Annotated in this window: 47 protein-coding genes (2 of these 47 cut by a window edge); 25 read left to right on the forward strand and 22 right to left on the reverse strand. The window is 71.9% G+C overall.

The annotated features are described in order from the left end of the window. The 4 genes from AC07DF_RS39790 to AC07DF_RS39805 all read left to right on the forward strand — a co-directional run. Nucleotides 1–89: the end of an Lrp/AsnC family transcriptional regulator gene (locus AC07DF_RS39790; protein WP_478982199.1), read on the forward strand. 895 nt of this gene lie to the left of the window's left edge; only the last 89 of its 984 coding nucleotides appear in the window; its start codon lies beyond the left edge, outside the window; its stop codon occupies nucleotides 87–89. A gap of 162 nt (nucleotides 90–251) precedes the next feature. Beyond that, entirely contained in the window at nucleotides 252–1,694 is a 1,443-nt protein-coding gene (locus AC07DF_RS39795; protein ID WP_478982201.1) for a family 43 glycosylhydrolase, read from the forward strand. A gap of 62 nt (nucleotides 1,695–1,756) precedes the next feature. Next, nucleotides 1,757–2,683: a polysaccharide pyruvyl transferase family protein gene (locus AC07DF_RS39800; RefSeq protein ID WP_478982203.1), complete on the forward strand. Its 927-nt coding sequence runs from the start codon at nucleotides 1,757–1,759 to the stop codon at nucleotides 2,681–2,683. A gap of 112 nt (nucleotides 2,684–2,795) precedes the next feature. After that, nucleotides 2,796–3,122 carry a DUF3040 domain-containing protein gene (locus AC07DF_RS39805; protein ID WP_478982205.1) on the forward strand — a complete coding sequence of 109 codons (327 nt, stop codon included), beginning with the start codon at nucleotides 2,796–2,798 and terminating at the stop codon, nucleotides 3,120–3,122. Here AC07DF_RS39805 and AC07DF_RS39810 read toward each other — a convergent pair. Both AC07DF_RS39810 and AC07DF_RS39815 read right to left on the reverse strand, forming a co-directional pair. Continuing rightward, nucleotides 3,115–3,714, reverse strand: a complete 600-nt coding sequence (locus tag AC07DF_RS39810) for an HAD-IIIA family hydrolase (RefSeq protein ID WP_478982207.1) — start codon at nucleotides 3,712–3,714, stop codon at nucleotides 3,115–3,117. The two genes, AC07DF_RS39805 and AC07DF_RS39810, sit on opposite strands and share 8 nt — an antisense overlap. Continuing rightward, entirely contained in the window at nucleotides 3,711–4,712 is a 1,002-nt protein-coding gene (locus tag AC07DF_RS39815; protein WP_478982209.1) for a glycosyltransferase family 2 protein, read from the reverse strand. Before AC07DF_RS39815 ends, AC07DF_RS39810 begins: the two co-directional genes overlap by 4 nt. Before the next feature lie 140 nt (nucleotides 4,713–4,852). Between AC07DF_RS39815 and AC07DF_RS39820 the strand changes: the two genes are divergently transcribed. The 4 genes from AC07DF_RS39820 (at nucleotide 4,853) to AC07DF_RS39835 (ending at nucleotide 8,111) form a co-directional block, all read left to right on the forward strand. Further along, on the forward strand, nucleotides 4,853–5,620 hold the full coding sequence (locus AC07DF_RS39820; protein WP_478982320.1) for a polysaccharide deacetylase family protein: 768 nt from the start codon (nucleotides 4,853–4,855) through the stop codon (nucleotides 5,618–5,620). 89 nt (nucleotides 5,621–5,709) lie between these two features. Then, nucleotides 5,710–6,150 carry an SRPBCC family protein gene (locus AC07DF_RS39825; protein ID WP_478982211.1) on the forward strand — a complete coding sequence of 147 codons (441 nt, stop codon included), beginning with the start codon at nucleotides 5,710–5,712 and terminating at the stop codon, nucleotides 6,148–6,150. 72 nt (nucleotides 6,151–6,222) lie between these two features. Next, the gene (locus AC07DF_RS39830; RefSeq protein ID WP_478982213.1) at nucleotides 6,223–7,029 is read left to right on the forward strand and encodes a helix-turn-helix domain-containing protein; all 807 of its coding nucleotides are present in this window, start codon (nucleotides 6,223–6,225) and stop codon (nucleotides 7,027–7,029) included. Nucleotides 7,030–7,091: 62 nt separating this feature from the next. Next, entirely contained in the window at nucleotides 7,092–8,111 is a 1,020-nt protein-coding gene (locus AC07DF_RS39835) for a methyltransferase (RefSeq protein WP_478982322.1), read from the forward strand. An 8-nt stretch (nucleotides 8,112–8,119) separates the two neighbouring features. Here the strand turns inward: AC07DF_RS39835 and AC07DF_RS39840 are convergent, their stop codons facing one another. From AC07DF_RS39840 to AC07DF_RS39860, 5 genes are all read right to left on the reverse strand, one after another. Next, a complete protein-coding gene (locus tag AC07DF_RS39840) occupies nucleotides 8,120–9,271 on the reverse strand; it encodes an XdhC family protein (protein WP_478982215.1) in 1,152 nt (383 codons plus the stop codon). 43 nt (nucleotides 9,272–9,314) lie between these two features. Continuing rightward, entirely contained in the window at nucleotides 9,315–10,772 is a 1,458-nt protein-coding gene (locus tag AC07DF_RS39845; protein ID WP_478982217.1) for an NCS2 family permease, read from the reverse strand. Between the two features lie 122 nt (nucleotides 10,773–10,894). Further along, on the reverse strand, nucleotides 10,895–13,291 hold the full coding sequence (pucD, locus tag AC07DF_RS39850) for a xanthine dehydrogenase subunit D (RefSeq protein ID WP_478982219.1): 2,397 nt from the start codon (nucleotides 13,289–13,291) through the stop codon (nucleotides 10,895–10,897). 2 nt (nucleotides 13,292–13,293) lie between these two features. Further along, nucleotides 13,294–13,878 carry a (2Fe-2S)-binding protein gene (locus AC07DF_RS39855; RefSeq protein WP_478982221.1) on the reverse strand — a complete coding sequence of 195 codons (585 nt, stop codon included), beginning with the start codon at nucleotides 13,876–13,878 and terminating at the stop codon, nucleotides 13,294–13,296. Continuing rightward, nucleotides 13,878–14,768 (reverse strand): FAD binding domain-containing protein, encoded by an 891-nt coding sequence (locus AC07DF_RS39860; protein ID WP_478982223.1) that lies wholly within the window; start codon nucleotides 14,766–14,768, stop codon nucleotides 13,878–13,880. The genes AC07DF_RS39855 and AC07DF_RS39860 overlap by 1 nt, the downstream gene beginning before the upstream one ends. A 306-nt stretch (nucleotides 14,769–15,074) precedes the next feature. Here AC07DF_RS39860 and AC07DF_RS39865 point away from each other — a divergent pair, with 306 nt between their 5' ends. Together AC07DF_RS39865 and AC07DF_RS39870 are read left to right on the forward strand one after the other, a co-directional pair. After that, nucleotides 15,075–16,751 carry a PucR family transcriptional regulator gene (locus tag AC07DF_RS39865; protein ID WP_478982225.1) on the forward strand — a complete coding sequence of 559 codons (1,677 nt, stop codon included), beginning with the start codon at nucleotides 15,075–15,077 and terminating at the stop codon, nucleotides 16,749–16,751. Nucleotides 16,752–16,899: 148 nt separating this feature from the next. Then, nucleotides 16,900–17,679 carry a hypothetical protein gene (locus AC07DF_RS39870; protein WP_478982227.1) on the forward strand — a complete coding sequence of 260 codons (780 nt, stop codon included), beginning with the start codon at nucleotides 16,900–16,902 and terminating at the stop codon, nucleotides 17,677–17,679. Nucleotides 17,680–18,011: 332 nt separating this feature from the next. On the opposite strand, the gene AC07DF_RS39875 is transcribed toward AC07DF_RS39870, so the two are convergent. Then, on the reverse strand, nucleotides 18,012–18,797 hold the full coding sequence (locus AC07DF_RS39875; protein WP_478982229.1) for a GntR family transcriptional regulator: 786 nt from the start codon (nucleotides 18,795–18,797) through the stop codon (nucleotides 18,012–18,014). Between the two features lie 150 nt (nucleotides 18,798–18,947). Between AC07DF_RS39875 and AC07DF_RS39880 the strand changes: the two genes are divergently transcribed. Next, a complete protein-coding gene (locus AC07DF_RS39880; RefSeq protein ID WP_478982231.1) occupies nucleotides 18,948–19,799 on the forward strand; it encodes a (2Fe-2S)-binding protein in 852 nt (283 codons plus the stop codon). 256 nt (nucleotides 19,800–20,055) lie between these two features. Next, nucleotides 20,056–21,096, forward strand: a complete 1,041-nt coding sequence (locus AC07DF_RS39885) for a DUF2637 domain-containing protein (RefSeq protein ID WP_478982233.1) — start codon at nucleotides 20,056–20,058, stop codon at nucleotides 21,094–21,096. 57 nt (nucleotides 21,097–21,153) lie between these two features. On the opposite strand, the gene AC07DF_RS39890 is transcribed toward AC07DF_RS39885, so the two are convergent. After that, nucleotides 21,154–21,576, reverse strand: a complete 423-nt coding sequence (locus tag AC07DF_RS39890; RefSeq protein ID WP_382496435.1) for an ATP-binding protein — start codon at nucleotides 21,574–21,576, stop codon at nucleotides 21,154–21,156. Nucleotides 21,577–22,063: 487 nt separating this feature from the next. After that, the gene (locus AC07DF_RS39895) at nucleotides 22,064–22,687 is read right to left on the reverse strand and encodes a hypothetical protein (protein WP_478982235.1); all 624 of its coding nucleotides are present in this window, start codon (nucleotides 22,685–22,687) and stop codon (nucleotides 22,064–22,066) included. Between the two features lie 231 nt (nucleotides 22,688–22,918). Here AC07DF_RS39895 and AC07DF_RS39900 point away from each other — a divergent pair, with 231 nt between their 5' ends. Further along, nucleotides 22,919–24,232: a helix-turn-helix domain-containing protein gene (locus tag AC07DF_RS39900; RefSeq protein ID WP_478982237.1), complete on the forward strand. Its 1,314-nt coding sequence runs from the start codon at nucleotides 22,919–22,921 to the stop codon at nucleotides 24,230–24,232. Nucleotides 24,233–24,238: 6 nt separating this feature from the next. Here AC07DF_RS39900 and AC07DF_RS39905 read toward each other — a convergent pair whose 3' ends face one another. Together AC07DF_RS39905 and AC07DF_RS39910 are read right to left on the reverse strand one after the other, a co-directional pair. Further along, nucleotides 24,239–25,981, reverse strand: coding sequence for a pyruvate dehydrogenase (locus AC07DF_RS39905; protein WP_478982239.1), 1,743 nt, complete (start codon nucleotides 25,979–25,981; stop codon nucleotides 24,239–24,241). 66 nt (nucleotides 25,982–26,047) lie between these two features. Beyond that, nucleotides 26,048–27,868 (reverse strand): protein phosphatase 2C domain-containing protein, encoded by a 1,821-nt coding sequence (locus tag AC07DF_RS39910; protein ID WP_478982241.1) that lies wholly within the window; start codon nucleotides 27,866–27,868, stop codon nucleotides 26,048–26,050. Nucleotides 27,869–28,079: 211 nt separating this feature from the next. Between AC07DF_RS39910 and AC07DF_RS39915 the strand changes: the two genes are divergently transcribed. Next, nucleotides 28,080–28,562 carry a DUF456 domain-containing protein gene (locus AC07DF_RS39915; protein ID WP_478982243.1) on the forward strand — a complete coding sequence of 161 codons (483 nt, stop codon included), beginning with the start codon at nucleotides 28,080–28,082 and terminating at the stop codon, nucleotides 28,560–28,562. Nucleotides 28,563–28,581: 19 nt separating this feature from the next. Here AC07DF_RS39915 and AC07DF_RS39920 read toward each other — a convergent pair whose 3' ends face one another. From AC07DF_RS39920 to AC07DF_RS39935, 4 genes are all read right to left on the reverse strand, one after another. Beyond that, nucleotides 28,582–29,067, reverse strand: coding sequence for a methylated-DNA--[protein]-cysteine S-methyltransferase (locus AC07DF_RS39920; RefSeq protein WP_478982245.1), 486 nt, complete (start codon nucleotides 29,065–29,067; stop codon nucleotides 28,582–28,584). After that, entirely contained in the window at nucleotides 29,067–30,482 is a 1,416-nt protein-coding gene (locus AC07DF_RS39925; RefSeq protein ID WP_478982247.1) for a DNA-3-methyladenine glycosylase 2 family protein, read from the reverse strand. The genes AC07DF_RS39920 and AC07DF_RS39925 overlap by 1 nt, the downstream gene beginning before the upstream one ends. Nucleotides 30,483–30,555: 73 nt before the next feature. After that, nucleotides 30,556–33,714: a lantibiotic dehydratase gene (locus tag AC07DF_RS39930; RefSeq protein ID WP_478982249.1), complete on the reverse strand. Its 3,159-nt coding sequence runs from the start codon at nucleotides 33,712–33,714 to the stop codon at nucleotides 30,556–30,558. Between the two features lie 35 nt (nucleotides 33,715–33,749). Beyond that, nucleotides 33,750–33,992 (reverse strand): hypothetical protein, encoded by a 243-nt coding sequence (locus tag AC07DF_RS39935; RefSeq protein ID WP_478982251.1) that lies wholly within the window; start codon nucleotides 33,990–33,992, stop codon nucleotides 33,750–33,752. A 132-nt stretch (nucleotides 33,993–34,124) separates the two neighbouring features. Between AC07DF_RS39935 and AC07DF_RS39940 the strand changes: the two genes are divergently transcribed. Further along, nucleotides 34,125–36,971: an AfsR/SARP family transcriptional regulator gene (locus AC07DF_RS39940; protein WP_478982253.1), complete on the forward strand. Its 2,847-nt coding sequence runs from the start codon at nucleotides 34,125–34,127 to the stop codon at nucleotides 36,969–36,971. A 28-nt stretch (nucleotides 36,972–36,999) separates the two neighbouring features. On the opposite strand, the gene rsgA is transcribed toward AC07DF_RS39940, so the two are convergent. The 5 genes from rsgA to AC07DF_RS39965 all read right to left on the reverse strand — a co-directional run bounded on the left by rsgA (nucleotide 37,000) and on the right by AC07DF_RS39965 (nucleotide 44,711). Continuing rightward, nucleotides 37,000–38,106 carry a ribosome small subunit-dependent GTPase A gene (gene rsgA, locus AC07DF_RS39945; protein ID WP_478982255.1) on the reverse strand — a complete coding sequence of 369 codons (1,107 nt, stop codon included), beginning with the start codon at nucleotides 38,104–38,106 and terminating at the stop codon, nucleotides 37,000–37,002. Between the two features lie 205 nt (nucleotides 38,107–38,311). Next, nucleotides 38,312–39,814 carry a cellulose binding domain-containing protein gene (locus AC07DF_RS39950; protein WP_478982257.1) on the reverse strand — a complete coding sequence of 501 codons (1,503 nt, stop codon included), beginning with the start codon at nucleotides 39,812–39,814 and terminating at the stop codon, nucleotides 38,312–38,314. 233 nt (nucleotides 39,815–40,047) lie between these two features. Next, nucleotides 40,048–41,373 (reverse strand): radical SAM protein, encoded by a 1,326-nt coding sequence (locus AC07DF_RS39955; RefSeq protein ID WP_478982259.1) that lies wholly within the window; start codon nucleotides 41,371–41,373, stop codon nucleotides 40,048–40,050. After that, nucleotides 41,370–43,487 (reverse strand): HelD family protein, encoded by a 2,118-nt coding sequence (locus AC07DF_RS39960; protein WP_478982261.1) that lies wholly within the window; start codon nucleotides 43,485–43,487, stop codon nucleotides 41,370–41,372. Before AC07DF_RS39960 ends, AC07DF_RS39955 begins: the two co-directional genes overlap by 4 nt. Nucleotides 43,488–43,703: 216 nt before the next feature. Then, on the reverse strand, nucleotides 43,704–44,711 hold the full coding sequence (locus tag AC07DF_RS39965) for a hydroxyacid dehydrogenase (protein WP_478982263.1): 1,008 nt from the start codon (nucleotides 44,709–44,711) through the stop codon (nucleotides 43,704–43,706). 171 nt (nucleotides 44,712–44,882) lie between these two features. Here AC07DF_RS39965 and AC07DF_RS39970 point away from each other — a divergent pair, with 171 nt between their 5' ends. Beyond that, nucleotides 44,883–46,139 carry a D-arabinono-1,4-lactone oxidase gene (locus AC07DF_RS39970; protein ID WP_478982265.1) on the forward strand — a complete coding sequence of 419 codons (1,257 nt, stop codon included), beginning with the start codon at nucleotides 44,883–44,885 and terminating at the stop codon, nucleotides 46,137–46,139. Between the two features lie 16 nt (nucleotides 46,140–46,155). Here AC07DF_RS39970 and AC07DF_RS39975 read toward each other — a convergent pair whose 3' ends face one another. Further along, nucleotides 46,156–46,500: a helix-turn-helix transcriptional regulator gene (locus AC07DF_RS39975; protein ID WP_478982266.1), complete on the reverse strand. Its 345-nt coding sequence runs from the start codon at nucleotides 46,498–46,500 to the stop codon at nucleotides 46,156–46,158. Nucleotides 46,501–46,729: 229 nt separating this feature from the next. Between AC07DF_RS39975 and AC07DF_RS39980 the strand changes: the two genes are divergently transcribed. The 9 genes from AC07DF_RS39980 to AC07DF_RS40020 all read left to right on the forward strand — a co-directional run. After that, nucleotides 46,730–47,386, forward strand: a complete 657-nt coding sequence (locus AC07DF_RS39980; protein WP_478982267.1) for an ANTAR domain-containing protein — start codon at nucleotides 46,730–46,732, stop codon at nucleotides 47,384–47,386. 199 nt (nucleotides 47,387–47,585) lie between these two features. Next, on the forward strand, nucleotides 47,586–48,836 hold the full coding sequence (locus AC07DF_RS39985) for an ROK family transcriptional regulator (protein WP_478982269.1): 1,251 nt from the start codon (nucleotides 47,586–47,588) through the stop codon (nucleotides 48,834–48,836). A 220-nt stretch (nucleotides 48,837–49,056) separates the two neighbouring features. Beyond that, complete coding sequence (locus tag AC07DF_RS39990; RefSeq protein WP_478982271.1) at nucleotides 49,057–50,322, forward strand: ABC transporter substrate-binding protein; 1,266 nt, start codon at nucleotides 49,057–49,059, stop codon at nucleotides 50,320–50,322. A 21-nt stretch (nucleotides 50,323–50,343) separates the two neighbouring features. Next, nucleotides 50,344–51,309 (forward strand): carbohydrate ABC transporter permease, encoded by a 966-nt coding sequence (locus AC07DF_RS39995; protein WP_478982273.1) that lies wholly within the window; start codon nucleotides 50,344–50,346, stop codon nucleotides 51,307–51,309. Next, a complete protein-coding gene (locus AC07DF_RS40000; RefSeq protein ID WP_478982275.1) occupies nucleotides 51,306–52,193 on the forward strand; it encodes a carbohydrate ABC transporter permease in 888 nt (295 codons plus the stop codon). The genes AC07DF_RS39995 and AC07DF_RS40000 overlap by 4 nt, the downstream gene beginning before the upstream one ends. A gap of 12 nt (nucleotides 52,194–52,205) precedes the next feature. Continuing rightward, nucleotides 52,206–55,073, forward strand: a complete 2,868-nt coding sequence (locus AC07DF_RS40005; RefSeq protein ID WP_478982277.1) for a glycoside hydrolase family 2 TIM barrel-domain containing protein — start codon at nucleotides 52,206–52,208, stop codon at nucleotides 55,071–55,073. Nucleotides 55,074–55,231: 158 nt separating this feature from the next. Next, the gene (locus tag AC07DF_RS40010) at nucleotides 55,232–56,227 is read left to right on the forward strand and encodes an ABC transporter ATP-binding protein (protein WP_478982324.1); all 996 of its coding nucleotides are present in this window, start codon (nucleotides 55,232–55,234) and stop codon (nucleotides 56,225–56,227) included. A gap of 1 nt (nucleotide 56,228) precedes the next feature. Next, nucleotides 56,229–57,032, forward strand: a complete 804-nt coding sequence (locus AC07DF_RS40015) for an ABC-2 family transporter protein (protein ID WP_478982279.1) — start codon at nucleotides 56,229–56,231, stop codon at nucleotides 57,030–57,032. A gap of 1 nt (nucleotide 57,033) precedes the next feature. After that, nucleotides 57,034–57,671, forward strand: partial view of an ABC transporter permease gene (locus tag AC07DF_RS40020; protein ID WP_478982281.1) — the 5' portion only. 169 nt of this gene lie beyond the right edge of the window; 638 of the gene's 807 nt are visible here — the first part of the coding sequence; it begins with the start codon at nucleotides 57,034–57,036; the stop codon falls past the right edge of the window.

A 57,671-nucleotide genomic window follows, 5' to 3' on the forward strand; every position in this document is an offset into this window, starting at 1 on the left:
GGACCCTCGAAGGTGTCCAGTCCGTCGAGACCGCGCTGACCCTGCGCCGCGTCAAGCAGCTCTCCTACGAACCCAGACCGAACCGTTGACGGAGGTAAGGGCCCCGCTTATCTTCTGACCGATTCATGGCCGAATTCACGAACTACGTTCGAAATCACGGACATTGGGTCGACAGAGACGGCTCGAATGCTTCGGGACTCCGCCTGCGGCCGTCTCGTCCCCACCACCTGATCCCCCTCCGGAGAACCCCCTTGAGACACATAGCCGTACGGCTGCTCCTCGCCGTCCTCATCGCCTTCGCGACCTGTCTCGCGGGCGCGCCCGCGCACGCCGCCGTCCCCGACTCCCCCGCCGTCACGTACACCAACCCGATCGCGGAGAAGCGGGCCGACCCGCACATTTTCAGACACACCGACGGCTACTACTACTTCACCGCCACCGTCCCCGAGTACGACCGCATCGTGCTGCGCCGGGCGACCACCATCCAGGGGCTGAGGACGGCCCCCGAGACGACCATCTGGACCAAGCACGCCAGCGGTGTGATGGGGGCCCACATCTGGGCGCCGGAGATCCACTTCATCGACGGCAAGTGGTACGTGTACTTCGCGGCCGGCGCCACCGGCGACGTGTGGGCGATCCGGATGTACGTCCTGGAGGGCTCCGGCGCCAACCCGCTCACCGCCACCTGGACCGAGAAGGGGCAGATCAAGACCCAGTGGGAGAGCTTCTCCCTGGACGCCACCACCTTCGTCGTGAACGGCGTGCGCTACCTGGCCTGGGCACAGCGCGACCCGTCCGTGAACAACAACACCGACATCTATCTGGCGAGGATGGCCAACCCCTGGACGATCACCGGCACTCCGGTGCTGCTGTCGCGGCCCACCTACAGCTGGGAGACCGTCGGCTACAAGGTCAACGAGGGCCCGGCGGTCATCCAGCGCGGCGGCAAGGTGTTCATGACGTACTCCGCCAGCGCCACCGACAGCAACTACTGCCTGGGCATGCTCACCGCCTCCGCGGGCGCGAACCTGCTCAGCCAGGCGTCCTGGAGCAAGAGCCCCACCCCGGTGTTCGCGAGCAGCGCCGCGACCAGCCAGTACGGCCCGGGCCACAACTCGTTCACCGTCTCCGAGGACGGCAAGAGCGATGTCCTCGTCTACCACGACCGCGCCTACAAGGACATCAGCGGCGACCCGCTGAACGACCCCAACCGCCGCACCCGCGTGCAGAAGGTGTACTGGAAGGCCGACGGCACGCCGGACTTCGGCATCCCGGTGGCCGACGGGGTCACTCCGCAGCGCTTGTCGTCGTACAACTTCGCGGACCGCTTCGTCCGGCACTGGGAGTACCGCGCCCGCATCGAGGCCGGCGTCTCCCCGCTCGCGGACTCGCAGTTCCGCGTGGTGAGCGGCCTGACCGGCAGCGGCACCGTCTCGCTGGAGTCGGCCAACTTCCCCGGCTACTACCTGCGGCACAGGAACTTCGAGGTGTGGCTGGAGAAGAACGACGGCACCGCGCGGTTCGCGTCCGACGCCACCTTCCACCGGCGCGCCGGGCTCGCCGACGCGGCGGGGGTGTCGTACGAGTCGTACAACTACCCGGGGCGATACGTCCGCCACTGGGAGTACCTGCTGAACGTGCAGACGGTGAGCACGGCGACCGACCGGGCGGACGCCACCTTCTACGCCCAGTGACGGCAGGTCGAATGCGCGTAATGCCCTGATTGTGTTCCCGGTGGGCTGGGCACTCAGGGCATGTGCACACACAAGACGGCAAGCGACCGCGCAGGGTTCTGCTGACCGGCTGGTTCAGCTTCCGGGACAGGGAGGCGACCGCCGGGGACGTACTGGCCCTGCGCCGGGTGGAGGACGTGCTGCGGGGGACGGGCATCCCCTACGACGTCGCCTGGAGTCCGGGCTTCCGTCCGGAGGCGCTGCATCTGGAGCGGCTGTGGCCCGAGGACTACACCCACCTGGTGTTCGTGTGCGGCCCCTTGCACGGGCCGCAGGTCGAGGAGCTGCACCGGCGGTTCGCGCACTGTGTACGGATCGCCGTGGGCACCTCGGTGATCGACCCCCGCAGCACGGCCGTGACCGGCTTCCACCGAGTGCTGCCGCGGGACGCTCCCGACCACGAGCCGGTGGAGGATCTGGCGGCCCGCGCCCCGGACGTGCCCGCCCGGCCCGTCGTCGGGGTGATCCTCGCGCACGGGCAGCACGAGTACGGGCGGCTGCGGCGGCACGGGCAGGTCGCCGAGGAGGTGACGCGGTGGCTGGCCGGGAAGGACTGCGGCAGGCTGGAACTGGAGACGCGGCTCGACGCGCACGACTGGCATCTGAGTGCGACGCCGGCGCAGCTCCAGTCCGTGCTGGCCCGGATGGACCTCGTCGTCACCGACCGGCTGCACGGGCTGGTGATCGCGCTGCGGGTCGGCACCCCGGTGCTGGCGGTCGACCCGGTCGCGGGCGGCTCCAAGCTGACCGCGCAGGCCCGCGCCTGCGGCTGGCCCGCGCTGGTGGCCGCCGAGCGGCTGGACGTGCGGCAGTTGGACCGCTGGTGGGACTGGTGCCTGACCGGCGGCCGGGTGACCGCCCGGCAGATCCGCGACGGATTCCGCGAGGGCACCGTGCCGGACAGCGCGGACCGGCTGGTCGAGGCGCTGGCAAGGCCGGTCGCCGGTTAGCCCGGCGACCTCACGGGGCATCCGCATCTACGTTCCCCGCTGTACTTCCCCGCTTCCCCCGCCGCACGTCCCCCCGGAGGAGAGACGGTCCGGCCGCCCGGAAGGAGAGAGCGTGTCCATCGGCCGACTTCCCGATCACGAGCAGCGCATCCTCGACGAGATGGAACGCGTCCTGCGCCGCGACCGCCGCCTCGACCGCCGGCTGCGCACCCTGCGGGTGCGCCGTCGCCCCGACCCCGCCCGTGTCCTGGCCCGCCTGGCCGCCTACCGTCCCCGTGTCTGGACCGTATTGGTCCTGTTCGCGGTGTCGGCGGGCCTGCTGGTGGCCGGGATCGTCACCTCCGAGCCGGGGGTGATCTGGGCGTTCGCCGCGATATGCCCGCTGGCGCTGTACGCGACGTTCCGGTTGATGTGCCGGTGGTGCGGGACCTCTACGTGACGCCGCCCGGCCCGGGATCCGCCGTGAAAGCCTCCTGGATGGGGCGTTCATCGACCAGGACACGACCCTTGGGCGGGCCGTCCAGCACCGCTCGGACCGCCGTCATCAGGTCCGGGGCGACATGGTCCGCGCTCAGGGTTTCCTCGGGGCGGGTCCGGGCGGTCGGTACGAGGATGCCGCGGGCACCGGCCCGGCGAGCGGCCGCCACGTCGGCGTCGTTGTCGCCGACGACGACGAGGCCGGTGGGCGCGGTGCAGATACTTCCGGCCGCCCACAACAGCATGCCGGGGTGCGGTGTACGGCACCGGCAGCCGTCGCCGGGGCCGTGCGGGCAGACGGCGAACACGTCGAAGGGGCCGAGAAGTTCGTCGACGCGGTGATGGACGCGGCGGACGTCGGCATAGGTCAGCGGTCCGTGTGCGTCACCGGACCGCTGGGCGACGACGCCGGTGCGGATGCCGCGGGCGCGCAGCAGGGCGAGCGCCTCGCGGGCGCCCGTGACGGGGCGTACGCGCCCGGGGCCGGCGTCGCGGGGGAGGTCCTCCACCAGGGTGCCGTCACGGTGGAACAGCACGGCCTTCACCGGGTTCACGAGGTGGCCTCCTCCTGCCAAGCCGGGGCGTGACGGTGACGCCAGGCGCCGGTCAGGCGGTGCCAGGTCGCGGCCGGCGGGATGAGCACGCTGGTCGCCACCATGGTCGTCACTTCGTTGCGGGTGCGCGGGCCGAGCGCGATACGGGCCCGGGCGAACTCCGCCGTGCCGGCCGCCCAGCCGAGCGCGCAGGCCGTCGCGGCCCGTCCGTGCCCGGCGGCGGCGAGGGCGCACGCCGCGACGCCCGCGGTCGTGATCGCCGCGTGGGAGCGGATCCGGCCGCGCGGCGCGACCGCCTTGTCCCACCAGTCGGGCCCGTGCAGATGCCGCATGAGGGCGTCGTCGGCGTTGCCGCGCTGCTGGCGCACCGACACCCAGCGGGAGGCGGGGCGCACGGGGTGCCGTGTGGTGCGGCGGCCCTGCCGGATGCGCCAGCCCGAGTCGAGCACGCGCAGCGCGAGATCGGCGTCCTCGCGGAAGGCGCGCTCGAAGCGTTCGTCGAAGCCGCCGACCTGCTTGAGCGCCTCCGTGCGGTACGCCATGTCGGAGGTGATCCAGTGGGCGCGGGCGAGTCCCGCCGTGCCGCGTTCCCAGTCGGTGGGGCGGCGTTCGCCGGGCAGCGGGACGGCGATGACGCCCTGGACGCCGGCGATGTCGGGTGACGCCTCGGCGAGGTCCTCGGCCAGCTGATCGCACCAGTGGGGCCCGACCTGGACGTCGTCGTCGAGGAACACGGTCCACGGCGCCGTCACGGCGCGCAGCCCGGTGTTGCGGGCGGCGGCGGGCCCACGACCGCCGCCGCCCAGCACTGTGGTGCGCCCCCGCAGGTCGCCGAGGACGCTCAGCGGATGTTCCAGCTGCCCGGGACCGGGGTCGGGCCGGTCGTCGACGATCACGATCTCGCCGGGGCGGGGGCCGGTCGCGGCGGCGAGGGCCGCGAGACAGTCGGCGAGGGTGTCCCGGACGACGGTCGGGATCACGACGGCGTACGAGGTCATGCGGCGGTCCTCCCTGCGACGATCGCCCGCCTTCGGTGCTGGCGAGTGCCGCGGTACGGCCGTCTCAAACGCCACAGGGACTATACATCGCGCGTATACACGCTATGTATAGTCTCGCCATGCCTTCTCTGACCAAGAAGATGACGAAAACGGGGACCGCGTTCCGAACTGCCGGAAAGCTTACGGCGATCGCCGCTCTGACCCTCGCCCTCAGCGGTTGCGCGGGGCCCGACACCACGGCCCCCAGCGCCGTCCGCGCCCAGGCGGCGACGGACATCCAGGCGGCCCGCTTCGGCACCGTCGACTGCCGTGAGGCGAAGTGCATCGCGCTCACCTTCGACGCGGGGCCGAGCGAGCACTCCGCGCGCCTGCTGGACATCCTGAAGGAGAGACAGGTCCCGGCGACCTTCTTCCTCCTCGGTGAACGGCACATCGAGAAGTACCCGGAGCTGGTGCGGCGCATGGCCGACGAGGGCCATGAGGTGGCCAGCCACACCTGGGACCACAAGATCCTGACCCGGCTGAGACCCGAGGAGATACGCGAGGAGCTGGAACGCCCCAACCAGGAGATAGAACGCCTCACCGGACAGCGCCCGACCCTGATGCGCCCGCCCCAGGGCCGCACCGACGACACCGTGCACGAGATCTGCCGCGAGCTGGGCCTCGCCGAGGTGCTGTGGAGCGTGACGGCGAAGGACTACAAGACGACCGACTCGGCCCTGATCACCCGCCGCGTCCTCGCCCAGGCGTCCCGGGACGGCATCATCCTGCTGCACGACATCTACGACGGCACCGTGCCGGCCGTCCCGGGCATCATCGACGCCCTCAAGGAACGGGGGTACGTGTTCGTGACGGTGCCCCAACTGCTGGCACCTGGGAAGGCGGAGCCCGGGAAGGTGTACCGGTAGGGCAGGAGCCGCCGTACGGCGGCTCGGCCGAGTGGGTGAGCCGTACCCGAGCGGGCCGCTGAGCAGCGCGGGTTCCCTACGATCGGGACGTGGCCAACATCCTGCTCGAACGGACCGTCCCGCTCCCCCTCGACGAGGCGTGGCGGCGGATCACGCAGTGGCAGCGGCACGGTGAGGGGGTGCCCTTGACACGGGTCGGTCCGGTCCCGCCCGGGCCGACCCGCGTCGGCACTCTCGTCGTGGCCCGCTCGGGCGTCGGACCGCTGTCCTTCGACGACCCGATGGAGGTCACGGTGTGGGAGCCGCCGGAGGAGGGGGTCCCGGGGAGGTGCCGTCTGGAGAAGCGGGGCCGGGTGGTCCTGGGCTGGGCGGAGCTCGAGGTGCGGCCGGGGCCCGGCGGCCGCGCCCGCGTGGTGTGGCGGGAGGAGATCCGGATCCGGCTGCTGCCCTCGCTCTTCGACGGCGTGGTCGGGCGCTCGGCACGATATGTGTTCGGCCGGGCGTTGAACCGCCTGCTGAGACAGGCGTGAGGGGCGCCGGGAAGACTTCCGCGCGGAACAATCGTCCAAGACAGGCGCCGGGAAGTCGGCGACCGTGGAGTCATGCGCAGCTACGAAGCGGAGGCCGAGCCCGGCTGGGACGTCGTCCTCCCCCGCGGTGATCTGTCGCTCGGCGGTGTCCGGATGGCCGGGTTCCGTGAGCGGTCCGCCGGCGGGCTGGACTTGCGGGTGCTGCCCCAGCCGGCGGTGATCGTCGTCATCGGCCTCGGGGACGAGCCGTTCGCCGTCGAGGGCGCCGGCGGGCACCGGCCCTTGCGGAGTTTCGTCGCCGCGCTGTCGCCGGGCCCGGCCCGGATCCGCGGTGCGGGTGTCGAGTGCGTCGAGATGCGTCTGTCACCGCTGACCGCCTACGCGCTGCTGGGTGTCTCGCCGCGCGAGCTGGACGGATCCGTCACCGGGCTCGAAGACCTCTGGGGGCGGGACGGACACCGGCTGCGGGAGCGGATGGCCGGCACCCCCGGCTGGGAGCACCGTCTCGCGCTCGTGGACGAGTTCCTCGCCGGGCGGGCCGCGCGGGCACCGGCGATGGCGCCCGAGGTCGCCGCCGCCTGGGAGACCATCGTGGCCCGGCGGGGCCGGGTGCGGGTCGGTGACCTCGCGGCCTCCTGCGGCTGGAGCCGCAAGCGGCTGTGGTCCCGGTTCGGCGACCAGATCGGCCTCACCCCGAAGCGCGCCGCCATGCTGGTCCGCTTCGACCACGCCGCCCGTGCGCTCGTCGGCGGCGCCGGTGCCGCCGACGTCGCCCAGACGTGCGGCTACGCCGACCAGCCCCATCTCCACCGCGACGTACTGGCCTTCGCGGGCTGCACGCCCACCGCCCTGGCCGGCCGCGCGACATCCGCCGGCTGACCGGACCCCGACTCACGCAGGAGGAAAGACCCGTGGCGAACACGCACGTTCTCACGCCCGACATGAACGACCGCGACCTGCTCGTACGGCTCGTCTTCGGCAGCATGGCGGCCCAGACCGTCCGCGCGGCCGTCCGGCTGAGGATCGTCGAGCTGATCGGCGGCACCCCGCGCCCGGCCGCCGACGTGGCCGCCGACGCCGGAACCGCGCCCCAGCCCATGACCCGGCTGCTGCGCGCCCTGGCCGGCCTGGGACTGCTGACGGAACACGCCCCCGGCACCTTCGCGGTGACGCCCGCGGGCGCCCTCCTCGACTCGGACCGCCCTGACTCGCTGACCTCCTTCGTACGGATGTTCACCGAGCCGGAGATCATCCGCGCCTGGGAACACCTGGACGACAGCGTCCGCACCGGCGATGTCGCGTTCGACACCGTCTTCGGCACGGACTTCTTCAGCCACCTCGCCCGGCGGCCCGAGCTGTCCTCGCTGTTCAACACGGCGATGAGCCAGGCCACCGCGGAGACCGCCGCCGCGCTGCCGGGCGCCTTCGACTTCGGCCGGTTCGGTTCGGTCACGGACGTCGGCGGCGGGGACGGCACGCTCCTGGCCGCCGTGCTCACCGCGTTCCCGAAGCTCACCGGGGTCGTCCACGACACGAGCGACGGTCTGGCCCAGGCGCCGAAGACCCTGCGGCGGCACGGGCTCTCGGACCGATGCTCCCTGGCCGCCGGGGACTTCTTCCGCTCGGTGCCCGAGGGCTCGGACCTCTATCTGATGAAGAGCATCCTGCACGACTGGCCGGACGAGCAGGCGGTCACCGTCCTGCGCCACTGCCGTGCGGCGCTGCCGCCCGGCGGACGGGTCCTGATCCTGGAACCGGTGCTGCCCGAGGTCGTCGGGACCGACGGTGACGGGGGCCCGTATCTCAGCGACCTCAACATGCTGGTGAACGTGGGCGGCAGGGAACGCACCCGCGAGGACTTCGAGGAGCTGTGCCAGGCCGCCGGGCTGTCCCTGCTCGCGGTCACCCCGCTGCCGGAGGCCGAACCGTTCTCACTCCTGGAAGCCGCGGCGAACCAGTAGCCGGGGCCTCAGGCCACCGAGCCGATCCGCCCCACCGCCCCCGGCTCCGGCTCGTGGTGGATCGGGGTGTGAGCCCCGGTCAGCGACACCCCGCTGCCTCCGCGCCGCCCGGCGACGATCTCCGAGGCGATGGACAGGGCCGTCTCCTCGGGCGTACGGGCGCCGAGGTCCAGGCCGATCGGCGAGTGCAGCCGGCTCAACTCCAGCTCGGTGACGCCGGCTTCCCGCAGGCGGGCGTTGCGGTCCAGGTGGGTGCGCCGGGAGCCCATGGCACCGACGTACGCCACCGGCAGCCGCAGCGCCAGCTCCAGCAGGGGCACGTCGAACTTGGCGTCGTGGGTCAGCACGCACAGGACCGTACGGGCGTCGACGTCCGTGCCCTCCAGGTAGCGGTGGGGCCACTCGACGACGATCTCGTCGGCCTCCGGGAACCGCGTCCGGGTCGCGAAGACGGGCCGTGCGTCGCACACCGTGACGTGGTAGCCGAGGAACTTGCCCATGCGGACCAGGGCCGACGCGAAGTCGATCGCACCGAAGACGATCATGCGGGGCGCCGGGACCGAGGACTCGACCAGGACCGTGAGCGGTGCTCCACAGCGTGAGCCCTGCTCTCCGATCTCCAGGGTGCCGGTGCGGCCGGCGTCCAGGAAGGCGCCTGCCTCGGCGGCGACCGTGCGGTCCAGTTCCGGGTGGGCGCCGAAGCCGCCTTCGCGGGACCCGTCGGGGCGGACCAGCAGGGCCCGGCCCGTCAGTTCGGGCGGACCCGACACGATCCGCGCCACCGCCGCCGCCTCCCCTTGTGCGGCGGCGGTGAGCGCGGCCGCGACCACCGGACGGACCGGATCGGCGGCCCGTACCGGGGTGACCAGGATGTCGATGACGCCGCCGCAGGTCAGGCCCACGGCGAAGGCGTCGTCGTCGCTGTAGCCGAAGCGCTCCAGGACGGTCTCGCCGTCCCGCAGCGCCTGTTGGCACAGCTCGTAGACCGCGCCCTCCACGCAGCCGCCGGAGACCGAGCCGATCGCCGTGCCCTCGGCGTCCACCGCGAGTGCGGCGCCGGGCTGGCGGGGCGCGCTGCCGCCGACGGCCACCACGGTGGCCACGGCGAAGTCACGGCCCTGCTCGACCCACCGGTTCAGCTCCTCGGCGATGTCCAGCATCTGTCTCGGTCTCCTTAAGGCTGCGGGGCGGCTACGGCGGGCGTCAGTGGACGCCCAGCCAGCTCTCGATCGGGTTGAGGGCGAAGTACACGAGGAACACCGCCGTCAGGATCCACATGAAGGCGCCGATCTCGCGCACCTTGCCCTGGGCGGCCTTGATGGCGACGTAGGAGATGACGCCCGCGGCGACACCGGTGGTGATGGTGTACGTGAACGGCATCAGAACGACCGTCAGGAACACCGGGATGGCGGTGGCCCGGTCGGCCCAGTCCACGTGCCGGGCGTTCATCAGCATCATCGCGCCGATGACGACGAGGGCGGCGGACGCGACCTCCTGCGGCACGATCGCCGTGAGCGGCGTGAAGAACAGACAGGCGGCGAAGAACGCGCCGGTGACGACCGAGGCGAGGCCCGTGCGCGCGCCCTCCCCGACACCCGTCGCCGACTCGATGAACACCGTCTGGCCCGAGCCGCCGGACACGCCTCCGATCGCGCCGCCGGCCCCGTCGATGAACAGCGCCTTGGACAGGCCCGGCATCCGGCCCTTGTCGTCGGCGAGCTTGGCCTCGGTGCCGACGCCGATGATCGTCGCCATCGCGTCGAAGAACCCGGCCAGCACCAGTGTGAAGACGATCATGCCGACGGTCATCGCGCCGACCTGGCCCCAGCCGCCGAACTCCACGTCCCCGAAGAGCGAGAAGTCGGGCATGGACACCGCGCTGCCGTGCAGTTCGGGTGCCCCGGCGGCCCACTGCTTGGGGTCGATGACCCCGGCCGCGTTCAGGATCGCGGCGACGATCGTGCCGCCGACGATGCCGATGAGGATGGCGCCCGGGATGTTCCGGGCCTGGAGCATGAAGATCAGCAGCAGGGTGCCGGCGAAGAGCAGGACCGGCCAGCCGGCCAGTTCGCCGGCCGGGCCGAGCGTGACGGGGGTCGCCTTGCCCTGGTGCACGAAACCGGACTTGTAGAAGCCGATGAGGGCGATGAACAGGCCGATGCCCATGGTGATGCCGTGCTTGAGCGCGAGCGGGATCGCGTTCATGATCATCTCGCGCAGGCCGGTGACGACCAGCAGCATGATGATCACGCCGTACATCACGCACATGCCCATCGCCTGCGGCCAGGTCATCTCGGGCGCGACCTGGGAGGCGAGGACACCGGAGACGGACAGGCCCGCGGCGAGGGCGAGCGGCACCTTGCCGACGAACCCCATCAGCAGTGTGGTGAGGGCCGCCGCGAACGCGGTCGCGGTGATCAGGCCCTTCTGCGCGAGGGTGTCCCCCGCCACGTCCTTGCCGGACAGGATCAGGGGGTTGAGCAGCAGGATGTACGCCATCGCCATGAAGGTCGTGACGCCACCGCGCACCTCACGCGCGACCGTCGATCCTCTGCCGGATATGTGGAAGTACCGGTCGAGCCAGGACCGTCCGGCCGGGACGCGGGTGCCTTCGCCCGCGTCGTCGGCTGTGGTCCTCGGCTCTACTGACTGCTGGGTCATGTGGGCCTACTCCCAAGTTTCATAGGGGGTTGGGATGCACGACCCGGGGGACGGCCCGAGACGAACTAAGGGGGGTCCGGGGGAGGGCACGGGAACGCGTCCCCCGGACGGAACTCTCCTGTTCAGGCCTCGGAGAGTGACGTACCCGTGAGGTGCTCGGGCCGTACTGGAGTCCGGTTCAGCTCGAGCCCGGTCGCGTTCCGGATGGCCGCGAGGACCGCCGGCGTCGACGACAGGGTGGGTGCTTCGCCGATGCCGCGCAGCCCGTACGGGGCGTGCTCGTCGGCGAGTTCGAGGACGTCGACCGGGATGGTCGGCGTGTCGAGGATGGTCGGGATCAGATAGTCGGTGAAGGAGGGATTCTTGACCTTCGCCGTCTTCGGGTCGACGACGATCTCCTCCATGACCGCCACGCCCAGGCCCTGTGTCGTGCCGCCCTGGATCTGGCCGAGCACGGACAGCGGGTTGAGCGCCTTGCCGACGTCCTGGGCGCAGCCCAGCTCGATGACCTTCACCAGCCCGAGCTCGGTGTCGACCTCGACGACCGCGCGGTGCGCGGCGAAGGAGTACTGCACGTGGCCGTTGCCCTGGCCGGTGCGCAGGTCGAAGGCCTCGGTCGGCCGGTGCCGCCACTCCTCCTCGACCTCCACGGTCTCGCCCTCCAGGACGTCGGCCAGGCCGGCGAGGACCTCACCGCCGTCCGTGACGACCTTGCCGCCCTCCAGCAGCAGCTCGGCCGTGGCCCACGCCGGGTGGTAGGAGCCGAACTTGCGGCGCCCGATCTCCAGCACCTTCTCGCGCACCAGCTCACAGGCGTTCTTCACGGCGCCGCCGGTGACGTACGTCTGCCGCGAGGCGGAGGTCGAACCGGCGCTGCCCACCCGGGTGTCGGCCGGGTTGATGGTCACCTGCGCGACGCCCAGCTCGGTCCGGGCGATCTGCGCGTGGACGGTGACACCGCCCTGGCCGACCTCGGCCATGGCCGTGTGGACGGTGACGACGGGCTCGCCGGCCACGACCTCCATCCGCACCTTCGCGGTCGAGTAGTCGTCGAACCCCTCGGAGAAGCCCACGTTCTTGATGCCGACCGCGTAGCCGACGCCGCGTACGACGCCTTCGCCGTGTGTGGTGTTGGACAGGCCGCCCGGCAGCTGCCGTACGTCGGCGCCCTCGCTGGACTCCCACTGGCGCTCCGGCGGCATGGGCATGGCCTTGACGCGGCGCAGGAGCTCGGCGACGGGAGCCGGGGAGTCGACGCGCTGCCCGGTCGGCAGCAGCGTGCCCTGCTCCATGGCGTTGAGCTGCCGGAACTCCACCGGGTCCATGCCGAGCCTCTGCGCCAGCTTGTCCATCTGGGCCTCGTAGGCGAAGCACGCCTGGACCGCGCCGAAGCCGCGCATGGCGCCGCAGGGCGGGTTGTTGGTGTAGAGGGCGATGGCCTCGATGTCCACGTCCTCGATCACGTACGGGCCGACGGACAGCGAGGAGGCGTTGCCCACGACCGCCGGGGAGGCGGAGGCGTAGGCGCCGCCGTCCAGGACGATCCGGCACTTCATGTGGGTCAGCTTGCCGTCGCGCGTGGCCCCGTGCTCGTAGTACAGCTTCGCCGGGTGGCGGTGGACGTGCCCGAAGAAGGACTCGAACCGGTTGTAGACGATCTTGACGGGCTTGCCCGTGCGCAGCGCCAGCAGGCAGGCGTGGATCTGCATCGACAGGTCCTCGCGGCCGCCGAACGCGCCGCCGACGCCGGACAGCGTCATCCGCACCTTGTCCTCGGGCAGGCCGAGCACGGGCGCGATCTGGCGCAGGTCGCTGTGCAGCCACTGGGTGGCGATGTAGAGGTGGACGCCGCCGTCCTCCTCGGGGACGGCGAGGCCGGACTCGGGGCCGAGGAAGGCCTGGTCCTGCATGCCGAAGGTGTACTCGCCCTCGACGATGACATCGGCCCGCTGCCGTGCGGCGTCGACGTCACCGCGGATGATCGGCTGGCGGTGGACGATGTTCGGGTGCGGCACATGGCCGGCGTGGTGGTCGTCGCGGCCCTCGTGGACGAGGATCGCGTCCGGCGCGGTCGCGGAGGCCTCGTCGGTGATGACGGGCAGTTCACGGTAGTCGACCTTGATCTTCGCGGCGGCGCGCCTGGCCGTCTCCGGATGATCGGCGGCGACGATCGCGACCGGCTCTCCGTGGTGGCGGACCTTGCCGTGGGCGAGCACCGGGGTGTCCTGAATCTCCAGGCCGTAGTTCTTCACCTCGGTGGGCAGGTCGTCGTACGTCAGCACGGCGTAGACGCCCGGAGTTGCCAGTGCCTCGCTCGTGTCGATGGACACGATCTCGGCGTGTGCGACGGTCGACCGGAGGATCTGCCCCCACAGCATGTCCTCGTGCCACATGTCGGACGAGTACGCGAACTCGCCGGTGACCTTGAGGGTGCCGTCCGGGCGGAGTGTGGACTCGCCGATGCCGCCCTTGGTCCGGGAGCCCTGGGTGATCTTCGTGGGTGCGCCAGTGGTGGGCATGCTCAGTCCGCCTCTCCCTGCCGGGCGGCCGCCAGGCGCACCGCGTCCATGATCTTCTCGTAGCCGGTGCAGCGGCACAGGTTGCCCGACAGCGCCTCGCGGATGTCCGCGTCGGACGGGTTGGGGTTCCGCTCCAGCATCTCGTCGGCGGCGACCAGCAGGCCGGGGGTGCAGAAGCCGCACTGGACGGCGCCGGCGTCGATGAACGCCTGCTGGATCGGGGAGAGCTCGGTGCCCTCGCCGGTCTGCGAGTCGACGCCCTTGGCCTGCCACTCCTGGGCGCTCCGCAGCGACGTACCGCAGGCACCGGTCGCACAGCCGCCGTGCTCGGCGCGCTGCTTGGCGAAGTCGGCGAGCCCCTCGACGGTGACGACCTCGCGGCCCTCCACCTGACCGGCGGCGACGAGGCAGGAACACACCGGAACCCCGTCGAGCCGGACGGTGCAGGACCCGCACTCGCCCTGCTCACAGGCGTTCTTGGACCCGGGAAGGCCCATGCGCTCCCGCAGCACGTACAGCAGGGACTCGCCCTCCCAGACGTCGTCGGCTTCCTGGGGACGGCCGTTGACCGTGAAGTTGACGCGCATCACGCAGCTCCCTCGGTGAGGCGGCGGGTGCCGCGGTAGGACTCCCAGGTCCAGGTCAGCGTGCGGCGGGCCATGACGCCCACGGCGTGGCGGCGGTAGCTCGCGGTGCCCCGGACGTCGTCGATCGGGTTGCAGGCGGCGGAGCACAGGTCGGCGAACTGCTTGGCGACCGACGGGGTGACGATCTTCCCGTTGTCCCAGAAGCCGCCCTCCTCCAGAGCCGCGTTCAGGAACTCCTCGGCGGCCTTGGCCCGAATGGGGGTCGGGGCGGCCGAGCCGATGCCGGTCCGCACGGTCCGCGTCTCGGGATGCAGGGCGAGCCCGAACGCGCACACGGCGATGACCATGGCGTTCCTGGTCCCCACCTTGGAGAACTGCTGGGGCCCGTCGGCCTTCCTCACGTGCACGGCGCGGATCAGCTCGTCCATGGCCAGCGCATTGCGCTTCACGCCCTTGTAGAACTCGTCGATCGGGATCCGGCGCGACCCGCGCACCGACTCGACCTCCACCTCGGCGCCCGCGGCGAGCAGCGCGGGGTGGGCGTCGCCGGCCGGGGAGGCGGTGCCGAGGTTGCCGCCGACGCCGCCGCGGTTGCGGATCTGCGGGGAGGCGACCGTGTGCGAGGCGAGGGCGAGACCCGGCAGTTCGGCGCGCAGGTTCTCCATGATCCTCGTGTACGGCACGGAGGCACCCAGCCGGACGCTCTCCTCGCCGACCTCCCACTCGGAGAGGTCGCCGACGCGGTTCAGGTCCATGAGGTACTCGGGCCGGCGGTGGTCGAAGTTGATCTCGACCATCACGTCGGTGCCACCCGCAATCGGCACAGCTGTGGGGTGCTCGGCTTTCGCGGCGAGCGCCTCCTCCCAGCTGGCGGGGCGAAGGAAGTCCATGACCGGCTCTCTTCTCCGTCTTCTCGTGGGGCGTTCAGATTGAGCCAATCCGTGTGCGGCGGTCCCGGCTCGTTCATGTGCTGTTAACGCGTAGTGGCCTCAGTACACAGCGCGGTACGCCGACCGGGTCAGTCACGGAAACCATGAAGGAGTTGGCTGGCCAGGACGGTCATCTTGTAGATTCGTATGAACGGAGGCCATCAGAAACCCCTTCGTTCTCCTGTGGAAACGCGCGACACAGCCGCGTGACCTGGAACACAGCCGGGGCAGGGCTTGATTTCGAGACAAAGAACGGCGGCGACGAGAATGCGGCTGCGCGCACTGCTGGACACCGACGCGCTGGGCCTCAAGCTGCTCGGCGGCGAGGAGGAGCTGGACCGCACGGTGCGTGGCGTGATGACCACCGACCTCCGCGACCCCAGCCGCTATCTCTCGGGCGGCGAGCTGGTGCTCACGGGCCTGGCCTGGCGCCGGGACGCCGAGGATTCGGAGCCGTTCGTCCGGATCCTGGCGCAGCAGGGCGTGACGGCCCTCGCCGCGGGCGAGGCCGAGCTCGGAGACGTCCCGGACGACCTGGTCGCGGCCTGCGCCCGCCACCGGCTCCCCCTCTTCGCGGTGCACGAGTCGGTGGCGTTCGCGACGATCACCGAGCACGTCGTACGGCAGGTCTCCGGCGAGCGTGCCGGCGACCTCGCGGCCGTGGTCGACCGCCACCGCCGGATGATGACCTCGGGCCCGGCGGGCGGCGGCCCGGACGTGGTCCTGGACCTGCTCGGCTCGGACCTGGACCTGCGCGCCTGGGTCCTCGCCCCCACCGGCCGGCTGATCGCGGGCTCCAAGGCCGCCGGCCTCGCCGCCCTGCCCGCGGAGACCTGCGGGCGCCTGGCGGCGGAACACCTGACCGCCACCCGCACGGGCCGCCGCGCCCCGCACCGCGTCCTGCTGGGCGGCACCACCTACTCCCTGTTCCCGATCCGCTCGACGGGCCGCTCCCCGCACACCGCCCGCGACGTCCGCGAGAGCCTGCTGTCCGACTGGCTGCTGGCCGTCGAGGCGGACGCCGGGGACTGGGCCGAGGAGCGTCTCGACCTGCTGCACGGCGTCACCCAGCTGATCGCGGTCGAGCGGGACCGCCGCGACGCGGCGCGCACGGTGCGCCGCCGTCTCGCCCAGGAGGTGCTGGAGCTGGTCCAGACGGGCGCGGCCCCGGCCGAGATCGCCGCCCGCCTGCGCGTGGCCGCGCCGGTGCTGCTGCCGGGCCTCGGGGCCGCGCCGCACTGGCAGGTGGTCGTGGCCCGCGTCGACTGGGACGGGGACGAGATCGAGGGCGGCCCGGTGGCCCAGGCCCTGCTGGAGGAGATCCTCGTCGACCCCCTGGCGGCGGGCCCGGAGCACTCCGACCGCATCGCCGTCGCCCACACCGGCGACGAGGCCATCGCCCTGCTCCCCCTGCCCGCCGTGTCGACGGAGCACGACGGCTCCGAGGCCGGCGTCCTCGCGGACGCGCTCCTGGAATCCGTACGGGACCCCCTGACGGCGGGTCTCGACGGCGACGGGCACCTCACCCTCGGCGTCAGCGCGGCCGTGCACTCGGCGGAGGGGCTGCGGGGCGCCCTGGAGGAGGCCCGCCACGCCCGCCGGGTGGCGGCGGCCCGCCCGGGCCGGGTCTGCGCGGCGGGCCACCAGGAACTGGCGTCGCACGTCCTGCTGCTCCCGTTCGTCCCGGACGACGTCCGCCGCGCCTTCACGGCCCGCCTCCTGGACCCCCTGCGGGACTACGACCGCCGCCACCGGGCCGAGCTGATCCCCACTCTGGAGGCGTTCCTGGACTGCGACGGCTCCTGGACCCGCTGCGCCGGCCGCCTCCACCTGCACGTCAACACGCTGCGCTACCGGGTCGGGCGAATCGAGCAGTTGACGGGCCGTGATCTGTCGCGGCTCGAGGACAAGCTGGATTTCTTCCTGGCCCTGCGCATGAGCTGAGACACGGGGGTCCCGTCCCAAACACGGGACGCCCCTGAGTCCCACGACTTTGTGAAATCCTTCACCCACCCTCTTGGCCCGACGCCGCGATTCGTGCTGAGATGCCGCCACCACTCAACAGCTCGATGGCGTGCTCGGGGAGGGCAACGTGGCGCATACCGCCATGTCTGGTAACGGAACGACCGCTGGTGACGATCCCCTCCAGACCGCGGTATGGCGGCTGCGCTCACGCGGGTGCTGGGCCGACGCGGCCGCCCTGCTGCTGCCGGATACGCCCGCGGCGGCGCTCCAGCGGGCGTCGTTGCTGGTGGAACGGTGTCTGTACACCGAGCAGGGCTGGGAGGAGGCCGAGGACGCGCTGCGCACGGCCGAGGCGCTGGCCCACAGCGACGACGAGCGGGGCGCGGCCGCTTGTGAACGCGGTTACTTGGCCTACGCCTCGACGCTGCTCGTGGTGCGGGACCGGGCCGACGAGGCGCGGGCCGCGCTGGGGCGGGCGGCCGCGCTGATCCCGCCTGGGGCTCCGCAGCGGGCCCTGCTGGACTTCCGTCGCGGTCTGCTGGCGGAGAACCTGACGAGCTCCCCGCAGGCGGCGCGGGCCGCGTACCGCCGTGCGCACGCGGGGGCGACGGCGCATGCCAACCCGCTGTTGCTGTCGTTCACGTGGCGCCATCTGGCCGGACTCGCCCTGCGGGACGGGGAGTTGGCGGAGGCGCGCCACGGTTTCGCGGAGTCGCTGCGGATCCGGGAGGAGCTGGGGTATCTCGTCGGCACGGCCCCCGCGCTGGTGTCCCTGGCGGACACGGAGACCGAGCCGGAGGCGTCCCGGCTGCGGGAGGAGGCCCGGCGGTTGTTCCGGCTGCTCGGGGGCGTGCCGACGTGGCTGGCGCGGCAGTTGGCCCCATTGCCGCCGGCAGCGACGGCTTGAGCACGTGACGAGGTACTCGGCGTCTTGGCTGGGGCCGGGGTGGGTCCGCAGCCCGGCGTTGCGGGGTGCCGCTGCGCCCACCCGTGCCGCCCTGGGGGCACCTCCCAGGCCCTCAAGGCACTGGGGGAGGCACGCATGCCCGCAGCTAGGGCCCGACGCGCCCGCACCCGCGTACGGCGAGAAGGGGACGTGTCGGGGGGTGTCCGCCCGCAGCGGTTGTCGCGTCAACGAACAGTCAATTGGTATGCGACCCCATCGCGACGTTCCGAGGACGGACACCCCCCGGCGCGGCCCCGACCCACCACCCGGCGCGAGGCGCGACGCGCACCCCCTCAGCCCGCACCCGTGAAGTGCTCCCCCACCAGTACCCGCACCACATCCAGATCCCGGGCGATCAACGCGTCCAGCAGCGCCGTGTGTTCATGCGCGTCCGCCACCAGGTCGGCCCGCCCCCGACCGCCCGGCCCGCCCCCGACCAGCGGCCACTGCGCCCGCCGGTGCAGGTCCTCCGCGATCTGGACCAGCTGCTCGTTGCCGGACAGCGACAGCACCGCCCGGTGGAACACCCGGTCGGACTCCGCGTAGGTCGCGCGGCAGCCGGAGGACGCCGCGCGGACCGTCGCCTCGGCGAGAGGCCGTAGCTCGGCCCAGCGTTCGGCGGGAACAGCCCGGGCCAGCCGCAGCATCACCGGAACCTCGATCAGCGACCGGACCTCGGCCAGTTCCGCCAGCTCCCGCGCCCCCCGCTCGACCACCCGGAACCCACGGTTCGGCACGACCTCGACGGCGCCCTCGAGGGCCAGCTGCTGCATCGCCTCCCGCACCGGCGTCGCCGACACCCCGAACCGCTCGCCCAGCACCGGCGCCGAGTACACCTCACCGGGTCGCAGATCCCCCGCCACCAGCGCGGCGCGCAGCGCGTCCACGATCTGCCCGCGCACGGAGGACCGCTGAACCACGGGCCGAGGCCGCGGCAGGACCGGCTCACTGTGCGTGTGCTCACCGCGCACCGCCCCTGCCTGCTGCGGCACCCGCGCCTGCTCGCCCTGTCCGGCCTGCCCCACCGCCCGCTCCCACGGAGCCCCCGTTCCGGCGGAGCCCTGCGCCCCCTGCTTCATGGGTCCTCCTCCGGACGTATCGGTACTTGGGGTCATTACGGCGGGTTGTTACTCGTCCGTCAAGCACCATAAGCGCACCGAGCGCCAGTTCAAATCCCAGCGATCTTGAGTTAGGTTAGGCTTACCTCTAGTAAGTGGATCGGTGATCGCATGCCCGTGCCCCGTTCGGCCGTATCCGGCGCCTACGCCCGTCTGGCCGAGGTCCTCCCGGGGCTCGCCGTCACCGAACTGAACCCCGAGGACGCGACCCCGCGGGGCGGCGCCTGGGCCGCCGCCACCGACCTCGCGGCCGCCGGCCCCGCCCTCGACGCCTTCCTGTCCTGGGACGAGGACCAGATACGACGGGACTACGGCCAGCGGGCACGACCGGACGTGGTCGCCAGCTTCGGCCTGCACCGGTACGCCTGGCCCGCCTGCCTGCTGATCACCGTCCCCTGGTTCCTGAACCGCCGCGTGCCCCGCTACCCCGTGACGCACGTCTCGTACGACCGCACCGCCCCCGGCCACCCCATCGGCCGCATGGCGGTCCGCCCGGCCGGCTTCACCTGCCTGCCCGACGACGAGGCCGCCGCGCTGCCCGGCGCCCGGGTCGTCCCGGACGAGGAGGCACTGCGCGCCGAGGTGCGGTCGGCGGTCGCCGAGCACCTGGAGCCGGTCCTGACCGGTTTCGGCCCCCGGATGCGGCGTCGCGGCCGGGCCCTGTGGGGCATGGCGACCGACGAGATCGTCGAAGGTCTCTGGTACATCGCCCAGCTGTTCGGCGAGATCGAGGAGCGGCGCGCGATGCGCGAGCTGGAGCTGCTCCTGCCGGGCGCGACGAAGCCGTACGTGGGCACGGCGGCGTTCCGGGAGCTGACCGGCCCCGGCGGCGAGCCACTGCGCACCCGGGACCGCGCGAGCTGCTGCATGTTCTACACGCTGCGCCCGCAGGACACCTGCGCCACCTGCCCGCGCACCTGTGACGCCGACCGGGTCACCAAGCTGCTGGCCACGGCCAGTTGAGACACCCTCGGAAATAGTCGGCTCCACCCGTAGGATCATCGCGAAAACGCGCAGCAGGTTTCCGCAGAACCACCCGTACGGATAGTCCTGTTCGAACTCAACTCCCGCCTTTCACACGGTAGTTCGAGCAGAACGCAGCCCTGAACATTACCTTGCACTTCCTTGGCGGCCTCTTGCCCCGAAACCCCCTGAGGGCCGTTGGGATTGGGCCACTATGGCGGGCGTTACGCCCTATCCCAATGCAAGGGACCCCCAGATGAAACTGACCGACATATCGCTGAACTGGCTGCTTCCGGGCGCCGTGCTTCTCCTGGGCATGCTGGCGGCGATAGCGGTTCTCGCGCGCGGCAAGCGCTCCTCGGTCAAGGACACGAGCGCGGACGATTCCTGGGAGCGCAGCGAGGAACGCCGCAGACGCAAGGAGGCCCTCTACGGCACCGTCTCCTACGTCCTCCTCTTCTGCTGCGCGGCCGTCGCCGCCGCGCTCTCCTTCCACGGCCTGGTCGGCTTCGGCGAGCAGAACCTCGGCCTCAGCGGCGGCTGGCAGTACCTCGTCCCGTTCGGCCTGGACGGCGCGGCGATGTTCTGCTCCGTGCTCGCGGTGCGCGAGGCCAGCCACGGTGACGCGGCGCTCGGCTCCCGGATACTGGTCTGGACGTTCGCCTTCGCCGCGGCCTGGTTCAACTGGGTGCACGCGCCCAGGGGCATCGGCCACGACGGCGCCCCCCACTTCTTCGCCGGCATGTCGCTGTCCGCGGCGGTGCTCTTCGACCGCGCGCTGAAGCAGACCCGCCGCGCCGCCCTGCGGGAGCAGGGCCTGGTGCCGCGCCCGCTGCCGCAGATCCGTATCGTGCGCTGGCTGCGGGCTCCCCGGGAGACGTACAGCGCCTGGTCGCTGATGCTCCTGGAGGGCGTGCGCAGCCTCGACGAGGCGGTCGACGAGGTGCGCGACGACAAGCGCAAGAAGGACGAGGCCCGGCAGCGGCGCCGCGACCAGCAGCGCGTGGAGCGGGCCCAGCTGAAGGCGATCAGCCGCGGCCACCGCGGTCACTTCGGCCGCGGCGGCGGCCGGCAGCTCGAGGTGCAGGTGGAGCGCGGCTCCTCGCAGGTCTCCGCGGAGCCTGCCATATCCGCGCCGGAGCCACTGCCCGTCCGCTCGCGTCCCTCCCTGCAGCCCGCTCGCAAAGGAGCTGAGCCGGTGACCGTCGACCTCACCGCCGAGGACGACACCATGGCACTGCCGCGTCTCGACTCCCTGGAGCGCAAGCTCAAGGACCTTGAGCAGCAGTTCGGCTAGTCCGGCCGAACGGAGCCGGGTAGGGGGCGTGGCCTGCGGGCCGCGCCCCCTACCCGTTCATGCCGCCTCGGCCTCCAGCTCGAACCAGACGGCCTTGCCCACTCCGTGCGGCCTGACACCCCAGGCGTCCGCGAGGGACTGCACAAGGAACAGGCCCCTGCCGTTCGTACCGTCGTCGGCGATCGGTACGCGCAGCCGGGGTCTGCGGGCCACGAAGTCCCTTACCTCCACCCGCAGTCCACGCGGCCCGACCGTGGCCGTCAGGAGCGCGTCGCGATCGGTGTGGACGATCGCGTTGGTGACGAGTTCGCTGGTGAGCAGTTCCGCTACGTCGGATCGTCCGGTCCTCCCCCACTGCCCGAGCAGCTCCCGCAGGGCCCTGCGGGCTTCCGGCACGGCCCGCAGGTCCGCCCGCCCGAGTCTGCGCCTCAGCTGAGGCACGGGCACCTGCTCCGTGTCGTCGTCGGTCTTGTCCTCCACCGTCTTCGCCGAGAAGGCCCCTATCGTTATGGGACCGCCTCCCCGTGCCTGCCTCTCCATGACCCCCGCCCGCGCGCCGATGTCGGTTCCCCTCCTGCTCGAACACGTTCACGGGGATCCATGCCCCATCGGACACGCGGCAGTCATGTCGAGTCGTCAACGACCGGGTGTTCGGCCAATCGGACGGGACCGGCGGGCCGGGCAGCGGGCCGCTGAGGAGTAAGGCAATGGAGGTGAGGGGGACAAGAGGGTAGCCGGTCCGGGCCCCTGGGTGGATCCTGACCGCCGAAGATCGGACGATGGGCCGATGGCCGGCTGCCGATCCCTGCGTACGCCGCGAAGGACCGGGGCGACCGGCCCCTCTGTGCGGTGTTCCGGTGAAGTTGGCCGAAGTACGACGGTCTTGACAGGCGCCGAGACCGGTACGGGGCCGTCCTCCCCACCCCCGTGGCGGGAGGACGGCCCCGGTCTTCCAGCGGAGGCGCGGTCAGTACAGTTTGTTGACGGCGGTGGTCGTCGTCTTCTTGAAGGCCGCCACGGGAGCGTCGTCGAAGTCGCCCATCTGCCCCCACGACACGACGGTGACGGTCCTGCCGTCCCGTCCGACGGACAGCAGCGAGATGTCCGTGGCGCCCCAGGAGGTCTCGGTGTGCAGGCCGCGGACGCGGGCGCCCTCCTCGACCGGCAGCGTGCCGTAGTCCCGGCCCTCGGCCTCGACGTCCGGGGAGTTCTCCTCGATGCGGTCGGCGCAGGTGCGGATCAGGTCGTCGTAGTGCTTCGCCAGGGCCTTGGCCTGGGCGGCTGAGCCCGTCACGACGGTCAACTGCACGGCGCTGGTTTCCAGGTCGGTCCGGAACTTCCGGTGCCGGTAGTCGTAGTCGAGCACGCCCTCCGTACTCACGCAGGAGCCGAGTTCCTCCGGGAACCCCTCGGCGACCGGCCCGGCGGTCCAGGACGACGTCGGGTGCGGCGGCAGCTGGGACGCCGACAGGAACTTGGGTGCGGCAGTCTTCGGCGCGGCGCCGGCGGCCGGTGCCGTGAGGACCGTGCCCGCCGCGAGGGCGGCGACGGCGAGTGCGGTGACAGCGCTCGTTCGGATGCGCATGGACATGGGTGTTCCCCCGTGATGAGTGCGTGGACGTGGATGCCGCGGCGAGGCCGGCTGGTCGGCCCGGGCCTGGTCGGTGCGACACCAAGAGCATCAGCGGTCACAGCCGACGGGCGCAACAAGCTGCGGCCGATCGGCCACGGTGGAACCATCCCAGGCCGTCTGACGTGCAGGTACAGGGATGCCTGGGATGCCGTCCCGGGCCGGGTCGGACCTTACGAGGGCGGGGGAAACGTGTCGGCACAGGAAGACGTGGACGACGTCGGGGAGTTCGCGGCGCTGCTGAGGGCGCTGAAGGAGCGCACGGACCGCAGTTACGGTTCGCTGGCACGCCGTCTGGCCATGAACACCTCGACCCTGCACCGCTATTGCGCGGGCGAGGCGGTCCCTGTCGACTTCGCGCCCGTGGAGCGTTTCGCGGCGCTCTGCGGGGCGACCCCGGAGGAGCGCCTGGAGCTCCACCGCCGCTGGCTCCTGGCGGTGGCGGCACGCCGGCGCCCCCGTACGGCGAGTGCGGTGGAAGAGACGGCACCCCCGGTGGAGCAGACGACACCCCCGGTGGAGCAGACGGCACCCCCGGTGGAGGAGAAGGGCGACTCGGATCCGTCCCCGCTCCCCCGCCGCCCCTGGTACCGCCGCAGACGCGTGGTGGTCGGGCTTGCCGCCGCCTGCGCGTTACTCGCGACGCTGGGGAGTCTGTCCGCGCTGCCGGACGGACGGCGCCCCGCCGCCGACCGTGCCCGTACGGCCGGACCCGCCGCGTCCGGCACGACGGAGGCGAAGGCACCGGACCGGAGGGACACCTCGCCCACCCCGAGCGGCTCCCCCACCACCAGGCGGCCTTCGGCATCCGCCACCCCGAAGAGGAAACCGGCGCCCGCGCCCTCCTCCGATCCGGGCACCAGCCCGCCGAGCAGGGGGAAGCAACCCGCCGTGCCCCTCACCTGGTCCGTCGACTCCCAGGCCTGGAAGCTCGGCTGCGGTCATGACTACGTCGTCGCCAGACCGCCCGGGCAGGTGCCCCCGCCCCCGGCCCCGCAGGACGCCGGGACCTGGGCGGCGACGCAGAGCGCGGTGCACGGCGGGGAGACGCTCGTGGAGCTGTCGGTGCAGGGGCGGACCGACACGGCCGTCGTGCTGAACGCGCTGCGCGTGCGCGTGGTGGGGCGTACGGCCCCCGCTCCGGGCAACGCCTACGCCATGGACCAGGGCTGCGGCGGTGCGGTGACCCCGCGCTACTTCGACGTGAACCTGGACAAGGACCGGCCCATCGCCCACGCGGTCGCCGGGAACGACACCGGCGTGCCGATCCCGGCGGTGCGCATGCCGTACCGCGTCTCGGCCGAGGACCCCGAGGTGCTGCTGGTCACCGCACGGACCGTGACCTGCGACTGCCGCTGGTACCTGGAGCTGGACTGGTCCTCCCAGGGCCGCAAGGGCACGGTCCGCGTCGACGACGCCGGCCGCCCGTTCCGCACCAGTGGCATCAAGGGCCTGCCCCGGTACATGTACGACACCTCGGCACGCCAGTGGGCGCCGTACAGCTGACCGCGCTCAAGGCCGGGGCACGTTGCGCAGGTTGCTCCGTGCCATCTGGAGCATCCGGCCGACCCCGCCGTCCAGCACCATCTTGGAGGCGGACAGCGCGAAGCCGGTCACCATCTCGGCCTTGATCTTCGGCGGGATGGACAGCGCGTTGGGGTCGGTGACGACGTCGACGAGGGCCGGGCCCTTGTGCTTGAAGGCGTCCTTGAGGGCGCCAGCGAGTTCCTTGGGCTTCTCGACCCGTACGCCGTACGCGCCGCAGGCCCGGGCGACGGCGGCGAAGTCGGGGTTCTTGTTGGCGGTGCCGTAGGACGGCAGCCCGGCGACCAGCATCTCCAACTCGACCATGCCGAGGGAGGAGTTGTTGAAGAGGACGACCTTGACCGGGAGGTCGTACTGCACCAGCGTCAGGAAGTCACCCATCAGCATGGAGAACCCGCCGTCGCCGGACATCGACACGACCTGGCGTTTGCGGTCGGTGAACTGCGCGCCGATCGCCATGGGCAGCGCGTTGGCCATCGAGCCGTGGGAGAAGGAGCCGATGACGCGGCGGCGGCCGTTGGGCGAGATGTAGCGGGCGGCCCAGACGTTGCACATGCCGGTGTCGACGGTGAACACGGCGTCGTCGGAGACGACTTCGTCGAGGACGGACGCCACGTACTCGGGGTGGATCGGTGTGTGCTTCTCGACCTTGCGGGTGTACGCCTTCACCACCCCCTCCAGCGCGTCCGCGTGCTTCTTCAGCATCCGGTCGAGGAAGCGGCGGTTCTTCTTCTCCTTCACCCGCGGGATCAGACAGCGCAGCGTCTCGCGTACGTCGCCCCAGACCGCGAGGTCCAGTTTCGAGCGGCGGCCGAGGCGTTCGGGCCGGACGTCGACCTGGGCGATCTTCACGTCGTCGGGGAGGAAGGCGTTGTAGGGGAAGTCGGTGCCGAGCAGGATCAGCAGATCGCACTCGTGGGTGGCCTCGTAGGCGGCGCCGTAGCCGAGGAGTCCGCTCATGCCGACGTCGTACGGGTTGTCGTACTGGATCCATTCCTTGCCGCGCAGCGCGTGCCCCACCGGGGACTTGACCTTCCCGGCGAACTCCATGACCTCGGCGTGCGCGCCGGCGGTGCCGCTGCCGCAGAAGAGGGTGACCTTGCCGGCCTCGTCGATCATCTTCACGAGCCGGTCGATCTCCTCGTCACCCGGGCGGACCGTCGGCCGGGAGGTGACGAGGGCGGTCTCGACGGGCTTCTCCGGGGCGGGCTCGTCGGCGATGTCGCCGGGCAGAGAGACGACGCTGACGCCGCTGCGGCCGATGGCGTTCTGGATGGCGGTCTGGAGCAGCCGGGGCATCTGCTTGGGGCTGGAGATCAGCTCGCTGTAGTGGCTGCAGTCCTGGAACAGCCGGTCGGGGTGGGTCTCCTGGAAGAAGCCCAGGCCGATCTCGCTGGAGGGGATGTGGGAGGCGAGGGCGAGGACGGGCGCCATGGAGCGGTGGGCGTCGTACAGGCCGTTGATGAGGTGGAGGTTGCCGGGCCCGCAGGAGCCGGCGCAGGCGGCGAGCCCGCCGGTGATCTGGGCCTCGGCACTTGCGGCGAAGGCGGCGGTCTCCTCGTGCCGGACGTGGATCCAGTCGATGGCGGAGTTGCGCCGGACGGCGTCGACGACCGGGTTCAGGCTGTCGCCGACGACTCCGTAGAGGCGTTTGACTCCGGCGCGGGTCAGGATGTCGACGAACTGTTCCGCGACGTTCTGTTTGGCCATGGTGCTCGTGTGCCCCTTCGGTCTCCAGGGATCCCTCCGGGTTCCATCAAGTCACAGGGTGCGCGCTCACGCCTCCCACACGGCGGCGGCCGTACGGTCGTCCGCGTAGCCCTTGACCCGCACTTGGGAGTCCGCGAGGAACGCGGCGAGGCCGGGCGGGTCGGGGCGGGACCACCGCTCGGCGAGGTAGTCGCCCAGTTCGGGTTCGCCGCGCAGCGGGTCGGCGAGGCCGCCGCTGCACAGCAGGAGCGTGTCACCCGGGCGGGCGACGGAAGTACGGAAGCGGAAGGGTTCGCGGGGTGGCTCCGGGGCCGGTTCGTAAGGGCTGGGCGGGGTCGGGATCCCCAGGTCCATGGTGAACCGGTCGCCCTCGGGCGTCTCGGACGGCGGCGACCCGAACCCCATCACGGGCTCGCCCTTGACCTCGGCGACCTGCGGTTCGATGTCCTGCCACTCACCGTCCCGCAGCCGGAACAGCCCGCCGGGCCCGACGCCGAAGAAGACGCGCGTACGGCACTCCGGATCGGCCGACAGCAGAAGGCAGCGCAGGCCGGCGGCGTACTCCTCCGGGGCGACGCCCTGTTCGGAGGCGCTGGCGCGGAGCTTGCCGAGACTGCGGTCGGTGAGGCGGTGCAGCCCGGACTTGAGGTCACCGCGCCGGCCGTCCCTGATGTCCGCCACGAGCCGGGCATGACTGCGCCCGACGGCCCGCCCGATCCAGTGACAGGCCTCGGCGGCGGCCCGGTGCGCCCCCGGCGCGGCCCGGGCCCCGGTCGCCATCGCCACCAGCAGCAGAGCGTGCTCGCCCGTGCCGAAGCGCGCGGTGAGCAACGAGTCGCGCCGCGGCTCCCCCCGGTACCGCGCGGAGTCCCCCCGCACGGACACGGCCCGCAACGTACAGGCCCCGTACCGGGCCCCGTCGAGCACGGTGTCCGCGACGAGGTCGTCGAGATCATCGGGGTCGGCCGCCGGCAGCGCGATGGGTTCGGCGTCATAGGTGGGCGGCCGGGACCCTACGTACCCCCGGGGCCGGGGGGAGGGCGAGGGCCGCTCGATCCGGGGGGCGGGCTGGTCGGAGGGGGTGTGCGGCGGGGGCGGTGGACCGGCTGGGAGAGGCGGTGCGAGTGCCGGGTCGGCGGGGCGGGGTGGCGCGGAGGGTGGATCGGCCGGGCGTGGCGGCGCCGGCGGACGTGCGGCGGACCGGCGGGGCGCGGGCGGCGGGTCGGCGGGGGCGGGGAAGGCCGTCCCGCTGGGCTCGGTGGCCGGGAACGCGGCCTTGCTGGACGCGGTCGCGGGGGCCCCGGCAGGGCCGGAGCCGGCGACGGGAAAGGCGGTCCCACCGGAGCCGGCGGCGGGAGACCCGGCACCACCCGGCTCGGCAGCGGGGAAGGCGGGCTCGGCGGGGCGGAACTCCGGGCTGGGCCAGGAGGGTGGGGTGGTGGGCAGGGGCGGCGGGGCGGTCCGGGGGGTCCGCGAGGTGGGGGCCGTCGTCGCGGAGGGCTCCGTCGGTCCCTCCGAGGGGCCGCGGGGGCCGGTCGGTGAGGTCGTGCCGCCCGCGGGTGGCCGATCGGCGACCTGCCCGGCCCGTTCCGGCGGCTTCGTGGCGGTCGGGAAGGTCAGCGGGCCCTTGGGCCGGGAAGCCGGTGGCTCCCAGGGCGCGCGCGGTGGGTCCGTGGCCTCGTCGGCGGCTGCCCGGGGCGCCGGAACCACCGGCTCGGAGGCGGGCCGCTCGTCCGCCGGGTCCCCCACCGCCCCCGCCGCCGAGGCGAAGCGGTCGTCCAGGGAGTCCGGGGCGGGTGCGGGGCCCGTGTCGTCGCTGGAGTCGTCGTACAAGTGCCTCCACCAGTCGTCGTCATGACCGGTGGGCCTTCCCCCCTGCTGACTCATGCCCCTAATTGTCCACCGCACGGCCGGGATGAAAACGGGGCTTCCGGAAAAACCGGTCCGTCACGGCGGCGTGAAACGACGGCTCGAGTGATCCCTAGAACGACCATGCGATAAGGGCAGGCGGCGGGCCCCCGGGCGGCTGACCTGCGGATCCTGACCACGGCCACGCTTCTGACCTGCGTCTTCTCACGGATTCCGGCAGGCTGGTCAGATGGGAGTGTGGGACCTCCTGCTGGTCGGGCTGGTCATCCTGCTCGGTCTGTGCGGAGTGCTGCTGCCCGCGGTGCCCGGGTCGTTGCTGGTGTGGGCCGCGGTCATGTGGTGGGCGCTGAAGGATCCCCAGCCCGTCGCCTGGTGGACCCTGGTGGGTGCCACGGTCCTGATGTTCGTCTCCCAGGGCGTGCGCTGGGCCCTGCCGCCCCGGCGGCTCCGGGCGAGCAGCGCCAACCGCCGGATGCTGGCCTGGGCCGGAGGCGGCTCCACCCTCGGTTTCGTCCTGCTCCCCGTGCTCGGCGCGATCCCCGGATATCTGGCCGGTATCTACCTCTACGAACGCCGCCGCCTCGGCCGCCACGGCGACGCGGTCGCCGCCCTGCGTCAGGTGATGCGCTCGGGCGGCTCCAGCATCCTGGCCGAACTGTTCACCTGTCAGCTGATAGCGGCGGCCTGGATCGGCGCGGTCCTGTGGGGCTGACAACGCCACGAGCAGCGGCTCAGAGCACGCCCTCGTGCGTGAGCAGCCGTACCTTGCGGTCCAAACCGCCCGCGTAGCCGGTCAGTGTGCCGTCGGCGCCGATCACTCGATGGCACGGCCGGACGACCAGCAGCGGATTGGCGCCGATCGCACCGCCGACGGCCCGTACGGCCGCCCTGGGCGCTCCGATCCGCGCGGCGATCTCGCCGTAGGTCACGGTCGAGCCGTAGGGGATGTCGTCCAGCGCGGCCCAGACCTTCTCCCGGAAGGCCGTGCCTTCGGTGCGCCACGGCAGCCGGAACTCCTTCAGTTCCCCGGCGAAGTAGGCGGCGAGCTGCTCCTCGGCCTCCCGGAAGGGCCCGTTGTCCTGCCGCCAGTCGTCCAGCACGACGCGTCCGCCCTTCTGCCCGGGCACGGACAGCGAGGTGAGCTCGCCGGTCGGGGCGGCGGTGAGCAGCAGCGGCCCGAGCGGGCCTTCCGCGGTCGTCCAGTACGTCGTGGTCATCACAACTCCCACTCCCCTGCTGCGCGCAGGTGGTTCAAGGCGTACGAGCGCCAGGGGCGCCAGCTGTCGGGGACGTCGAGGCCGGGCGGGGCCACGTCCGGGTCGCCGAGGGCGCGGGTGCGGATCTCGGCGATGGTGCGGGAGTCCAGTCCGGGCACGGCGCGCAGGGCGTCCTGCGCGTCGTCCCGGTCGGCGCCCGGGTCGAGGCGTACGGCGTGGTCGGCGAGGGCGGCGGTGAGCGCGCCGAGGGTGCCTCCGGGCTCGGCCCCGGCGAGGACGGCCGGCTCGGGGAAGAGATGGGTGAGGCTGCCGCAGGGGGCGTCGAGCGCCTTGCCGTAGCGCCGTACGAGCCGTTCCGCCTCCGTCCGGCCGGCCAGCGCGCGCACCGCGAGTTCCTCCGGGTCGGCGGTGCCCGGCGAGCGCAGCCCGGGCCGGGCGGCGACCAGGGGCGCGAGCCGCGGGTCGGTGGCGAGGCGCTCGTCGACGGCGTAGGGGTCGGCGTCGAGGTCGAACAGCCGCCGCAGCCGCTGTACGGCGGTGGTCAGGTCGCGGGGGTCGGTGAGGTGCAGCCGGGCGTCGAGCCAGCCGCCGGGGTGGGCGCCGAGCCCGGTCCGGGCGGTGCCGGGGCGCTCGTCGACGGCGACGATGCCGGTGCCGTAGGGCAGCCGGAGCGTGCGCCGGTAGGTGCGCGCGCCGGGCGGGCCGCTCACGTCCTCGACGCCGGGTACGGTCTCGCGTTCCAGCAGGTCGAAGACGGGCCCTGCCTGGTAGGGGCCACGGTGGGCGAGCCGCAGCGGGATACCGGCGTCCGGGGTGGCCGTACGGCGGTTCCGGCCGCCCTTCGGGACGGCGGCGGCGCGCAGCTCGCTCGGTGTCGAGGCGTACACGGCCCGGATCGTGTCATTGAATTGCCTGACGCTGGCGAAGCCCGACGCGAATCCGATCTCGGTGACCGGCAGCCCGGTGGTCTGGAGCAGTACCCGCGCGGTGTGGGCCCGCTGGGCCCGGGCAAGGGCGACGGGCCCGGCGCCGAGTTCGGCGGTGAGCTGCCGCTGCACCTGCCGTGCGCTGTAGCCGAGCCGGGTGGCGAGACCGGCGACGCCCTCCCGGTCGACCACGCCGTCGGTGATCAGCCGCATGGCCCGGCCCACCACGTCCGCGCGGACGTTCCACTCGGCGGAGCCGGGCACGGCGTCCGGCCGGCAGCGCCGGCAGGCCCGGAAGCCCGAGCCCTGCGCGGCGGCGGCCGTGGCGAAGAACCGTACGTTGACCCGCTTCGGGGTGACCGCGGGGCAGCTCGGCCGGCAGTAGATGCCGGTCGTCTCGACGGCGAAGAAGAACACGCCGTCGAAGCGGGCGTCGCGGCTGCGTACGGCCTCGTACCTGGTGTCCTCGTCCGTTACCTGGTCTCTCACACGTCCAGTCTCCGCCGTGGGCCGGCCTGTCGCTGGCGGAAATCGGACATGGCGCTTCGGGTGCGGGGCCTCGTCATGGGGCGGGCCGCGCCTCACGGCGTGCGAGGTGGGCCTCCACGGCTCCTCGGGCGAGGGCGGCCACCCGGCCCTCGGACCATGGCGTGGGGTCGGCGGACAGCCGGTTGTGGTGCATGTGGAGCAAGGAGGCCAGTACCGCGTCCACCGCGTCGGCGTCGGCAGGCGCCTCGGCCAGGCACTGGCGCAAGTCGCCGGCGGCGGCCGCGCGGGTCTGCCAGGCGGCCAGGAGCGGCGCCGCCCAGGCCTCCTCGCGCAGGGCCGCGAAGTCGCCGAACGGGTCGATGAGCCGCAGCGCCTGAGCTCGGTGGTCGCGGAAGAAGCGGTGGTGTTCGTCGCGGGGGGCGACCGCGAGCAGGCGCCGGGCGCGCTCGGCCGGGGCGCCCGGGACGAGGTGCCAGGCGAGTTGGGCCCGGCCGGCCGCCGTGAGCGGCAGCGGGGCGGCCGGTGGCCGGGCGCGGTCGAGCAGGCGGAGCTGCGCGAGGGCCGCCGCGCTGTCGGCGTGGAACACGCGTTCCGCCGCCTCCATGGTCCGGGCCGTGCCTCCGTACCGTTCCGTCTCCGGGTCGTAGGTGTCCAGGACCAGCCGGCCGACGAGCCTGAGCCGCCGTAGGTCCGCCGCCAGGTCGTGGAGCGCGGGCAGGATCTCCCCGTACAGCGTCCGTGGGTCGCCGTGCAGGCGCAGCCGCAGATGGGGGTCCGGGTCGGCGTACCGGACGAAGAACCAGCGGTCCGCCCCGGGCGGCAGGGATTCCAGCAGCTCCGGCAGGTGGCGGGCGAGCACCGTGTCCTGGAGCGGGCCCGGGCAGTACAGCTTGGCGTACAGCCATGAGCCTCCCGGCAGGCCGCCCGCGGCGTCGTCGCCGCGGCGGACGAGCGGACACCGGGTGACGGCCGGGACGGTGGTGCGGTCGGAGGGCTCGCGGCGCAGCAACGGTACGGAGATCTCGGCGGCGTGCGTGCCGCGCGGTCCGGTGAGCCAGCCCGTGCCGTCTCCGGTCAGGTCGGGCCGCTCGTGCAGCGGGGTGCCGGGGTCCCGCCGCAGTTCCTCGCGCAGCAGACGGGCGTCCGCCGTACGGGTCAGGTCCAGCGGCAGCAGGCGGTCACCGCTGCCGGCCTCGACCACGTCGGGCACCCCCAGCCGGCGCCGCCATGACGCCAGCGCCTCCGACCAGGCGGCGAACCCCGTTCGCTGGTCCAGGACGTCGGCGTCCCGGACCAGCCACCGGGACCGGCACAGCACGGTCCGGCCGTGGCGTACGGCGGGCAGCCAGGGCCAGTCCCTCGCCGTCCCCCAGTCCCAGCCGAGCAACGGCCGGAGGTGGTCGACGCTGAGCAGATGCAGCAGGCGTACGTGCGGGGGCGCCAGCAGTCTGGTGTCGAGCATGTGGAAGGTGCCCGCGGCGACCTCCTGCCCGTCGTGCCGGAGCGACACCAGCCGCAACCGGTCCAGTTCGGCGACCACCGCGAGGTCGTCGAGTGCGAGGTGCCCGGGATCCGAACCTTCGCCGAACGTGCCGGGCGCCACGGTGTGTTCGACCCAGCGGGGAGTGCGGACGACGTTGCCGGCGCGGGACAGGGCCGGGCGGAACACCAACTGGACCGGAAGGACGGGACCGTTCGGCGAGGCGGCACCGGCGAGAGCCGTGGGCGCAGTCCCGGCGAACGGCCGCCCCGCCTCGGGCAGCAGATGGGCGAAGCGGGCCGCCAGGGAGCCGGCCGGCCAGGTGCCCGTGAGCCGGTCGGACACGACAAGGGTGAACTGCCCCGCGTCGAGGGCCCGTTCGGACGACGCCAGGAGCTGGAAGACCAGCTCGGCCGAGGGCGGAGGAACGCCGGAGTCGTCGCCGAGGGCGTCCAGATCCCGTTCCCTGAGGACGATCTCGCGCGCACCGGACGCGGTCGCCTCCTGGGCCAGGGCCGTCAGCACCCGGTCCCGGGCACCCGCCCGCGTCGTCGCGTCCGGCAGCGGAGGGCCGAGTCCGCCGACCGGATCGAGGAGTTCGGCCACCGGTACCGCCCGTGCGAGGCCGTACCGTTCGAGGAAGTCGCGGTGGTACGAGGCGAGCGGACGCGTCGTCCCGGTGGCCGGCGGGCCGAGGCGCCACAGCAGGTCCGCCGCGCGCCGTGCCTCCTCGGCGACCGCGTCCGGAAGGGTGACGTCCGCGTCGAGCGCGGTGTCCACGGCGAGGAGGTACGGGCGCTGGGTCAGGGCGTCCATGCGGTCCTCGGCCGCACGCAGCGCGCGCAGCCCCCGGCCCGGTGGGCGTTCGGCATAGTCGGCGAGGGCGGCGGCCACCCCCGCGAGCCGCCGTGCCTCGCCCGCAGCGGCCGGGACATCCGCCAGGAGGCCGGTCACATGCGCCAGCGGATCCGCCGCTCCGGGCGGCGGCGACAGGTCCGTCAGCAGGAGGCCGAGGGTGACGAGTTCCGTGACCAGGTTCTCGATCGCACCGGCGGGTGCGGCGGGCAGTTGGGCATGGAGATGTTCCATGAGAGCGGCATGGGTCACCGGCCGGCGGGCGTGCTCGTAGGCCGCCGCCACGGCCGCCGTCCAGCGCACCGACACCTCGCGCGGTTCCTCCGCCTCCGTGGGCCCTGCTTCCGGCGCGGCAGGGGCGTAGGGCAGGACGAGTCGGTCGCCGCGCCGCACGCACAGCCCGTTGGCCGACAGGCGCAGTCCGGCCAGGATCGCCGGATCCCGCTCCCAGCGCTGCGTCAGACAGGCCAGCCACTCGGCGTCGGGGCGGGCCGACTTGCCGTGCGCCGACCCGAACCGCACCCGGGCGGCCTCGCCGAACCGGGCCTGTGCGACGCCCGCCAGCAGCCCGAACGGTGTGGGCCGGCCTGCCATCCGCGCGCGGTAGCGCAGCAGCGCCCGCCAGGTGCGGCGCAGCGCGGACAGGGACACGTCCCCGCCCGTGCGCACGGACTCCAGCCGCCGGCCGAGGGAGGGGCTGGAGAGGGCCAGGGCCTCGTGCAGCAGCGGATCGTCGGTCAGTTCCGTGATGGCGGCGCGCAGCGCCTTGCCCTCGTCCGTCGCGTCCGTCACGTCGGCCGGATCCGGTGTGGCCGGTGTCCGCAGCGTGTCGACGGGCAGCAGCGGGGAGCGCAGCAGGGCCGTGCCGGGACAGTCGAAGACCGGGTCGGACGGCATCCGCGTCCGACCCGGTTCCGAAGGGCCTTTCCGGGTCACAGCGTCGGGAACGGCAGGGTGCCGTGCTGGGTCGCGTGCCGGGCGGCGCCGGACCATGGGTGCATGGTGTGGCTGGTCCGCTGCCCGACAGCACCCGGCCAAGGGTGCAGCGTCTGGATCGTCGCCTGCCGAGCGGCTCCCGACCACGGGTTCATGGTGCCGCCGCTCGTCATCGCGACTGCGTCCCTCTCCCCCGCGCCGGTCTGCCGCGCGTCGAGGTCGAACGGATCGTCGTGCACGGTGTTCTCCTCTCGGAACGTCGAATCGTCGTGAACCCGTCCACCGTCACCCGGCCCGCTCTCGGCCCGGTCACCTCCGGCTCTCATCGGCCCCACCACGCGAGAGTCACCCTGTGTAGCATCATGAACGCGATGAGTGCACGCTACGAGTTCATGGTGCTGGGGCCGCTGGAGATCCGGCGGGACGGAGTGCCCGTGCCGCTCGGCGCGGCGCGGCTGCGGGCCCTGCTGGCCGCTCTGCTGGTGGACGCCGGGCGGACCGTGCCGGTGGAGTGCCTCGCCCGCCGGGTGTGGGGCGATCGGCAGCCCGCCCGCGTCCCCAACACCCTGCAGAACTACGTGCTGCGGCTGCGCCGCGCTCTCGACCGCGACCTTCTCCTGACCCGTCCATCGGGCTATCTGCTCGACGTCACCCCGCAGGACGTCGACCTGCACCGCTTCACGGCACTGGTCCGGCGTGGTCGTACGGCACTGGAGGCGGGGCGTCCGGCGGACGCGTCCGGGCCCCTGCACGAGGCCGTCCGGCTCTGGCGGGGCGACCCACTGCCCGACCTTCCGGCGGAGTCACTGCGGGAGGTGCTGCCGGCCCTGGGCGAGGCCCTTCTCGACGCCCTGGAACTGCGGATCGACGCCGATCTGGCGCTGGGCCGGCACGCGCGGGTGCTCTCGGAACTGCGCACCCTCACCGGGGCCCACCCCCTGCGTGAACGCTTTCACGAGCAGCGGATGCTGGCCCTGCACCGGAGCGGACGGCAGGCCGAGGCCCTCGACTGCTACCGGGAGGCGGCGGCCACCCTCGCACGGGAACTGGGCGTCGATCCCGGTGCCGGACTGCGTGAAGCGCACCGCCGGGTGCTGTCCGGTGACGACACGTCCGTGGCCTTGGCCGGGCGGGACCGGACCGCTGGCCGGCTGCCCGCCGAGACCACGTCGTTCGTGGGCCGCGAGAGGGAAATCCACCATGTCACCGACCTGTTGACGCGGACCCGGCTGGTGACGCTGACCGGTGTCGGCGGAGTCGGCAAGACCCGGCTGGCGCTGCGCGCCGCGACCCGGTCGGCCCCCTCCTTCCCGGACGGGGTGTGGCTCGCGGACCTGGCACCGCTGACCGATCCGGGCCTGCTGGACCGGGCGGTTGCCGAGTCGCTCGGCCTGCGCAACCACTCCAGCCGGCCCGTGGCCGACGCGGTGACCGAGCATCTGCGCGACCGGCGGCTGCTGTTGGTCCTGGACAACTGCGAGCACCTGGTGGAACCGGTCACGGCCCTGGTGCTGCGGCTGCTGCGGTGGGCGCCGGAGCTGACCGTGCTGGCCACCAGCCGGGAGCGGCTCGCGGTCCCGGGAGAGCATGTCGTCGTGGTCCCCGGCCTCGCCCTGCCCGAGCGGGCCGACGACACCGGCTGCGAGGCGTTGCGGCTGCTCGCCGACCGGGCCGCGGCCTCCGCGCCCGGCTTCCGCGTCACGGAGGCGAACTGTGCCGCCGTGGCCGAGCTGTGCCACCGCCTGGACGGCATCCCGCTCGCCGTCGAGCTGGCCGCCGTACGGCTGAACACCCTGGCCGCCGGGGAGATCCTGGACCGGCTCGACGACCGCTTCCGGCTGCTGGCCGTACCCCGGGGCGGCGGCCCGGACGACCGGCGGCGCACGCTGCGTCAGGTCATCGACTGGAGTCATGATCTGTGCACCGAGGCCGAGCGGCTGCTGTGGAGCCGGGTCTCCGTCTTCACCGGCAGCTTCGACCTCGACGCCGCCGAGGCGGTCTGCACGGGCGGGGCCCTCGCCCCCGGGGACGTCCGCGATCTGCTGGCGGCGCTCGTCGACAAGTCGATCGTGCACACCGGTCATGCCGGGCCGCGGGTCAGATACCGGCTGCTGGAGACGATCCGCCAGTACGGCCGGGACCGGCTCGACGAACGCGGTGACGTGTCGGCGATACGGCTGCGCCACGTACGCCACTACCGGGACCTCGCCGCCCGGGCCGCCGCCGAGTGGTGCGGGCCGCGGGAGGTGGACTGGCTCACCCGGCTCCGTCTCGACCTGCCCAACATCCGTTCGGCGCTCGACCTGTGCGCGTCCGTGCCGGACCTGACCGGCACGGGCCTGGACATCGCGGTCGACCTGGGCCGTTCCCGCAGCTGGTTCTTCAGCAGCACGCTCGGGGAGGGCCGGCACTGGCTGGAGCGGCTTCTGGCCCGCCCGGACGGCACCATCGGGCCGGAGCAGGACGTCGCCGCCCGCGCGATGACGGTGTGGGTCGCCCTCTGCCAGGGCGACCGGTCCTCCGTCCGGGCCTTCCTGGACGCGTGTGGGCCGGCCGGTGCCGCCCCGACGGCCCACCCCGCGGCCCGGTTCGTCGAGGGCGCATACGCCCTGCTCGTCGACGGCGACCCCACGGCGGTCGACCGGCTCGCCGGTGCCCGTGAGGCGTTCCGGGCCGCGGGACTGCCGGGGGACGCGCACATGGCCACCATGATGTGGGCCATGGCCGCCGCCTTCATGGGCCCCCGTGACACCGCCCTGGCCACCCGCGAGGTGTATGCCGCCGAGGCCGAGGCGTCCGGCGCCGAGTGGGCCAGGAGCTGGGCGACCTGGTGTGCGGGGGTCGCCGAGCTGCGGTACGGCGATCCGGCGCGGGCGCTGCCCCGGCTGCGGGACGCCCTGGCCCGGCAGCGGGCGGTCGGCGACAACTGGGGCCCGGTGTGGGGAGTGGAGAGCCTGGCGTGGGCGACGGCCGCTGTCGCCCGGCCCGGCCCGGCGGCCACGCTGCTCGGTGCCGCCGAGGGGCTGCGCCGGGACATGGGGGTGGACCTGACCGGCCTGCTGCCGTTCCACACCGCGCACCTGTCCGCGGAACTGCGCGTCCGGAAGGAACTCGGCGACGAGGCCTACGTCGTGGCGCACGACGTAGGCCTCACGGCGGCCGACCGGGTGGCCCTGGCCCTGGAACTCACCTCGACCGGGAGACCGGACGGTCTCTAGGGGACGTGTCCGGCCGACGGCGACGCGCCTAAGAGCGCCAGTTCGCTCCGCGCTTGGCCTCCATCGCGGCCCGTCCGATCGCCCCCTTCCGCTTCCAGTCCTTGCGGATCTCGGCCCGGAGCCGGGCGTCCGTCTTGGCGACGATGCGCTGGTTCTCCCGCAGGAGCTTGCGGTAGCTGTCCAGTCGCCGTTCCGGCAGCTCACCGGTTTCGATGGCGGCCAATACCGCGCAGCCCGGCTCGGCTTCGTGGGCGCAGTCGTGGAAGCGGCACCGCTCGGCCAGTTCCTCGATCTCGGAGAACACCTGCCCGACGCCGGTCTCGGCGTCCCAGAGTCCGACGCCCCGCAGTCCGGGGGTGTCGATCAGGACCCCGCCGCCGGGCAGGGCGAGCAGATTGCGGGTCGTGGTGGTGTGCCGGCCCTTGCCGTCGGCGTCCCGGGTGGCCTGGACGTCCATGACGTCCTCGCCGAGCAGCGCGTTGGCGAGGGTCGACTTGCCCGCGCCGGACTGCCCCAGCAGCACGGACGTACCACCGCCGACGATCGCCGCGAGCACGTCGAGCCCGTCCCCGTCGACCGAGCTGACGGGCACCACCGGCACGCCGGGCGCGCTGGTCTCCGCGTCCTGGACGAGGTGGGAGAGGGTGACGGCGTCCGGCACGAGGTCGGCCTTGGAGAGGACGACGACGGGCTGCGCCCCGGACTCCCAGGCGAGCGCGAGGAACCGTTCGATGCGGCCCAGGTCGAGCTCGAGGGCGAGGGACACGGCGACGATGGCGTGGTCGACGTTGGCCGCGAGGATCTGCCCCTCGGACCGCTTGGAGGAGGTGGAGCGGACGAACGCGGTGCGGCGCGGCAGATACGCCCGGACGTAGCGCGGGTTCCCGCCGGGTTCGACGGCGACCCAGTCGCCGGTGCAGACGACCCGCATCGGGTCGTGCGGCGTGACGAACGCGGTGTCGGCCCGCAGGATCCCGTCGGCGGTGACGACGTCGCACTGGCCTCGGTCGACCCGGATCACGCGTCCGGGCAGCAGTCCTTCGGTGTCGTAGGGGGCGAACTCGGCCGCCCATGCCTCGTCCCAGCCGTAGGGAGCGAGCGCGGAGGAAACGGAGGAAGCGGAGCTGGAAGTCAAGGGTGACCCTTCCCAAGGTCGGCCCCCGGCCCGACAGTCGGTCGGATCAGCCGGTGACCATGGAGGTGGACTTGATGAACTGGATGCGGGCAGCGCTCATCGCAATGACAGCCATCGGTCAACACCTCCTCGTCCCTTGACTCTTCGCCTCTTCGGCTCTCTCAGTGGAACCGCCGTAACGCTATCCCGTCACGGCGCGGTCGCGTCAACCGGTTTTCGCGCAGTCGTGGCCGTTCAGCTGGAAGTCGTACGGCGGGGAGTTCTTGCCGTGCCAGGAGGAGAGGAAGCCGAAGGCCAGGTCGTCGCCCGCCTGGACCGACTTGTTGTAGTCGGCGGCGGTGGCGGTGACCCGGGAGCCGTTCTGGGAGACGGAGGCGTCCCACATCTGGCCGACCTGCTGGCCGTCCCGGAAGGACCAGGAGACGCGCCAGGAGTCGAGGGCCTCGTTGGTGGTGACGGTGACCGTGGCCTGGAAGCCGTCGGGCCACTGGTTGACCAGGTCGTACTCGACCCGGCAGGTGGGGTCCTCGCTCTCGCCGCCTTCCGCGCGGTCCGTGGGAGAGGCGGTGCCCTGCGGTTCGGTCCGGCGGTCGCTGTTCTCCGGCTTTTCGGGCTTCTGTGACTTCCCCCTGTTCTCGGTGTGCTCGGTGGCCTTGCCGGCCGGCTTCGAGGTCGCGGGAGGCAGGGAAGGGACGGACGGCACGGACAGGTCGGGGTCGGCCACCGGCTGGCGTCCGGCGTCGCCGCGTGCTCCGAGGTCGTCGCCGCTGCCGCCGAAGGGCATCATCGAGACGCCGAGTGCCAGGACGGACACCAGGACGGCGGCCACGAGAAGGCCGTTGCGGGCGACGCGTGCCTTCTGCGCACCCTCCTCCGGTTCTCCGGGCGCCAGTTCCGCCCGGCCCGGACGGCCGGCGCCGAGACGCACCTCGGCGGCGCGGCGGCGGCGCTCCAGATAGGCGAGCCCGCCCCAGCCGATCACCCCGCCGGCCAGCGCCCCGGGCAGTCCTCCGCCGTGCAGACGCAGACAGGCGGCGGCCTCGGCGCACTCCACGCAGGTGGCGAGGTGCCGGGAGAGGTCCCCCGGGGTGTCGGCGGCGGGGGCCCGGGTGACGGCGTCCAGCAGCCGGGCGTAGCTGCGGCACCGGGCGTCCATCGGCGTGTCGAGGTGGTTGCGGTGGCAGCGGTCCCGGAACAGGGTGCGCACCTGCTGGAGTTCGTCGTCGGCGGTGGCCGGGTCGAGGCCCAGTCGGCGGGCGACCAGGGAGAGCGGCAGCGCCTCCACCTCGGCCAGCCACAGCAGTTCGGCGTCCGCCTGCTGGAGGTCGCGCAGTCCGCGCAGCGCGAGCGGGCGCCGCAGGGGCGGTCCGGTGTAGCGGGCGGCCTTGTCCGAGTTGAGCCACAGGCGCAGGTCGGGGTCGAGTTTGTGGCCCTGCCCCGCCTCCTCCCAGGCCGCGGCCGTGGTGCGTACGGCGGTCAGCAGCAGGGGTATGCGGGGCAGCCGGGCGGGGCGGCGACCGGAGGCGCGGACCGGGCCGGCGTCGGCGGCGCGTGCCTCACGTATGCCGTGTGCGAACGCCTCGCGGCCCAGCTGTGCGGCGGCGGCGGAACCGGACGTGCACAGGTCGGCGTAGGCGAGGACCGCGTCCCAGCATTCGGAGAACAGCGCGGCCTCGGAGGCGTCCTGAGGGGTCGGCAGGTCGGGCATGAGTCTCCTGCATCCACAAGCGAGGTCAACTCACCATGTTGGCAAAGGAGTTGGGGGGAACCTCGGGGCAGGGGACGAGTTTTTCACGTTCTCGACACAACTGACAAGCCGCGTATTCAAATCCTGATGCGGCCGACTCCGGAAGTAGATACGTACGGAACGCCGAAACGACTCGATGGCGACCCGGATCACATCGGGTCGCCATCGGAACGCGGCGCTGGACGAGTCCGGCGTCAGATCTCCACCGGCTCGTCCGCGGGCAGGCTGTCCATGAAGGAGCTGACCGAGAAGACCGCGTTACCGGCGCCGGGGGGACCGTAGCCGGGGGGCGAGGAGAGGCCGAAGTCCTCCATCGTCTGCCGGTAGGCCTGGAGCAGGCGGATGTGGTACTCCAGGGGCGCGCCCTGCGGGTTGGCCTTGCCGAGCGGGGTCGTGGGCTCGGGGCACCAGGTGGTGAAGCGGGGCGTGATGCCGTGGGACATGAAGAAGCGCAGGCCCTCGGTGGTCGAGTCGATGGCCTCGTCGACGGTGGTGAAACCGAACGGCTCGGCCATCTCCACGCCCGCCACGAAGTTGGGGATGACGTTGCGCGCGCCGAAGATGTCCGCCGAGTCGAGGATGCGCTTGTGCCACTCGTCGCGGCCGACGTACCGCTCCTTGCCCGGGCAGTACATCTTGAAGAGGTACTCGTCCCACACCTCGTAGTTGGGGTGGTAGATCTGCACGCCGTAGTCCTTGAAGCGCTGGACGTCGTCCTTGGGCAGCGCCTGGGCGACGACCTTGCCGATCCAGCGGCCCGGGAAGTGCTCCTCGATGGCCTTGGCGTACCGCCCGTAGAAGTCCGCCTCGTCCAGGCCCTGGACCTTCGACGTGATCGCGCCGCCGGTGAGCGTGTACGCGGTGGACACCTTCGCGGTGTCGTACTTGTCGATGATCTCGAGCGCCTCGAGGACCTCGTCGACGTCCTTCACGCCCGTGTAGGGGCGGCCCGCCGCCTTGTGCTGGCGCCAGTTGTGGTTGATGTCGCAGTACTGGCACTCCTCCTTGGCGCCGAAGTACTGGCAGACGCGGAACGCGGTCAGGTAGATCAGGTAGCCCCACTGGATGGTCGGGGCCACCTCCATGACCGACTTCCCGTTGGCGAGGGTGTGCCGGTAGTACTCCGGCATCGGCGGCACGCCGACGTCGGAGATCCGCTTGCCGTCGAGGTAGAGGCCGAGCACACCGTCCTCGTTCGCGGCGACACGGTACGGCGAGGAGGGGTTCACCCGGACCGAGACGACCGTCCGGCGCAGGTCGTACGGGCCGCCGGTGAGAATGATCTCCTCGGGCGGGCGGCGCAGCGCGGCCTCGCCCAGCTCGGGCAGGGTGCCGTGGTCGAAGGAGAAGATGAAGTACGACTTCGGCTTGACCTCGCCGCTCTCGTTGTCGCTGAGCGCCGACGGGTCGAAGGCCACACCGCCCCGGAGCAGGTCCTCCTTGAAGACGGCCTCCCGCGGGACGTGCGGGAACCGCTCCATCAGATCCTCGACCAGCGCGGTACGGCTGCCGCTGCTCATCCCGTCTCTCCTCCCGGCTCGGACGTACGACTCCTCACGGTATGCCCACGGCTGTACGTGAGCGGTACCGGGTCCCCCCGGAGCGAGGCCGTCACCCCGACGGTGATGGTGCAGAGGCGCTTGGTGGCCCGGGTCAGGGCTACGTACAAGTCCCTTTCCCCACCGGGGCGGGCCGTGATGATCTCCTCGGGGTTCACGACGACGACCCCGTCGAATTCCAGGCCCCGTGCTTCGGACGCCGGCACGATGCGTGCGTGGTGAGCGATGCCCTGGTCCGTCAGCTCGCTCGCCCTGGTGTCCGCGCAGACCACTCCCAGAAGCTCGCCCGGGTGCGCGGCGCTCTGGGCGCGGAGTTCCTGAACGACAGCCGTGACCAGCCCGTCCGGAGGTGCGGTCAGGGTGCGAGGGCGCTCACCGCTTCGCAATGACCCTGTGGGCTTCTGGTCCGGAGCGATCCGCGTGAGCAGGTCCCGGACGCTCTCCAGGATCTCCTGCGTCGTGCGGTAGCTGACGGTCAGGCTGTGCAGTCTGAACCGCGGTCCGACGTGGGGGCTCAGTGCTTCCTTCCAGTCGCGCGCTGTCGCGACCGGGCCGGCCTGGGCGAAGTCACCCACCAGCGTCATCGCCCTTGCCGGGCAGCGGCGGACGATCATCCGCCACTGCATGGCGGTCAGTTCCTGCGCCTCGTCGACGACGACGTGCCCGAACGTCCGCTCGGGAGGGCCGTCGACCAGGCTCGCCGCCTCGTCCAGCAACGGCACATCGGCATCGGTCCACGGGTCGTCCGGACCGCGCAGCAGAAGGGACCGCTCCTGCGCGGTCAGGCGGGGCAGCCGCTCGGCGAGAGCGCCGGCGTTCGTCAGGAGCGCCCGCACGAGGTCACCGGGTGCCAGCCGCGGCCACAACACCTCGACCGCCCGGTCGACGCCGGCGTCGTCGAGGAGATCGGCTCGGATGGCGTCCAGGTCCAGCTCGTGGACCGGACCCGAGTCGGCCGCACCTTCGGCACGGCGCTGCGCGGCTCCCGTGAACCGGTCGAGGTCGATGCCCGTCATTCTTTCGGTATCGGCGTCGATCTGCTCCAGGAGGTCGCCCATGTCCCGTCGCATCGCGTCGGTGACGGCGTCGGCCAAGAGCTCTTTGAACACCTGGCGCGCGGGGTTGTGCCCCGGTGCGGCTGCCAGGGCGGCGTCGCGTGCCGTGGCCACTTCCTCGCCGCAGAGGTGAACCGGTTCCCGTCCGACCCGCACGGTGAAGTCCCCGGTGGGGGCCTGGTGGACACGCAGCAGGCCGGCCAAGGCGTCGGCGAGGTCGGAGCCGCCCTTGAGACGCGCCGTATCGAACGGCTCCACCGTGTCCGTGGACACTCCGGCCAGTTCCGGGCAGGTCGCCAGAACGACGTCGTTCTCTCCGAGCGAGGGAAGGACCTGGGAGATGTAGTCGAGGAACCGGGCGTTCGGCCCCACCACCAGGACGCCCTCCTCCGCGGCGCGCGGGAACGCGTACAGGACATAGGCCGCCCGGTGCAGGGCGACCACCGTCTTGCCGGTGCCGGGCCCGCCCTGCACCACGGTCACCCCGCGGTGGGCGGAGCGGACGATCTCGTCCTGCTCGGCCTGCAGCGTCGCGACGGCCGCGTGCATCCTGCCCGTACGCCGTGCCGACAGGGCCTCCGTCAACGGGCCGTCCCCCACGACGTCCTCGTCGGTCGGGGCGGTCCCGTCCAGCAGTTCGTCACTCACCGAGACGACCGTGCGCTCCTCGAGGCGCAGGTGCCGGCGCCGCCGCAGGTTCATCGGGTGGGCGGGTGTCGCCTCGTAGAAGGGCCGCGCCGCGTTCGCGCGCCAGTCCACGAGCAGAGGCAGGTCGTCCTCTTCCGTATGCAGTCCGATCCGCCCGATGCGCAGGGCCGTGCCGTCCGTCCGGTCGACGCGCCCGAAGACCAGCCCGTTTTCGGCGCCTTCCAGCCGGCCGATTTCCTTGGCCAGACGCTCGGCGGCGATTTCCCTCTCGTATGACTCACCGGCGCTTTCCGCCGGGGCTTTCAGCACATTCGCTCGGTGTACTCGCGCCTCGGAAAGCCGCTCGGCGAGCAGCTCATATAAGGAGGACACATAATCCCGCTCCGATTCAACCGCACGAACAGCGGGATCATCGATTTTCGACAACAGGGGGCTCCTTCGACTCGAGCCACACCATACGGTCACAGGCCCCTGAAGATAAGTCTTGACTTACTTGGCGCACCTATGGCTCTACGACTGCATATCCCGCATTCCGCCATTCCGGCATTCCGCATATCGCTAATCGCGCTCCCCATACCCGCAGCACCCTCAGGCCTCGCGCTCCAGCGCCGCCGGCTCGACCGCATAGGCCGGTTTTCCTCCTGCCAGCAACCGTTCAGCCTCCTCGGCGACCGTAAGGCCGAGGCGGGCCAGTTCGTTGCCCTGGGAACCCGCGAGGTGCGGGGTGATGAAGGCGCCGGGCAGGTCGTAGAGGGGCGAGTCGGCGGGGAGCGGCTCGGGGTCGGTGACGTCGAGGATCGCGGTGAGACGCCCGGCGCGCAGTTCGGCCACGAGGGCGTCGTGGTCGACGAGCGCGCCGCGCGCGGTGTTGAGGAGCACCGCCCCGTCGGGCATCAGGGCCAGCTCGCGGCGGCCGATCAGGTGGTGGGTCTCGGGTGTCTCGGGGGCGTGGACGGTGACGATGTCGCAGGTGCGCAGCAGGTCGTCCAGCTCCAGCAGGGGGACGCCCAGCGCGGCGGCCTCCGCCTCGTCGACGTACGGGTCGGTGAGGGCGGGCCGCAGATCGAAGGGACGGAGCAGTTCGAGGACGCGGCGGCCGATGCGGGAGGCCCCGATCACACCGACCCGGCGGCCGTAGTTGCCGATGCCGGGGACGATGCCCCAGCCGGAGGAGGTGCGGGACGTGCGCATCCGGTCGCGGGCGGCGAGGACGTCCTTCCCGGCGAGCAGGATCATGGCGAGGGTGTACTCGGCGACGGGCAGCGCGTTGGCGACGGCGGCCGAGGAGACGGCGATGCCGCGCCGCCAGATCCCGGGGGTGGCGAAGGACTTCACCGAGCCGGCCGAGTGCAGTACGGCGCGCAGCCGGGGAGCCGCGTCGAGGACCGACTCGTCGAGCCGGGGACAGCCCCAGCCGGTCACCAGGATCTCGGTCCGGGCCAGCGCCCCGAGCACACGCGGGTCGGTGAAGTCCTGCACCACCAGGGCGGGATCGATGTCCACGGACTCCCGCAGCCTCGCCAGCACCTCGGGAGGGAAGACCAGCGGCACGTTGTCTTCGGCCATGGCGAACAGTGCCTGGGGGCGCTGACTCAAGGAGGTGACCTTCCGGCTCGGCGGCACACGGAGAGACGGAATGGATAGAAACCGCTCTCTACAACCTCTTCACGGTAGGCCGAGCCGGGTGGCGGCGGCAACGGACACCGGGCCGGGGTAGGTTCCGGCGGGGGCTTGCCGTCCCCACAGCCTCGGGGAAGGACGACGTGGATGACCGGGACCGTGACCAACTGGGCGGGCAACATCACCTACGCGGCCAAGGAGCTGCACCGGCCGGGCTCGCTCACCGCGCTGCGCGCGCTGGTCGCGGACAGCGACCGGGTGCGGGTACTGGGCAGCGGCCACTCGTTCAACGGGATCGCCGAGCCGGGCGCCGGGGGCGTCCTGCTGTCGCTGGCCGGTCTGCCGCCCGAGGTGGACGTCGACACGGCGGCCCGCACGGTCCGCGTCGGCGGCGGGGTGCGCTACGCGGAGCTGGCCCGCCGGCTGCACGGGCAGGGTCTGGCGCTGCACAACATGGCGTCCCTGCCGCACATCTCGGTGGCCGGGTCGGTCGCCACCGGCACCCACGGCTCGGGGGTCCTCAACGGCCCGCTCTCGACGGTCGTGCGCGAGGTGGAACTGATAACGGCGGACGGCTCGACGGTGACGACAGGACGGGACGAGGAGCGGTTCGGCGGGGCCGTCACCTCGCTCGGCGCGCTCGGTGTCGTCACCGCGCTCACCCTCGATCTGGAGCCGGCTTTCGAGGTCGAGCAGCACGTGTTCACCGAACTGCCGCTGGAGGGGCTGGACTCGGGGACGTTCGAGACGGTGATGGCGACGGGGTACAGCGTCAGCCTGTTCACCGACTGGCGGGCGCCCGGCTTCCGGCAGGTGTGGCTGAAACGGCGTACCGACCAGGCGCTGCCGGCCTTCCCCTGGGCGGCTCCCGCCACCGAGAAGATGCACCCGGTGCCGGGCATGCCCGCGGTGAACTGCACCGAGCAGTTCGGTGTGCCGGGGCCGTGGCACGAGCGGCTGCCGCACTTCCGGGCGGAGTTCGTCCCGAGCAGCGGGGCGGAGCTGCAGTCGGAGTATCTGCTGCCGCGCGGGCACGCCGTGGAGATGCTGCGCGCGCTCGACGCGATCCGGGAGACGCTCTCCCCGGTGCTGCAGACCTGCGAGGTGCGCACGGTCGCCGGTGACGACCAGTGGCTGAGCCCGTCCCACGGCCGGGACACCGTCGCGGCGCACTTCACCTGGGTCGAGGACACCCGTGCGGTGCTGCCGGTGGTGCGGCGGGTCGAGGAGGCGCTGGAGCCCTTCGGGGCACGGCCGCACTGGGGGAAGGTGTTCACCGTTCCCGCGTCCGTCCTGGGCGGGCTGTATCCGCGGCTGGACGACTTCCGCGCGCTGACGCGGGAGCTGGACCCGGAGGGGAAGTTCGCCAACGCCTTTGTGCGGGACGTGCTCGCACAGGCCTAGGCAGGCGGCCGGCGAGTCAGGTCGCGGCGCGCGGCCTGCCGCCCGGGGCGGTGGCGCGGTCGGCCTCGGCCTGGACGAGCAGGGAGAGCAGGGACGCCACGGTCAGACCGGCCTCGGCGGGGTGGCGCAGCACCTTGCCGGGGTCGATCCGGTACGTGTTGGTACGGCCCTCTTTGGTGTGGGAGAGGTATCCGTCCTGCTCCAGGTCGGCGATGATCTTCTGCACAGCGCGTTCGGTGAGCCGGCAGTGGGCGGCGATGTCCCGGATACGGGCGCTGTGATTGTCGGCGATGGCCGCAAGCACCCGTGCGTGGTTGGTGATGAACGTCCATCCGGTGTGTGGCTCGGGCACTCCATCCATACCCCAACTCTAGCGACCAGGGGTTCACGCAATCAAAAACACGTACTTCGTTTCATGTATCGGTTGACGTGTGTGGGGTAGAGACGCAACGCTGGAAACACGGAGGCAGGGCGAACGGACAAGGGAGAAGAAGGCCATGCCGGAGCCTGCGTACTCTGCGCGGCCTCACACGCCGGAGGGCGCCGCGTCCCCGGCGGGCGACAACGCACCGGCGGCGATCCCGCCGTGCATGGCGACCATGGACGTCGCTCCGGACGGCGACCGCATGACCGTGACCCTGTGGGGGGAACTGGACCTGGGAAGCCGACGGCTCCTGCCGGACCTGTACGACATCCTGACGCTGTCGGGCAGCGGCATCGATCTGCGCCTGGACGCGGTCGGCTTCTGCGACTGCTCGGGCCTCAACATGCTGCTGGATCTGCGCATGCGCGCCCTCGCCCTGGCCAAGACGGTCACCGTGCGCTCCAGTGGCCGCGCGGTCGAGCGGGTCCTCGACCTGACCGGCACCCGGGAGCTGTTGACGGACGCCGTTCCCCCGCCCGCCCATGCCCCCTCCCCTCAGACCGACGCCGATGAGGACCTGCGGACCGAAGTGGCCCAGCTGCGACGGGCGATGCAGACCCGGCCGACCATCGACCTGGCCCGCGGCATCCTGATGGCCTCCTTCGGGCTGAGCCCCGACGCGGCCTGGAGCGTGCTGGTGCGGACCTCCCAGAACACCAACACCAAGCTGCACCGGCTGGCCGAGGAGCTGGTGAGCACCGCCCACGGAACCACCCTGCCGGAGCAGGTGCGGCGGCAACTGGCGGCCGCGGTCGCGAACGCGAGCCCCCGGAGCACCGCGGCAGCCGGTCCCGCGAACGGAACCGCCCAGCACCGGGACTGACCCGCGACCCGCCGCGCCCGCCTCCTGAGGCATCATGAACAGGCCATGGCCGGCCACCGCCGGTTCCCTCAGGGGCGCACTTTATAAAGCCCCTTTCCAAACCCCTTGTCGAAAGTCCCGCCAGCCCATAGCCTTGCGCCGCGCCGGTGCCGACGTCGACCCCGGCCAGGGCAGGTCTGGGAAGGGATGGGGCACCCCGGTGAAGCGCACATCACGCGACATCCGCACCGCGAACCGCTACGAGGTGCTGCGCCAGATCATCGCGGAGTCACCCACCTCCCGGCAGGAGCTGGCGGCCGCGACCGGCCTCAGCCTCGCCACGGTGGCCACGCTCGTGGGCGAGCTGCTCGACCTCCGCATGATCACGGAAGTCGGCTTCGAGGACTCGGCCGGCGGCAGGCCCCGGGGCCTGGTGGCGGTCAACGCCTCGGGCGGCGCGCTGATCGGCGTCGACATCGCCGAGACCTATGTCCATGTCGAGCTGTTCGACCTGGGGCTGAACGTCCTGGCCCGCGCCGAGGAGGACGTCCGGGCGAGCGAGAGCCTGCCCGAGCAGGTGGTCGGCCATGTGGCCACCGCCGTCGGCTCGGTGGTCACCCAGGCCGGCATCGAGGGCGCCCGGGTGCTCGGGGTCGGTGTGAGCGTGCCGGGGCAGGTGGACCGCGCCACCGGCATCTCGGAGTACGCGCCCAACTGGGACTGGCACGACGTACCGCTGCTCGACCTGCTCACGGAGCACATCGCCTACCCGCTCTACCTGGACAACCCGCTGCGCGCCAGCGCGGTCGCCGAGCTGTGGTTCGGGGCCGCGCGCGGGGCCGGGAACGCGGTGGTGGTCAACCTCGGCACCGGGGTGGGCGCCGGGCTCGTCCTGGGCGGCGGGCTGCACCGCGGGGTGAGCAACAGCGCCGGCGAGTGGGGCCACACCACGATGGTGCTGGACGGGCGGCTGTGCCGCTGCGGCAACCACGGCTGTGTGGAGACGTACGTCGGTGCGCGCGGCATCATGCTGAACCTGCGGGAGCTCGGCCCCGACAGCCCGCTGCTGCACCCGGACGACCAGACGGCGACCATCGACGCGCTGGCCCGCGGGATCGCGGCGGACGACCCGGTGGCACGCCGGGCCGTCCATGAGACCGCCCGCTATCTGGGCGCCGGCGTCGCGGACCTGGTGAACCTGTTCAACCCCGAGATCGTCGTGCTGAGCAGCTGGGTCGCCCGCACCCTGGGCGAACCGCTGCTGCACGAGGTGCGCGAGGCCGTGTCCCGGCACGCGCTGCCGCGGCCGCTGGCCGCCACCGAGATCGTCCTCTCCCCGATCCCCACTGACCCGGTGTGCCTGGGCGCGGCGACGTTCGCGCTGGAGGGCGCGCTGCAGGCCGTCGGGCAGAAGAACGGCAAACGCACCGCCCCCGTGAGGAGCCGAACCGCCGCCGCACCACCCTCGTAGCGGCGGAAGCAACTCCTCCGCTACCCCCGCATGTTCGAAATCGCGAACCGGACACAACGCTTCGAACAGACTTCGTCCAACCCCTTGCCGAAGCCTTAGCCGAAGCTCTAGCGTCCCGCACCGCACCTCTCTTTGAGCCATCTGGCGCGAGCCCCCGGGCCGTGAGCCATCAGGCAGTGAGCCGAAGAGCCGCAGCCGCACTCGAGACAAGGACGTCAGCATGTCGGCATCGAGCAACATGAACTGGGACCGCCGCAACGTACTGCGGGCCGCGATGGGCCTGGCCGCCGCCGGCGGACTCGCCGCGTGCGGCAGCAACACCGGCCGGGGTGGTGGCTCCGGGTCGGGCGACGGCCTCACCCAGTACTTCCACGCGTACGGCGAGGCCGGCGTCGAGCAGGCCGTCAGGAAGTACGCCAAGGCCTACAAGGACGCCAACGTGACCACGCAGTGGATCACCGGCAACAACTACGAGCAGAAGCTCTTCGCCGCGCTGCTCACCAAGAACGCGCCGGACGTCTTCGAGTTCCACCCGCAGATCCAGCTCGTCAAGAGCGGTCAGGTGGCCGACCTGACCGACATCATCGACCCGGTCAAGGACGACTTCAACCCGGCCGACATCAAGTCGCACACGGTCGACGGCAAGATATACGGCATCCGGATGATCGACGACCCGCAGTTCCTCTTCTACCGGCCCTCGCTGTTCGAGAAGGCGAAGATCGAGGTCCCGACCACGCTGGAAGAGCTGATCGAGGCAGCCGACAAGCTGACCACCAACAAGGTCAAGGGCATCTTCCTCGGCAACGACCTGACCTCGATCCAGCACAACGTGATCTGGTCGGCCGGCGCCGACACCCTCACCGCGGACAACAAGCCCGCCTTCAACACCGACGCCGTGGCCGACGGCCTCAAGCAGCTCCGTGGCCTGTTCACCAGCGGCAACCTGCTTCTCGACGCCCCCGCCGACTCCTGGGATCCCTCCGCCTTCAACCAGGGCCTGACCGCGATCCAGTGGTGCGGCATGTGGGCCATGCCGGCCATGCAGCAGGCGCTCGGCGACGACATCGGCATCTTCCCCTTCCCGAAGATCGGTTCCGCCGGCAAGGAGTCGGTCTACAACGGCGGCTGGTCGATGTTCGTCAACGCCAAGGGCAAGAACGTCGAGGCGGCCAAGGACTACGTCAAGTGGCTGTGGATCGACCAGAAGAAGTACCAGGAGGACTTCGCCACCTCCTACGGCTTCCACATCCCGCCGCGCACCTCGCTCGCCCAGTCCGCGACCAAGCTGAAGTCCGGCCTGCCCGCCGAGGGCGTGAAGCTCTTCAACGAGTTCGGCCACTTCGACAACATCGGCTGGACCCAGGCCATGATCGCCGCCATCAACGACGTCATGGCGAACTCCGTCCGCAAGGGCGGCGACCCGAAGGCCCAGCTCGCGGCCGCCGAGAAGAAGGTCGACGCCGAGCTCAAGAAGCTGTTCGGTTAGGCCCGGCGGACGGACCACGACATGTCGACCACCACCACACGCGGGGTCGCCCAGCCCGCCCCGGCCAAGGTCACCAAGACCCGGCCGAGGCGGGGCCTGAGGGCGAGCAGCACCTTCAACTTCTGGCTCTTCACCGGCCCGTTCCTGATCGGCCTGGTGATCTTCGTCTTCGTGCCCATCGGCTGGAGCATCTGGCTCAGCTTCTTCGAGGCACGCTTCACCGTCACGCCGAGCGAGTTCATCGGCTTCGACAACTACCGGCAGATCCTGACGGACACGAACTTCCGGAACTCGCTCGTCACGTTCACCGTGTTCGCCGCGTTCATCGTGCCCGCGACCTGGGCCATGTCGCTGGGACTCGCCCTGCTGGTGAACCGGCTGCGGTTCATGCGGGCATTCTTCCGTTCGGTGTTCTTCCTGCCGACCGCGGTCAGCTATGTCGCCGCCGCGCTGATCTGGAAGATGTCCATCTTCAACGGCGTCCGCTTCGGCCTCGCCAACACCGTCATCGGCTGGTTCGGCATCGACAACGTCGCCTGGCTGGCCAACCCCGACCCGCCCTGGTACTGGCTGGTCATCGTGACCGTCCGCCTCTGGCTGCAGTCGGGCTTCTACATGATCCTGTTCCTCGCGGCGCTGCAGAACATCCCGCGGGAGCTGTACGAGGCCGCCTCCATCGACGGTGCCAAGCCGGGCTGGCAGACCTTCCGGCACATCACGCTGCCCCAGCTGCGGGCCACGTCCACCGCGGTGATCCTGCTGTTGCTCGTCGCCGCCTACCAGGCCTTCGACGAGTTCTTCAACCTGCTGTCCAAGGCCACCTGGGGCCAGCCGCCCCTGGTCGAGCTGTACAAGATGGCCCTCGGCAACAACCAGAACTACGGCGCGGGCAGCGCGGGCGCGGTCGTCCTGACCCTGCTCATCTGCGTCGTCACACTGCTCCAAGGCAAGATCATGGGCTTCGGAAGGGGTGAGGAGTCCAAGTGACCACCACAGCACCCGACATCCGCAAGGGCGCGAAGCCGGCCGCCAAGGCCAAGCGTGGCGGCGGGATCCTCGGCAACACCGGCCTGTACATCGCGACCGGCGTCGCGGCCCTGCTCTTCCTGGTCCCCTTCTATCTGATCGTCCGCAACGCGCTGATGACGGACCAGGAGATCACGGGCGAGGAGTGGAAGTGGTTCCCCACCACCATCCAGTGGGGCAACATCACCGAGCCGTTCAACGACGTCACGGTCGACTTCGCCCAGTCCCTGTGGAACTCGGTGGTCGTGGCCGTCCTGCACACCGCCGGCATCCTGCTGATCTGCTCGCTGGCCGGGTACGGCCTCGCCCGGATCCCGTACAAGCACGCCAACAAGGTGTTCTACGCCGTCCTGGCCACGCTGATGGTTCCCACGGCGGTCACCTTCGTGCCGAGCTTCGTTCTGGTCTCGTCCCTCGGCTGGGTGGACAGTTACCGGGGTCTCATCATCCCGGGGCTCTTCAGTGGTTTCACCTGCTTCCTGTTCCGGCAGTACTTCCTGGGGTTCCCCAAGGAGCTGGAGGAGGCGGCGCGCGTGGACGGGCTCGGCTACTGGGGCGCGTACTGGCGCGTCGTCGTGCCGAACTCGCTGAACTTCTTCGCGGCCATCGCCACGATCACCTTCATCAACGGCTGGAACGCCTTCCTGTGGCCCCTGGTCATCGGCCAGGACCCGAGCGCCTGGACGGTCCAGGTGGCGCTGTCGTCGTACATGACGAACCAGACCGTCAACTATCACCTGATCTTCATGGCCACGGCCATTTCCATCCTGCCCCTGGTGTTCGTCTTCCTCTTCCTCCAGCGCTGGCTGGTGCAGGGGATCGCCCAGACCGGCATCAAGGGCTGAGCTAGGAGACCGATGTCTTTCCGCACCACCGCCGACTACGTCGAGGACGTCTCCCCGGGCAGCGGGGCCCTTCCGGCCCGCGCCTGGTACGCGTCCTCGGACGCCGCGTCCCTGTCGCTGAACGGCAGCTGGCGCTTCCGGCTGTCGGACACCGTCGACGCCGAGGACGACTCGTTCGCCGAGGAGGGCTACGACGCCCAGGGCTGGGCCGAGGTCACGGTCCCCGGGCACTGGGTGCTCCAGGGCGACGGGGCGTTCGGGTCCCCGATCTACACCAACCACCTCTACCCCTTCCCGGTGGACCCGCCGCACGTCCCCACGGAGAACCCGACCGGTGACCATCTGCGCGTCTTCGACCTGCCGTCGGACTGGCCGTCGGACGGCGGGGCGGTGCTGCGGTTCGACGGCGTGGAGTCCTGCGCCCGCCTCTGGCTGAACGGCACGGAGCTCGGCGAGTTCAAGGGCTCCCGGCTGGCGCACGAGTTCGCGGTGGGGCATCTGCTGAAGCCGGGCGGGAACGTCCTGGCGGTGCGGGTGCACCAGTGGTCGGCCGGCTCGTACCTGGAGGACCAGGACCAGTGGTGGCTGCCGGGCATCTTCCGTGACGTGACGCTGCTGCACCGCCCGGCGGGCAGTGTGGGCGACTACTTCGTGCACGCGTCCTACGACCACACCACCGGCGAGGGCACCCTGCGCGTCGACTCCGACGTCGAGGGGCGGGTGACCGTCCCGGGCCTGGACATCGATGTCGCGACCGGCGAGCCGGTGACGGTGGCCGTCGAGCCGTGGACCGCCGAGACGCCGAAGCTCTACGACGGTGTGCTGGCCACCGAGGGCGAGCGGGTGCCGCTGCGGATCGGCTTCCGCACCGTCGCCCTCGAGGACGGGCTCATCAAGGTCAACGGCAAGGCCGTCCTCTTCAAGGGCGTCAACCGGCACGAGTGGCACCCGGAGAAGGGCCGTGCGCTCGACCTGGAGACCATGCGCGAGGACGTGCTGCTGATGAAGCGGCACAACCTCAACGCCGTGCGCACCTCGCACTACCCGCCGCACCCGGCCTTCCTGGACCTGTGCGACGAGTACGGCCTGTGGGTCATCGACGAGTGCGACCTGGAGACCCACGGCTTCACCGAGCAGGACTGGCGGGACAACCCGGTCGACGACGACCGCTGGACCCCCGCCCTGCTGGACCGCGCGGAGCGGATGGTCGAGCGGGACAAGAACCACCCCTCGATCGTGTTCTGGTCGCTGGGCAACGAGGCCGGCACCGGCCGCGGGCTCACCGCGATGGCCGAGTGGATCCACGACCGCGACCCCGAGCGGCTGGTGCACTACGAGGGCGACTGGAACTGCCGCGACACGGACGTGTACTCGCGGATGTACGCCTTCCACGACGAGGTCGACAAGATCGGGCAGCGGCTCGACGGCGGTACCGGCAAGCGCCGGGAACTCCCCTTCATCCAGTGCGAGTACGGGCACGCGATGGGCAACGGCCCGGGCGGACTCGCCGACTACCAGGAGCTGTTCGAGAAGCACGAGCGGCTCCAGGGCGGCTTCATCTGGGAGTGGATCGACCACGGCGTGCGGCACGCCGAGCTGGGTTACGCCTACGGCGGTGACTTCGGCGAGGAGCTGCACGACGGCAACTTCGTCTGCGACGGGCTGGTCTTCCCGGACCGGACGCCGTCACCGGGTCTGATCGAGTACAAGAAGGTCATCGAGCCGGTCCACATCGAGGGCGACGGCACGAGCGGCACCGTGCGGATCACCAACAAGCAGGACTTCGCCGACCTGTCCGCGCTGGCCTTCGAGTGGTCCTGCCAGGTGGACGGCGAGACCGTCGAGTCGGGCCCGCTCGCGGTGCCGGTGCTCGTGCCGGGCGAGAGCGCCGAGGTGAAGCTGCCGGAGCCGCCCGCGGACGGCCGGGGCGGCGAACGCCAGTGGACGGTGCGGGCCCTGCTCGCCGACGACACGGTCTGGGGTCCGAAGGACCATGTCGTGGCCTGGGGGCAGTTCGCCGTGGGGGCACGGCCGCTGCCGTCCTTCCCCGCGAGCGACCGGCCCGTGGCCGGCCCGGACCGGATCACCCTCGGCCCCGCCGAGTTCGACCCCCGCACCGGCGCCCTGCGCTCGATCGGCGGGGTCAGGGTCGGCGCGGCACCGAAGCTGGACGTGTGGCGGGCGCCGACCGACAACGACGACGGCGCGGAGTGGCAGACCGACACCCGCTACGGGATGCTGTGGCGCACGCTCGGCCTGCACCGGATGCGGCACCGGCTGGTCTCGGTCGAGGCCGGCGACGACGCGCTGACGGTCCGGACCCGGGTGGCGCCCGCCGCCCGCGAGGTCGGCCTGGACACGGTGTACCGCTGGACGTCCGACGGCGAGCGGCTGCGGCTGACCGTGTCCGTGACCCCCCAGGGCGACTGGACGGTGCCGCTGCCCCGGCTCGGTGTCCGCTTCGGGCTGCCGGAGGCCGACCGGGTGGAGTGGTTCGGCGGCGGTCCGGGCGAGGCGTACCCGGACACCAGGACGGCGTCGATGGTGGGCCGCTGGCAGTCGACGGTGGACGGGCTGCAGACCCCGTACGTCCGTCCGCAGGAGAACGGCGCCCGGGCCGATGTCCGCTGGGTGGAGCTCGGCGGGCTGCGGATCGAGGGCGACCCGGAGTTCTGGTTCACCGCGCGGCGCTGGACGACCGAGCAGCTCGAGGCGGCCCGGCACCGCACCGACCTCACGGCCGGCGACACGGTGTGGGTCAACCTCGACCACGGGCAGCACGGCATCGGCTCGCAGTCGTGCGGCCCGGGCCCGCTGCCGCGGTACTTCCTGAAGGCGGAGCCTGCGGAGTTCTCGTTCGTGTTCTCGACCACCGGGTGACCCGACCGCCGGGCGAGAAGAACACCAGGTAAGAAATCGTTTAATCGATTGACCAATTGATCGACATTCCGACAGTGTCGGGACGTCATCCGCGGCCGGTCGGCCCTCGAAGCCGACCGGCCGCACCTGTGTTCACCACATGGAAGTGGGTGGGTCGATTGAGTGTCGCCATCGAGGTCCGCGGACTGTCCCGGACCTTTCACACCACCGTCCGCCGCCCCGGATTCCTGGGCGCCGTCCGCTCACTCGTCAACCCCGAGCGGGTGGCCAAGCACGCCGTCTCCGACATCACCTTCGACGTGGCCCCGGGCGAACTCCTCGCCCTGCTCGGCCCGAACGGCGCCGGCAAGTCCACCACCATCAAGATGCTGACCGGCATCCTCACACCCACCTCCGGCGAGGCCCGGGTCGCGGGCGTCGTGCCGTACCGGGAGCGGGAGCGCAACGCCCGGAACGTCGGCGCGGTGTTCGGGCAGCGCACCCAGCTCTGGTGGGACCTGCCGGTGCGCGAGTCGTTCGCGATCCTGCGGGACATCTACGAGGTGCCGAAGGCCGAGCACGCCGCCCGGCTGGAGGAGTTCGACGAGATCCTGGACCTGTCGTCGTTCTGGGACACCCGGGTCCGCCATCTCTCCCTCGGCCAGCGGGTGCGCAGCGACCTGGCCGCCGCCCTGCTGCACGATCCGCCGGTGGTCTTCCTCGACGAACCGACCATCGGCATGGACGTGGTGGTCAAGGAACAGGTCCGGGAGTTCCTGCGCCACCAGGTGGAGCAGCGCGGCCGTACGGTCCTGCTGACCACGCACGACATGACGGAGGTCGAGCGGCTCGCCGAGCGGGTGGTGCTGGTCAACCACGGACGGCTGGTCCTGGACGGCACCCTCGACGAGATCCGCCGGAAGTTCGGCTCCACCTGGCAGGTGCGCGCCACGCTCGCCGACCCGCGCGCCGAGGTCCTGCCGCCGCCCGGCATCACGCTGCTCCGGCACAACGGCGCACAGGTCGTCTTCGGCCCCGACGGCGCGGACGCGCCCACCGTCCACCAGGCACTCAAGGCGGTGATCGAGCGGTACGAGGTGACCGACATCGCCCTGGACGAGGCGGACCTGGAAGACGTGATGCGGGCCGCGTACGTGCACGCCGGGGAGGTCTGACATGGCCGTGCTGCACGCCTGGCGCGCCGCCCGCGTCACCCCGCTGGGCGAGCTGAACGCCCCGCCCCGGATGACGGCCGTCGCGCTGCGGCTGGCCGTGCAGGTGGTCCTGGTCTGGTCGCTGTGGCGCGGCCTGTACGCGCAGTCCGGCACGACCGCCGGCCTGACCCGTGACCAGGCGGTCACCTACGCCGTACTGGCCGTACTGGCCTCCCGGCTGCGGGAGCTGGACCAGTACGCGGGACGGGACACGGTCCTCCAGCACATGCACTTCGGCACCATCGTCTACTGGTACCTGCGCCCCCTGCCGCCGCAGCGCTACTACGCCCTGCGGGCCGCGGGCGAGCAGTTGTACGGGCTGGCGTGGGCGCTGACCGGGTATGTGATCTGCCTGGCCGCCGGGCTCGTCGACCCGCCGCGCTCGGCCGCGGTGGCCGGGGTGTTCGTGCTCAGCATGCTGCTGGGCCAGTGGGTCCTGTACTACGTGATGCTCGTGCTCGACCAGTTGTGCTTCTGGACGGTCCGCAACACCGCCGCGATGCTCATCCTGCTGTTCGCGCAGAACCTGCTGTCCGGCGTGTACGCGCCGCTGTGGTTCTTCCCGGACTGGTTCGTGACGATGAGCGCCTTCCTGCCCTTCCAGGCCACGCTGAGCGTGCCGCTGTCGCTGTACGTGGGCCGGATCCCGCTGTCCGACGCGGCCTTCCAGCTCTGCGTGCAGGCCGGGTGGGTCGTGGTGCTGGCGTTGTTCACCCGGCTGCTGTGGCGGCGGGCCGCCCGGCGCGTGATCTCGCAGGGAGGCTGAGATGTCGCTGAAGGCTCTGCGGATCGTGTGGCGCGTGACGGCGCTCAACTTCCGCGCGCAGATGGAGTACCGGACCGAGTTCCTGCTGATGATCGCGATCGGGGCGATCTGGCAGGTGTCGGTGATCGTGTTCGCCACGGTGCTGTTGTCCCGGTTCGCCGGGATGGGCGGCTGGGACAGCTCGGACGTGCTGCTGATCCCGGCGACGCGCATGCTGGCGCACGGTCTGTTCGTGTTGTTCCTGGGGCGGATGCACTGGGCCGGCCGGCAGGTGCAGGAAGGCCGGATCGACATCTACCTGATGCGCCCGATGCCGGTGCACCGGCAGATCCAGCTGGCTTTCTTCCCCACCAACGCCATCGGGGACCTCACGGTCGCGGCGGGCCTGATGGTGGGCGCGCTGTCCCGCAGCGACCTGGACTGGACTGCGGGCCGGATCACGTATCTGATCGCGGCCGTGCTGGGCGGCATGCTCCTGGAGGCTGCCCTGTTCACGGTCGTGGCCAGCGCCTCCCTGCGCTTCCCGGCCGCTGACATGTGGGGCCGCTGGCTGGAGGAACTCCTCGGCACGTTCGGCAGCTATCCGCTGAACGTGCTGCCCAAGGCGGTGGGCGGCTTCCTGACCTACGGCCTCCCGCT

This window comes from Streptomyces sp. NPDC044719 (assembly GCF_056433405.1).

Bases quoted from the DNA above. Each gene is read 5' to 3' on its own strand.
- AC07DF_RS40015 (WP_478982279.1), top strand. From the start codon at position 56,229: ATGGCCGTGCTGCACGCCTGGCGCGCCGCCCGCGTCACCCCGCTGGGC.
- pucD (WP_478982219.1), bottom strand. From the start codon at position 13,291: ATGCCCACCACTGGCGCACCCACGAAGATCACCCAGGGCTCCCGGACC.
- AC07DF_RS39895 (WP_478982235.1), bottom strand. From the start codon at position 22,687: ATGTCCATGCGCATCCGAACGAGCGCTGTCACCGCACTCGCCGTCGCC.
- AC07DF_RS39830 (WP_478982213.1), top strand. From the start codon at position 6,223: ATGCGCAGCTACGAAGCGGAGGCCGAGCCCGGCTGGGACGTCGTCCTC.
- AC07DF_RS39840 (WP_478982215.1), bottom strand. From the start codon at position 9,271: ATGCTGGACATCGCCGAGGAGCTGAACCGGTGGGTCGAGCAGGGCCGT.
- AC07DF_RS39920 (WP_478982245.1), bottom strand. From the start codon at position 29,067: ATGACCACGACGTACTGGACGACCGCGGAAGGCCCGCTCGGGCCGCTG.
- AC07DF_RS39915 (WP_478982243.1), top strand. From the start codon at position 28,080: ATGGGAGTGTGGGACCTCCTGCTGGTCGGGCTGGTCATCCTGCTCGGT.
- AC07DF_RS39815 (WP_478982209.1), bottom strand. From the start codon at position 4,712: ATGACCTCGTACGCCGTCGTGATCCCGACCGTCGTCCGGGACACCCTC.
- AC07DF_RS39905 (WP_478982239.1), bottom strand. From the start codon at position 25,981: ATGGCCAAACAGAACGTCGCGGAACAGTTCGTCGACATCCTGACCCGC.
- AC07DF_RS39875 (WP_478982229.1), bottom strand. From the start codon at position 18,797: ATGAAGCAGGGGGCGCAGGGCTCCGCCGGAACGGGGGCTCCGTGGGAG.
- AC07DF_RS39995 (WP_478982273.1), top strand. From the start codon at position 50,344: ATGTCGACCACCACCACACGCGGGGTCGCCCAGCCCGCCCCGGCCAAG.
- AC07DF_RS39955 (WP_478982259.1), bottom strand. From the start codon at position 41,373: ATGAGCAGCGGCAGCCGTACCGCGCTGGTCGAGGATCTGATGGAGCGG.
- AC07DF_RS40005 (WP_478982277.1), top strand. From the start codon at position 52,206: ATGTCTTTCCGCACCACCGCCGACTACGTCGAGGACGTCTCCCCGGGC.
- AC07DF_RS39835 (WP_478982322.1), top strand. From the start codon at position 7,092: ATGAACGACCGCGACCTGCTCGTACGGCTCGTCTTCGGCAGCATGGCG.
- AC07DF_RS39885 (WP_478982233.1), top strand. From the start codon at position 20,056: ATGAAACTGACCGACATATCGCTGAACTGGCTGCTTCCGGGCGCCGTG.
- AC07DF_RS39990 (WP_478982271.1), top strand. From the start codon at position 49,057: ATGTCGGCATCGAGCAACATGAACTGGGACCGCCGCAACGTACTGCGG.
- AC07DF_RS39910 (WP_478982241.1), bottom strand. From the start codon at position 27,868: ATGAGTCAGCAGGGGGGAAGGCCCACCGGTCATGACGACGACTGGTGG.
- AC07DF_RS39820 (WP_478982320.1), top strand. From the start codon at position 4,853: ATGACGAAAACGGGGACCGCGTTCCGAACTGCCGGAAAGCTTACGGCG.
- AC07DF_RS39940 (WP_478982253.1), top strand. From the start codon at position 34,125: ATGAGTGCACGCTACGAGTTCATGGTGCTGGGGCCGCTGGAGATCCGG.
- AC07DF_RS39975 (WP_478982266.1), bottom strand. From the start codon at position 46,500: ATGGATGGAGTGCCCGAGCCACACACCGGATGGACGTTCATCACCAAC.
- AC07DF_RS39880 (WP_478982231.1), top strand. From the start codon at position 18,948: ATGCCCGTGCCCCGTTCGGCCGTATCCGGCGCCTACGCCCGTCTGGCC.
- AC07DF_RS39950 (WP_478982257.1), bottom strand. From the start codon at position 39,814: ATGCCCGACCTGCCGACCCCTCAGGACGCCTCCGAGGCCGCGCTGTTC.
- AC07DF_RS39845 (WP_478982217.1), bottom strand. From the start codon at position 10,772: ATGACCCAGCAGTCAGTAGAGCCGAGGACCACAGCCGACGACGCGGGC.
- AC07DF_RS39860 (WP_478982223.1), bottom strand. From the start codon at position 14,768: ATGGACTTCCTTCGCCCCGCCAGCTGGGAGGAGGCGCTCGCCGCGAAA.
- AC07DF_RS39970 (WP_478982265.1), top strand. From the start codon at position 44,883: ATGACCGGGACCGTGACCAACTGGGCGGGCAACATCACCTACGCGGCC.
- AC07DF_RS39855 (WP_478982221.1), bottom strand. From the start codon at position 13,878: ATGCGCGTCAACTTCACGGTCAACGGCCGTCCCCAGGAAGCCGACGAC.
- AC07DF_RS39865 (WP_478982225.1), top strand. From the start codon at position 15,075: ATGCGGCTGCGCGCACTGCTGGACACCGACGCGCTGGGCCTCAAGCTG.
- AC07DF_RS39980 (WP_478982267.1), top strand. From the start codon at position 46,730: ATGGCGACCATGGACGTCGCTCCGGACGGCGACCGCATGACCGTGACC.
- AC07DF_RS39930 (WP_478982249.1), bottom strand. From the start codon at position 33,714: ATGCCGTCCGACCCGGTCTTCGACTGTCCCGGCACGGCCCTGCTGCGC.